Annotated in this window: 51 protein-coding genes (1 of these 51 running past the window's edge); 28 read left to right on the forward strand and 23 right to left on the reverse strand. The window is 36.9% G+C overall.

The window, feature by feature from the left end; translation table 11 throughout:
* The first annotated feature begins 211 nt into the window (after positions 1 to 211).
* The gene (locus Q0Q99_RS05570) at positions 212 to 2,653 is read left to right on the forward strand and encodes a TonB-dependent siderophore receptor (RefSeq protein ID WP_293892670.1); all 2,442 of its coding nucleotides are present in this window, start codon (positions 212 to 214) and stop codon (positions 2,651 to 2,653) included.
* Positions 2,654 to 2,793: 140 nt separating this feature from the next.
* Positions 2,794 to 3,327 (forward strand): hypothetical protein, encoded by a 534-nt coding sequence (locus Q0Q99_RS05575; protein WP_293892673.1) that lies wholly within the window; start codon positions 2,794 to 2,796, stop codon positions 3,325 to 3,327.
* A gap of 50 nt (positions 3,328 to 3,377) precedes the next feature.
* Here the strand turns inward: Q0Q99_RS05575 and Q0Q99_RS05580 are convergent, their stop codons facing one another.
* Positions 3,378 to 3,728, reverse strand: a complete 351-nt coding sequence (locus Q0Q99_RS05580) for a 4Fe-4S dicluster domain-containing protein (RefSeq protein ID WP_293892676.1) — start codon at positions 3,726 to 3,728, stop codon at positions 3,378 to 3,380.
* 60 nt (positions 3,729 to 3,788) lie between these two features.
* Here Q0Q99_RS05580 and Q0Q99_RS05585 point away from each other — a divergent pair, with 60 nt between their 5' ends.
* The 5 genes from Q0Q99_RS05585 (at position 3,789) to Q0Q99_RS05605 (ending at position 8,015) form a co-directional block, all read left to right on the forward strand.
* Entirely contained in the window at positions 3,789 to 4,847 is a 1,059-nt protein-coding gene (locus Q0Q99_RS05585) for an acyl-CoA reductase (RefSeq protein ID WP_293892679.1), read from the forward strand.
* A gap of 129 nt (positions 4,848 to 4,976) precedes the next feature.
* Positions 4,977 to 6,068: a 3-phosphoserine/phosphohydroxythreonine transaminase gene (gene serC, locus Q0Q99_RS05590; RefSeq protein WP_293892682.1), complete on the forward strand. Its 1,092-nt coding sequence runs from the start codon at positions 4,977 to 4,979 to the stop codon at positions 6,066 to 6,068.
* A gap of 97 nt (positions 6,069 to 6,165) precedes the next feature.
* Positions 6,166 to 7,128 carry a D-2-hydroxyacid dehydrogenase gene (locus tag Q0Q99_RS05595; protein ID WP_293892685.1) on the forward strand — a complete coding sequence of 321 codons (963 nt, stop codon included), beginning with the start codon at positions 6,166 to 6,168 and terminating at the stop codon, positions 7,126 to 7,128.
* Positions 7,129 to 7,238: 110 nt separating this feature from the next.
* Entirely contained in the window at positions 7,239 to 7,667 is a 429-nt protein-coding gene (locus Q0Q99_RS05600) for a DUF6146 family protein (protein WP_293892688.1), read from the forward strand.
* A 30-nt stretch (positions 7,668 to 7,697) separates the two neighbouring features.
* Positions 7,698 to 8,015 carry a DUF6787 family protein gene (locus Q0Q99_RS05605; RefSeq protein WP_293892691.1) on the forward strand — a complete coding sequence of 106 codons (318 nt, stop codon included), beginning with the start codon at positions 7,698 to 7,700 and terminating at the stop codon, positions 8,013 to 8,015.
* Between the two features lie 36 nt (positions 8,016 to 8,051).
* On the opposite strand, the gene folE is transcribed toward Q0Q99_RS05605, so the two are convergent.
* Complete coding sequence (gene folE / locus Q0Q99_RS05610; RefSeq protein ID WP_293892694.1) at positions 8,052 to 8,723, reverse strand: GTP cyclohydrolase I FolE; 672 nt, start codon at positions 8,721 to 8,723, stop codon at positions 8,052 to 8,054.
* 173 nt (positions 8,724 to 8,896) lie between these two features.
* Positions 8,897 to 9,190, reverse strand: coding sequence for a hypothetical protein (locus Q0Q99_RS05615; protein WP_293892697.1), 294 nt, complete (start codon positions 9,188 to 9,190; stop codon positions 8,897 to 8,899).
* 111 nt (positions 9,191 to 9,301) lie between these two features.
* Here Q0Q99_RS05615 and Q0Q99_RS05620 point away from each other — a divergent pair, with 111 nt between their 5' ends.
* The 6 genes from Q0Q99_RS05620 (at position 9,302) to Q0Q99_RS05645 (ending at position 17,544) form a co-directional block, all read left to right on the forward strand.
* On the forward strand, positions 9,302 to 9,961 hold the full coding sequence (locus Q0Q99_RS05620) for an ABC transporter ATP-binding protein (protein ID WP_293892700.1): 660 nt from the start codon (positions 9,302 to 9,304) through the stop codon (positions 9,959 to 9,961).
* Between the two features lie 4 nt (positions 9,962 to 9,965).
* Entirely contained in the window at positions 9,966 to 11,660 is a 1,695-nt protein-coding gene (locus Q0Q99_RS05625) for a hypothetical protein (RefSeq protein ID WP_293892703.1), read from the forward strand.
* Positions 11,653 to 12,417, forward strand: coding sequence for a TIGR02757 family protein (locus Q0Q99_RS05630; protein ID WP_293892706.1), 765 nt, complete (start codon positions 11,653 to 11,655; stop codon positions 12,415 to 12,417). Before Q0Q99_RS05625 ends, Q0Q99_RS05630 begins: the two co-directional genes overlap by 8 nt.
* 131 nt (positions 12,418 to 12,548) lie before the next feature.
* Positions 12,549 to 14,063, forward strand: a complete 1,515-nt coding sequence (locus Q0Q99_RS05635; protein ID WP_293892709.1) for a carboxypeptidase-like regulatory domain-containing protein — start codon at positions 12,549 to 12,551, stop codon at positions 14,061 to 14,063.
* Between the two features lie 136 nt (positions 14,064 to 14,199).
* Positions 14,200 to 15,375 carry a heparan-alpha-glucosaminide N-acetyltransferase domain-containing protein gene (locus Q0Q99_RS05640; protein ID WP_293892712.1) on the forward strand — a complete coding sequence of 392 codons (1,176 nt, stop codon included), beginning with the start codon at positions 14,200 to 14,202 and terminating at the stop codon, positions 15,373 to 15,375.
* A gap of 114 nt (positions 15,376 to 15,489) precedes the next feature.
* Positions 15,490 to 17,544 carry a M3 family metallopeptidase gene (locus Q0Q99_RS05645; protein ID WP_293892715.1) on the forward strand — a complete coding sequence of 685 codons (2,055 nt, stop codon included), beginning with the start codon at positions 15,490 to 15,492 and terminating at the stop codon, positions 17,542 to 17,544.
* A 22-nt stretch (positions 17,545 to 17,566) separates the two neighbouring features.
* On the opposite strand, the gene Q0Q99_RS05650 is transcribed toward Q0Q99_RS05645, so the two are convergent.
* A complete protein-coding gene (locus Q0Q99_RS05650; RefSeq protein ID WP_293892717.1) occupies positions 17,567 to 18,025 on the reverse strand; it encodes a response regulator in 459 nt (152 codons plus the stop codon).
* 375 nt (positions 18,026 to 18,400) lie between these two features.
* Here Q0Q99_RS05650 and Q0Q99_RS05655 point away from each other — a divergent pair, with 375 nt between their 5' ends.
* The 5 genes from Q0Q99_RS05655 (at position 18,401) to Q0Q99_RS05675 (ending at position 23,991) form a co-directional block, all read left to right on the forward strand.
* Positions 18,401 to 19,744: a DEAD/DEAH box helicase gene (locus Q0Q99_RS05655; RefSeq protein ID WP_293892719.1), complete on the forward strand. Its 1,344-nt coding sequence runs from the start codon at positions 18,401 to 18,403 to the stop codon at positions 19,742 to 19,744.
* A 95-nt stretch (positions 19,745 to 19,839) separates the two neighbouring features.
* Positions 19,840 to 21,768: a BatA domain-containing protein gene (locus Q0Q99_RS05660; RefSeq protein WP_293892721.1), complete on the forward strand. Its 1,929-nt coding sequence runs from the start codon at positions 19,840 to 19,842 to the stop codon at positions 21,766 to 21,768.
* Positions 21,765 to 23,018, forward strand: a complete 1,254-nt coding sequence (locus Q0Q99_RS05665) for a dihydroorotase family protein (protein ID WP_293892724.1) — start codon at positions 21,765 to 21,767, stop codon at positions 23,016 to 23,018. Before Q0Q99_RS05660 ends, Q0Q99_RS05665 begins: the two co-directional genes overlap by 4 nt.
* A 5-nt stretch (positions 23,019 to 23,023) precedes the next feature.
* Entirely contained in the window at positions 23,024 to 23,347 is a 324-nt protein-coding gene (locus tag Q0Q99_RS05670; RefSeq protein WP_293892727.1) for a hypothetical protein, read from the forward strand.
* Complete coding sequence (locus Q0Q99_RS05675) at positions 23,347 to 23,991, forward strand: alpha/beta fold hydrolase (RefSeq protein ID WP_293892730.1); 645 nt, start codon at positions 23,347 to 23,349, stop codon at positions 23,989 to 23,991. The genes Q0Q99_RS05670 and Q0Q99_RS05675 overlap by 1 nt, the downstream gene beginning before the upstream one ends.
* 34 nt (positions 23,992 to 24,025) lie before the next feature.
* On the opposite strand, the gene Q0Q99_RS05680 is transcribed toward Q0Q99_RS05675, so the two are convergent.
* Genes Q0Q99_RS05680 through Q0Q99_RS05690 form a run of 3 tightly spaced genes read right to left on the reverse strand, consistent with a single transcriptional unit; the run spans position 24,026 to position 25,830 of the window.
* The gene (locus tag Q0Q99_RS05680; RefSeq protein ID WP_293892733.1) at positions 24,026 to 24,514 is read right to left on the reverse strand and encodes a hypothetical protein; all 489 of its coding nucleotides are present in this window, start codon (positions 24,512 to 24,514) and stop codon (positions 24,026 to 24,028) included.
* A 19-nt stretch (positions 24,515 to 24,533) separates the two neighbouring features.
* A complete protein-coding gene (locus Q0Q99_RS05685) occupies positions 24,534 to 25,058 on the reverse strand; it encodes a hypothetical protein (protein ID WP_293892736.1) in 525 nt (174 codons plus the stop codon).
* A 4-nt stretch (positions 25,059 to 25,062) separates the two neighbouring features.
* The gene (locus Q0Q99_RS05690) at positions 25,063 to 25,830 is read right to left on the reverse strand and encodes an MBL fold metallo-hydrolase (protein ID WP_293892739.1); all 768 of its coding nucleotides are present in this window, start codon (positions 25,828 to 25,830) and stop codon (positions 25,063 to 25,065) included.
* Between the two features lie 137 nt (positions 25,831 to 25,967).
* Here Q0Q99_RS05690 and Q0Q99_RS05695 point away from each other — a divergent pair, with 137 nt between their 5' ends.
* Both Q0Q99_RS05695 and Q0Q99_RS05700 read left to right on the forward strand, forming a co-directional pair.
* Positions 25,968 to 27,434, forward strand: a complete 1,467-nt coding sequence (locus Q0Q99_RS05695) for a TonB-dependent receptor (protein ID WP_293892742.1) — start codon at positions 25,968 to 25,970, stop codon at positions 27,432 to 27,434.
* Positions 27,435 to 27,584: 150 nt separating this feature from the next.
* Positions 27,585 to 28,043, forward strand: coding sequence for a PA2169 family four-helix-bundle protein (locus tag Q0Q99_RS05700; RefSeq protein ID WP_293892745.1), 459 nt, complete (start codon positions 27,585 to 27,587; stop codon positions 28,041 to 28,043).
* Positions 28,044 to 28,119: 76 nt separating this feature from the next.
* Here the strand turns inward: Q0Q99_RS05700 and bcp are convergent, their stop codons facing one another.
* Positions 28,120 to 28,572 carry a thioredoxin-dependent thiol peroxidase gene (bcp, locus tag Q0Q99_RS05705; protein ID WP_293892748.1) on the reverse strand — a complete coding sequence of 151 codons (453 nt, stop codon included), beginning with the start codon at positions 28,570 to 28,572 and terminating at the stop codon, positions 28,120 to 28,122.
* 47 nt (positions 28,573 to 28,619) lie between these two features.
* Between bcp and nth the strand changes: the two genes are divergently transcribed.
* A complete protein-coding gene (gene nth, locus Q0Q99_RS05710) occupies positions 28,620 to 29,279 on the forward strand; it encodes an endonuclease III (RefSeq protein WP_293892751.1) in 660 nt (219 codons plus the stop codon).
* 17 nt (positions 29,280 to 29,296) lie between these two features.
* Here the strand turns inward: nth and Q0Q99_RS05715 are convergent, their stop codons facing one another.
* Positions 29,297 to 29,440, reverse strand: a complete 144-nt coding sequence (locus Q0Q99_RS05715; protein ID WP_293892753.1) for a hypothetical protein — start codon at positions 29,438 to 29,440, stop codon at positions 29,297 to 29,299.
* A 59-nt stretch (positions 29,441 to 29,499) separates the two neighbouring features.
* Positions 29,500 to 30,087, reverse strand: coding sequence for a sigma-70 family RNA polymerase sigma factor (locus tag Q0Q99_RS05720; RefSeq protein ID WP_293892755.1), 588 nt, complete (start codon positions 30,085 to 30,087; stop codon positions 29,500 to 29,502).
* A 245-nt stretch (positions 30,088 to 30,332) separates the two neighbouring features.
* On the opposite strand from Q0Q99_RS05720, the gene uvrA reads away from it, so the two are divergent.
* On the forward strand, positions 30,333 to 33,131 hold the full coding sequence (uvrA, locus tag Q0Q99_RS05725; RefSeq protein ID WP_293892758.1) for an excinuclease ABC subunit UvrA: 2,799 nt from the start codon (positions 30,333 to 30,335) through the stop codon (positions 33,129 to 33,131).
* On the opposite strand, the gene Q0Q99_RS05730 is transcribed toward uvrA, so the two are convergent.
* Complete coding sequence (locus tag Q0Q99_RS05730) at positions 33,118 to 34,305, reverse strand: M20/M25/M40 family metallo-hydrolase (RefSeq protein WP_293892761.1); 1,188 nt, start codon at positions 34,303 to 34,305, stop codon at positions 33,118 to 33,120. The two genes, uvrA and Q0Q99_RS05730, sit on opposite strands and share 14 nt — an antisense overlap.
* A 280-nt stretch (positions 34,306 to 34,585) precedes the next feature.
* Here Q0Q99_RS05730 and Q0Q99_RS05735 point away from each other — a divergent pair, with 280 nt between their 5' ends.
* Positions 34,586 to 35,233 carry a hypothetical protein gene (locus Q0Q99_RS05735; RefSeq protein WP_293892764.1) on the forward strand — a complete coding sequence of 216 codons (648 nt, stop codon included), beginning with the start codon at positions 34,586 to 34,588 and terminating at the stop codon, positions 35,231 to 35,233.
* Between the two features lie 91 nt (positions 35,234 to 35,324).
* Here the strand turns inward: Q0Q99_RS05735 and Q0Q99_RS05740 are convergent, their stop codons facing one another.
* From Q0Q99_RS05740 to Q0Q99_RS05750, 3 genes are all read right to left on the reverse strand, one after another.
* Positions 35,325 to 36,983, reverse strand: coding sequence for an MFS transporter (locus Q0Q99_RS05740; RefSeq protein WP_293892767.1), 1,659 nt, complete (start codon positions 36,981 to 36,983; stop codon positions 35,325 to 35,327).
* 22 nt (positions 36,984 to 37,005) lie between these two features.
* Positions 37,006 to 39,099 (reverse strand): glycoside hydrolase family 97 protein, encoded by a 2,094-nt coding sequence (locus tag Q0Q99_RS05745; RefSeq protein ID WP_293892769.1) that lies wholly within the window; start codon positions 39,097 to 39,099, stop codon positions 37,006 to 37,008.
* Between the two features lie 92 nt (positions 39,100 to 39,191).
* Positions 39,192 to 40,409: an NAD(P)-dependent oxidoreductase gene (locus tag Q0Q99_RS05750; RefSeq protein WP_293892772.1), complete on the reverse strand. Its 1,218-nt coding sequence runs from the start codon at positions 40,407 to 40,409 to the stop codon at positions 39,192 to 39,194.
* 215 nt (positions 40,410 to 40,624) lie between these two features.
* Between Q0Q99_RS05750 and Q0Q99_RS05755 the strand changes: the two genes are divergently transcribed.
* Positions 40,625 to 41,824 carry a serine hydrolase gene (locus Q0Q99_RS05755; protein WP_293892775.1) on the forward strand — a complete coding sequence of 400 codons (1,200 nt, stop codon included), beginning with the start codon at positions 40,625 to 40,627 and terminating at the stop codon, positions 41,822 to 41,824.
* The gene (locus Q0Q99_RS05760) at positions 41,784 to 42,209 is read left to right on the forward strand and encodes a DUF2809 domain-containing protein (protein WP_293892778.1); all 426 of its coding nucleotides are present in this window, start codon (positions 41,784 to 41,786) and stop codon (positions 42,207 to 42,209) included. Before Q0Q99_RS05755 ends, Q0Q99_RS05760 begins: the two co-directional genes overlap by 41 nt.
* A gap of 209 nt (positions 42,210 to 42,418) precedes the next feature.
* Here Q0Q99_RS05760 and Q0Q99_RS05765 read toward each other — a convergent pair whose 3' ends face one another.
* From Q0Q99_RS05765 to Q0Q99_RS05795, 7 genes are all read right to left on the reverse strand, one after another.
* Positions 42,419 to 45,451 carry a glycoside hydrolase family 3 N-terminal domain-containing protein gene (locus tag Q0Q99_RS05765; protein WP_293892781.1) on the reverse strand — a complete coding sequence of 1,011 codons (3,033 nt, stop codon included), beginning with the start codon at positions 45,449 to 45,451 and terminating at the stop codon, positions 42,419 to 42,421.
* A gap of 12 nt (positions 45,452 to 45,463) precedes the next feature.
* On the reverse strand, positions 45,464 to 45,946 hold the full coding sequence (locus Q0Q99_RS05770) for an ABC transporter ATPase (RefSeq protein WP_293892784.1): 483 nt from the start codon (positions 45,944 to 45,946) through the stop codon (positions 45,464 to 45,466).
* A 51-nt stretch (positions 45,947 to 45,997) separates the two neighbouring features.
* Positions 45,998 to 46,789: a (Fe-S)-binding protein gene (locus Q0Q99_RS05775; RefSeq protein WP_293892787.1), complete on the reverse strand. Its 792-nt coding sequence runs from the start codon at positions 46,787 to 46,789 to the stop codon at positions 45,998 to 46,000.
* A gap of 77 nt (positions 46,790 to 46,866) precedes the next feature.
* Positions 46,867 to 47,313 (reverse strand): phosphoheptose isomerase, encoded by a 447-nt coding sequence (locus Q0Q99_RS05780; protein ID WP_293892790.1) that lies wholly within the window; start codon positions 47,311 to 47,313, stop codon positions 46,867 to 46,869.
* Between the two features lie 79 nt (positions 47,314 to 47,392).
* Positions 47,393 to 48,700, reverse strand: a complete 1,308-nt coding sequence (locus tag Q0Q99_RS05785) for a (Fe-S)-binding protein (protein ID WP_293892793.1) — start codon at positions 48,698 to 48,700, stop codon at positions 47,393 to 47,395.
* A gap of 11 nt (positions 48,701 to 48,711) precedes the next feature.
* Positions 48,712 to 49,671, reverse strand: a complete 960-nt coding sequence (locus Q0Q99_RS05790; RefSeq protein ID WP_293892796.1) for an MlaD family protein — start codon at positions 49,669 to 49,671, stop codon at positions 48,712 to 48,714.
* Positions 49,672 to 49,721: 50 nt separating this feature from the next.
* Entirely contained in the window at positions 49,722 to 50,903 is a 1,182-nt protein-coding gene (locus tag Q0Q99_RS05795; protein ID WP_293892799.1) for an N-acetylmuramoyl-L-alanine amidase, read from the reverse strand.
* Between the two features lie 213 nt (positions 50,904 to 51,116).
* Between Q0Q99_RS05795 and Q0Q99_RS05800 the strand changes: the two genes are divergently transcribed.
* From Q0Q99_RS05800 to Q0Q99_RS05810, 3 genes are all read left to right on the forward strand, one after another.
* Positions 51,117 to 53,702 (forward strand): putative LPS assembly protein LptD, encoded by a 2,586-nt coding sequence (locus Q0Q99_RS05800; protein WP_293892802.1) that lies wholly within the window; start codon positions 51,117 to 51,119, stop codon positions 53,700 to 53,702.
* Between the two features lie 88 nt (positions 53,703 to 53,790).
* A complete protein-coding gene (locus Q0Q99_RS05805; RefSeq protein WP_293892805.1) occupies positions 53,791 to 54,171 on the forward strand; it encodes a RidA family protein in 381 nt (126 codons plus the stop codon).
* 113 nt (positions 54,172 to 54,284) lie between these two features.
* Complete coding sequence (locus tag Q0Q99_RS05810; RefSeq protein WP_293892808.1) at positions 54,285 to 55,865, forward strand: Na+/H+ antiporter; 1,581 nt, start codon at positions 54,285 to 54,287, stop codon at positions 55,863 to 55,865.
* Positions 55,866 to 56,017: 152 nt separating this feature from the next.
* On the opposite strand, the gene Q0Q99_RS05815 is transcribed toward Q0Q99_RS05810, so the two are convergent.
* Positions 56,018 to 56,632 (reverse strand): class I SAM-dependent methyltransferase, encoded by a 615-nt coding sequence (locus Q0Q99_RS05815; RefSeq protein WP_293892811.1) that lies wholly within the window; start codon positions 56,630 to 56,632, stop codon positions 56,018 to 56,020.
* Positions 56,633 to 57,466: 834 nt separating this feature from the next.
* Positions 57,467 to 57,671 carry the 3' portion of a hypothetical protein gene (locus Q0Q99_RS05820; protein ID WP_293892814.1) on the reverse strand. It continues 77 nt past the right edge of the window, so 205 of the gene's 282 nt are visible here — the last part of the coding sequence; the start codon falls outside the window, past its right edge; the stop codon is at positions 57,467 to 57,469.

Consider the following 57,671-nt stretch of genomic DNA (forward strand, 5'->3'; position numbering starts at 1 on the left):
GTTTGTTTTGCGACTTCAAGATACTGAATTTCAGTATCTTGACCAATATTTAATCAATTTATTTTTACTTTAAATAATTACACCCAACGGGTAAGGTTTATATTGTTTTTAAAATCGTTAATAGAATTATTTATGTAGGGCTGAAATTATGTTAAATAATATATATATTGCAAGTACCAATTTTCAATAAATACTAACCAAACCAACATTTATGAAAAAAATTACTTTACTATTATTAATCGCTCCGATTTCGGTAGTTTTTGCCCAAAAAGAACCCAACGAAACAAAATCAGATACGACAAAAGTTCAGGAACTGCAGGAAGTTCAAATTGTAGGTTCCAGAAATGCTAAACGAACGGTCTTAAATTCCGCCGTACCTATTGACATCATTAATGTAAAAGATGTTACGACCCAGAGTGGGAAAATCGAAATCAATGAACTGCTTCAATATTTAGCACCATCCTTTAACGCCAATAAACAATCGGGGTCTGATGGCGCTGACCATGTTGATCCGGCTACACTTAGAGGTATGGGTCCCGACCAGACTTTGGTTTTAATCAATGGAAAAAGAAGACATCAATCGTCGTTAATCAATTTATTTGGAACACGTGGCCGCGGGAATACAGGAACCGATTTAAATGCGATTCCGGCGAGTGCTATCAAGAGAATCGAAATCCTGCGTGATGGTGCTGCGGCACAATATGGTTCGGATGCGATTGCCGGAGTAATAAATATTGTCTTAAATGACAATGTCAATGAATTCAATGGTTCGATAACTACGGGAATTTATAAGAATGATGCTGACGGCGATTTTCTTCCGGGAACGCCAAATACACCGGGTTATGAATTAGACCAAAACGGAAATGGAAATTCTTATGGTAAAGACCATAAATATGATGGATTTTCATTAAAAGCCGGCGCTAATTATGGCGTTAAACTTGGAAAAAGCGGATTTTTTAATTTAACGGGAGAATATTTATCCAAAGATAAAACCTTGCGTCCGGGTTTTGATTTCAGAAAAGGATTTGGCGAAGCCGAAATAAAAAGCTATAACGTAATGGCTAATCTGCAAGTACCGCTTACAAATAATATTGACTTTTATGCCTTTGGCGGAAGAAATGACAGAAATACGGATGCTTATGCCTTTACCAGGAATGATGGTGAGAGAGTTGTAGAGTCAATTTATCCTGGTGGTTATACGCCAAGGATTACTTCAAAAATCTTTGACAATTCAATCGCAGGAGGCTTTAAGGCTAATTTCATTGGGTGGAAAATTGATTTGAGCAATGCGTATGGTCAGAATGTTTTTGATTACACAATCAAAGGAACTTTAAATGCCAGTTTGGAAGATACTTCACCAACACAGTTTCATGCGGGTGGATTTAGATTAATTCAAAATACGACTAATCTTGATTTCTCAAAAAACTTTAAATCGGTTTTAAATGGATTAAACTTTGCTTTTGGTGGAGAGTACAGAGTAGAAAAATATGAAATTACTGCTGGTGAAATAGGTTCTTATGCAACTTATGATACTAATGGAGATCCTATTGTAGACCCTACAACACAATCTGCTCCTATTGACCCCGTTTCAGGAAATCCGAGACCTGGTGGTTCTCAAGGCTTTCCTGGATTCAGTCCGGATAATCAAGTTAACGAACGTAGACACAATATTGCTGGCTATGTTGATGCGGAACTGGATGTTTCTGACGAATTCTTGTTAGGAACTGCGCTTCGTTATGAGCATTACAGCGATTTTGGAAATACATTAAATCTTAAAATGGCGTATAAATGGAAAATGTGCGACCATGTAAGTCTGAGAGGTTCATTCAGCACCGGATTCAGAGCGCCATCGTTAGCTCAAATATATTTTAATACCAGTTTTACTAACTTTAATTCTACCGGCGCAACGGAAGTTTTATTAGCTGCAAACGGAAGCGCGGTTACTCAAGGTTTTGGCATTGATAAATTAAGAGAGGAAAAATCAAGAAATGGTTCTGTAGGGCTGACAGGTAAGTTCGGGAAATTTACTGCAACTGTCGATGGTTATTTAATTAATGTAAGCGACAGGATTGTACTAACCGGCTATTTTGACGCAACGGCCTTAAACCTAAACGTAGATTCCGCTCAATTTTTTGTGAATGGCGTAAGTACGGTAACTAAAGGCGTGGATATTGTTATGTCGTGGAAGAATTCTTTTGGAAGCTCTAAATTTGGAGCCACAGTGGTTGGAAATATTAATGATATGCAAGTTAGTCATGTGAATAACGGAGCATTGGATCAGGAAACCTTCTTTGGAGCGCGTGAGATTGCTTTCTTAAAAGCATCTGCGCCAAACAACAAGTTCGGTCTTAATCTGAACTATGAAAGAAAATGGTTTGATGCCGGTTTGTCTTTTACCCGATTCAGCAAAGTAATCCTTGTGGATTATGCAGGTGCGGATAACGTTTACAACCCGAAGATAGTAACCGATTTGACGCTTGGTTTCCAGTTAATCAAACAATTAAAATTAAGTTTGGGTAGTAACAATCTATTTAACATTTACCCGACGAAACAAGACGAATCCGGAAACACTGAAGCCGGTGGTTATTGGGATTCTGTACAAATGGGTTTTAGCGGCGCATACTACTATACCAGGCTTAGTCTCAAGTTTTAATAAATACAATAATCCAAAAAACCTGAGTAAACACTCAGGTTTTTTTATGCGAAAAATATAAATTTAACCTATAATTATGTAACACCTTTCTTGCAATGTAGCATTAGATTTGTAGATACTAATCATTAAATTTTATTATTATGAAAACTGCAATTTTAGGAGTGTTTGCTTTTCTGTTTTCGCTGAGCATTCAATCACAAAATCAAAACAAAAAAACTGAAACAGTTACCACAACAACCACTGTGAAAGACCATAAAGGGGAACACAAAGTTGTTAAAAAAGAAGAAATAAAACAGGTTCAGAATATAGAATTGAATGATGTTCAGCCTGGTACAAAAAACACCGAAATTCTATCGACACCGGTAAATATAACTGAAACTACTAAAGTTAGTATTGACGGTCAAGAAACAATAGTGGATGTTGACCATTCGGCTTTTTATTCAAGCAACGGTGAAAAATTTCAGGTCGCAGCCGACAAATCAGGTTATAAGGTAACCAATTATAACAATAAAGGTTTGTCGTTGTTAAGAAGAACCTCTAACAATAATTATATTTATAAAAATGACGGTAAGTTTTCAGTTGGTTATTTTGACTCAAACGGAAATTTAGTGTTAGAGACTTATGATGAAAAGACAGATACGATAACAAAAGAAGTATACAATCTACAAAAATAAATTAATCTACCTTAACGAAAAATCCTGAATTCACATTCAGGATTTTTTTATTACTCATTATGTAAAAAAGCTTGCCGATTGACTAGCGTTTCTTCACTCTCAATATGATTTTCGTCAGGCACACAACAATCTACAGGGCAAACGGCTGCACATTGTGGCTCTTCATGAAAACCCTTGCATTCGGTACATTTACCCGGAACTATATAATAAATATCATCAGAAATGGGCGTTTGTGCCGCGTCTGAATCTACTTCAGTGCCGTCTGGCAAAATTACTTTCCCATTAAGTTTGGTTCCATCCTTATATCTCCAATCGTCTGCACCTTCATAAATTGCAGTATTGGGACATTCAGGTTCGCAGGCACCACAGTTTATACATTCATCCGTTATAATGATAGCCATAGCTTATTTTTAATTATTTTTGCCCAAATTTACAATCAAAACCATTCTTAAGCAAATTAAATGAATTCTATTAACACAAAATTTCCTTTTGTAGCATTAGGAAAATTTTTAAACCAGTTCAATTTGAATGAACAAATTATGGATGCCAATGTGCTTCATAATGATTTGTATTTCGAAAAATTTAAAAACTTACTTGCGCTTTCCCAATCCCATAATGGATGGTTTACGCCGGAACAGGTTTACTTTGCTGTTCATTCCTGGGCAGAAGCTTTGACAGAAGATAATTTAAATAAATGGTTATCAAACTACGACTTATCCAATGTGAAGTCAAAAACAGTGGGTTTAATTCTTGCAGGAAACATTCCATTGGTTGGCTTTCACGATTTTCTTTCTGTGCTCATTACGGGTCATAAAGTATTGGTAAAAGCTTCTTCGAATGACCAACATCTGATACAGTTTGTGGCCAATTATATGATAAGTGTTGAGCCTAAACTTTCTTACTACATCTCATTTACCGATGGCAAATTAGAAAATTTTGATGCTATAATTGCCACAGGAAGTAACAATACCGCACGTTATTTTGAATTTTATTTTAAGGACAAACCATGTATCATTCGCAAAAATCGAAATTCAGTGGCGGTTTTAAACGGAAAAGAAACACAGAAGGATTTAGTGAATCTTGGGGAAGATATTTTCAGGTATTTCGGTTTGGGCTGTCGTAATGTTTCCAAACTTTTTGTGCCAAAAGACTATAGTTTTGAAAAGTTCTTTAAAGCCATTTATGAATACAAAGATGTTATTTTCTACGAAAAATATTCAAACAACTACGATTACAACAAAGCAGTTTTCCTGATGAGTAATTTTAAATTGCTGGATAATGAGTTCCTAACGCTAAAAGAAGACGTTAGCCACGCCTCGCCTATTTCTTCTGTGTTTTATGAATATTACGAAGACATTGCTGATTTGCAGACACGTTTGGCAAACGAAGCAGAGCAAATGCAGTGTATTGTTTCCAATAATTTAATCAGAAATTCAATTCCTTTTGGGCAAACCCAGCAGCCAAAACTTTGGGATTATGCTGATAATGTGGATACTGTCCAATTTTTAGCATCTTTGTGATATTCCAAACAATTGTTATAAACTATAACGTTTTCGTTAATAACATCGTTTAATTATTGCGGAATTCTAATCGCTTTTTAAAAAGCCGTTTACGAAATTTGCAACTCAATTTATTAGAAATCTGTCACCATGAAAAAACATAATTACAGCGCTGGTCCATGCATTTTGCCACAAGAAGTATTTGAAAAATCAGCACAAGCCGTATTAAATTTTAATAATTCTGATTTATCTATTCTTGAGATTTCGCACAGAAGCAAAGATTTTGTTGCTGTTATGGATGAAGTGAGAGCGTTGGCTTTAGAACTTTTGGGATTGGAAGGAAAAGGATATCAGGCTTTGTTTTTACAAGGTGGTGCCAGTTTAGAGTTTTTGATGGTACCGCAAAACCTGATGAAAGTTGACGGTAAAGCTGCTTATCTAGACACAGGAACTTGGGCAAACAATGCTATTAAGGAAGCCAAACTTTTTGGCGAAACAGTTATAGTTGCTTCTTCAAAAGAGCAAAATTACAATCATATTCCAACCGATTACATTATTCCTGCCGACACAAGTTATTTTCACTGCACGAGTAACAATACCATTTTTGGAACCCAAATGAAATCATTTCCGAATACCGACATTTCTGTGATTTGTGATATGAGTTCTGATATATTTTCAAGAAGTTTAGACTTTACGCAATTCGATTTGATTTATGCTGGTGCGCAGAAAAATATGGGTGCAGCCGGAACGACATTGGTTGTTGTAAAAGAAGAAATCTTAGGTAAATCAGGAAGAACTATTCCGAGTATTTTGGATTATGAAAAACATATCAAGGCAGAAAGCATGTATAATACGCCTGCGGTTTTCGCTGTTTACACTTGTCTTTTAACTTTACAATGGTTGAAAAACATGGGCGGAATTGCTGCTGTTGAAAAAATCAACGACGCTAAAGCAAACCTGCTTTATAATGAAATAGACAGAAATTCTTTATTCATTGGAACTGCCGATAAAAAAGACCGAAGCAATATGAACGCAACGTTCTTATTGGTTGACGAAAAGAACCAGGAAACCTTTGACAAGATGTGGAAAGAAGCCGGAATTTCAGGTATTGCAGGCCATCGTTCTGTTGGTGGTTACCGTGCCTCAATGTATAATGCGTTGCCATTAGAAAGTGTTCAGGTTTTGGTTGATGTTATGAAAAAACTGGAGGAAGTTGTAAAACAAAACGAAGTTACAGTTTAAATAGATCGCCCTAGCCCGGATTGAAGCAAGCTACCGTGTAGCGCGGAAAGCCGGAATAGCTCCTAAAAATTCAAAATTTATAATTTAAAATAACAGCATGAAAGTATTAGCCAATGACGGAATTTCCAACAGCGGAATTAAAGCGTTAGAGAAAGGTGGTTTTGAAGTGATTACAACTAAAGTTGCCCAGGAACAGGTAGCCAATTATATCAATGAGCACAAGATTTCGGTAATTATTGTGAGAAGTGCTACCAAAGTTCGCCAGGAAATTATTGATAATTGTCCGAGTCTGAAAATCATTGGTCGTGGTGGCGTTGGTATGGATAATATCGACGTTGAGTATGCTCGCAGCAAAGGTTTGCATGTTATTAATACGCCGGCTTCTTCTTCTGAAAGTGTGGCCGAATTAGTATTTGCACATTTGTTTACGGGTGTTCGTTTTCTTCAGGATGCCAATAGAAATATGCCTTTGGAAGGCGATACCAACTTTGATGGCCTGAAAAAAGCATATGCCAACGGAATCGAATTACGTGGCAAAACTTTAGGAATTGTTGGTTTTGGACGCATTGGCCAAGCAGTAGCAAAAATGGCGTTAGGCCTTGGAATGAAAGTTATAGCCGCTGATAAATATGTTGACAATGCCGAAGTAAAAGTAGATTTCTACAACGGGCAATTCATCAACGTTGAGTTTATAACTGAACCTATGGAAGACATTTTCAAACATGCTGATTTTATTACACTTCACGTTCCGGCACAAGATGGTTATGTGATTGGTGTAGCAGAGTTTGCACAGATGAAAGATGGTGTAGGTATTGTTAACTGTGCTCGTGGTGGCGTTATTGATGAAGTAGCCTTAATTGAAGCGTTGGATTCAGGAAAAGTATTATTTGCAGGGTTGGATGTTTTTGAAAACGAACCAACACCAGAAATTCAGATATTAATGCATCCGAAAATATCCCTGACACCACATATCGGTGCAGCGACTTTGGAAGCACAGGACAGAATTGGAACAGAACTTGCTGAACAAGTTATCAGCCTTCTGAAAGCTGAAAAAGTATAATAAAACATTACAAAATGTTCTGAAAACCACCTGTTTAACGTGATTTTTTATTTGTTAAAATTGCAACAACCGTTCTTTGTTTTTCGTAATTTTATGCAAACTAAACAGCGATGAAAATTATTGTGCCGTTACTTTTAATTGTTCTATTGGCTTCCTGTCACTTTGATAAGAATATTGCATCAAAAGCGAAAACTCCTGATTCCAAAATCTCTAAAGATGTTGTCAGAATAGCAAATGATTCACTGGAATACGAGGTCATTATTATGGATTCCGGGTTTAGCAGCTGGATTGCGGGGCGTGCAAAACCTAGAGGCTTCTACTCAGAAAGCTACCTGGAAAGTAAAAATCAACAATATGTAAGCGAATGGAATAATAGGGTTTTACAGCCCGAACGCTATCGTAACTTGTATGAAATGCAAATTAATTACGATAGGAACATTCATTATGGTTATGAGGTAAATTATCTGATTTACAATTACATGGTTTATTTTCAAATTACCAACAATCAACAACTGGCCGGATTTGTTCCAAATCAATAAATTGAGTAGTTTTGTGGAGCTATAACTATCATGGGTAACTTCAAAGAACGCTGGAACATCAAATCAAATTGGCAATTGTTTGTCATTATTGTTGTATTTGCGATTACGGGTTCAAGTGCTGCCTTTCTCTCTAAACCTATCCTTGCCCTCTTTGGAATTAGTAAAAATACAGCATCCGCATGGGAATATTACCCTTTATACATCATACTTATCTTTCCTATTTATCAATTATTGCTGGTTAGCTTTGGATTCTTATTCGGACAGTTCACTTTCTTTTGGGCGTTCGAAAAGAAAATCCTTAGAAGCTGTGGTTTTGGTTTTCTTTTAAAAAAAGAAAATCCCGAATAAATTCGGGATTTCTAAAAACATAACAACTAATAACTTTTATTTTTCTTGTTTAATTAAATTAAAGAAATCATTGCGATTTTCTTTATCATTAAAAATCCCACCATATTGTATTGTAGAAGTAAAGCTACTTTCGTCTTTAATCCCCCGACTTGATACACATAGGTGTTTGGCTTCCATTACCACAATCACATCATCCGTTTTTAATACGGATTTTAATTCGTTGAAAATATGCATAATCAAGCGCTCTTGTACCTGTGGTCTGCGAGAATAGTAATCAACAATTCTATTCAATTTAGACAAACCAATTACTTTTCCACTCGAAACATAGCCAATGTGAGCTTTACCAATAATCGGTAAAAAATGATGTTCACAAGTAGAATTAAAACTAATATTGGCTTCAACCAGCATTTTATCATAATGATACAAGTTATCAAAAACAGATATTTTAGGCTTATTCGCGGGGTTCAATCCAGAGAATATTTCTTCTATAAACATCTTCGCCACCCTATGAGGCGTTCCTCTTAAACTGTCATCGGTCATATCTAAACCAATCTCTTCCATTATTGAATGAAAATGCTTTTCGATTGATACCATTTTGTCTTTGTCCGATTTGCTGAAAGCGTCTAATCTTAATGGTGTTTCCCCGGAAGTCATTTGATGGTTGTCGCCCATCAATTCGTATATTTCTTTTTCAATTGAAGTGTTCATAAGAATATTTTTTGTTTAACAAATTTATATAATTATTAAACAAAAATATATAATTAACACAACTTTATATATTATTCAAGCATAAATAAAAACTATACTATTCTTAATGAAAGAATAGGCTTCGGGCTGGGGCTTAATATTCATTTGCCAAATGGTGTGAAAGAAGCTAATCATCATTCTTCACCATTAATCACATACACGTAAAACCAGGTTAGCGTAAAAGTTGGAATAAAGTCAACCACTGGAAGAAGCTCTTCAGCAAAATCAATGATACCTGCCATTTTGCCTGTTTTGCCTTTGTACATTGAGGCTAATATCAGTCCGGAAATGGGTGCCCAAATCCATCCTAAGGGCGGAAATAATGTTGGGCACATTCCTATTAAGTCGAAAACAATACCAAGGTACAGTTTGGTTTTCTTTGCTGATTTGGAAGTTTTAGTGACTCCTATGGTTTTTGCTTTATACATTTTATTTTAATTTATAAAACGTTTATACAAATCTAATGCCGTAGTTCAAAAGATGGACAAAGAGTTAGTTAATAAAAGAATATCTTTGTTCCTTTGTTAAAAATACATTCCATGATTATTGCCAAAAATATCCATAAATACTACGATACTTTACATGTTTTAAAAGGTGTCGATTTGCATATCAGACAAGGCGAAATTGTGTCTATAGTTGGTGCTTCCGGTGCCGGAAAAACTACTTTGTTACAAATTCTTGGAACTTTGGATAATCCAAAAAAAGAAAATGATACATCACTTGAAATAAATGGAGAAAACATATTGATAATGAAAGACAAAGCATTATCTAAGTTTAGAAATACGCATCTTGGTTTTATATTTCAATTTCATCAATTATTGCCCGAGTTTACCGCTTTAGAGAACGTCTGCATTCCTGCTTTTATTGCCGGTAAAGAAAAGGCACCAACTGAAGTCGAGGCAAAAAAATTATTGGATTATCTAGGCTTATCGGAAAGAATACATCATAAACCCAATGAACTTTCCGGCGGTGAACAACAACGTGTGGCTGTAGCCCGTGCGTTGATTAACAAACCCGATGTTATTTTTGCCGACGAGCCTTCGGGAAATCTGGATACCGCTTCAGCAGAGAACCTTCATCAGTTATTTTTTAAATTACGAGATGAATTTGGGCAAACCTTTGTCATAGTTACCCACAACGAGGTTTTTGCCAATATGGCGGACCGGAAGCTGGTCATGAAAGATGGACTAATCGTTTGACGATATGATACTAATTCTATTTAGTTGGCTTTATATATTTTTTACGGCATCTAGCTTTGGTATTGCCTTTTCCAAATCGTTAGGTATCAAGCAATGCGATGTTGTCGTAACTTCTATTTTAGGATTGTTTTCAATAACACTTTTGGCTACTGTTTGGGCTTTCTTTGGCCCTATTTCTATATCGTTTCATGCTTTGTTACTAGGGCTGTCAATTCTTTTTTGGTACCGCAACCAGGCTGACTTTATTTCAGTTTGGCTAACTGCAGTGTCCAAAATCAAATCATTCTCATTTTCTATCAGAATTTTGTTTGCTGTCAGCAGTTTGTTACTACTTGCCCAAAGCGCTACCTTGCCCTTTATAATTGATAACGAGAGCTATTATATCCAAACCGTTAAATGGCTCAACGAGTATGGTTTTGTCAAAGGATTAGCCAACCTGCATTTGTTTTTCGGACAGGCGAGCGGTTGGCACATTACCCAGAGCGTTTATAGCTTTTCGTTTGTGTATGACCGGCTTAATGATTTAAATGGGTTTTGCATGCTGCTGTTGAATTTCTTTGCGTTTCAAAAACTGCATTCCTATTTTACAAAAGGCAACCGAATCGATTTACTCTTTGGTCTGCTGCCATTAACATATGCGTTCCTGTTTCAATTTATCAGTGCGCCTTCACCTGATTTCCCGGTATATGTTTTTGCGTTTATAATGTTTTCAATGTATCTCCAAAATGAGGTTACCAAAGACACTTTCATTATCATTACCATTTTGACAATATTTGCCGTTTATATAAAAGTTACAGCGGTTGTTTTACTGCTTTTTCCTTTGGTTTTGCTGCTAAAACACTTTGCTGTTTTAAAAAAACAACTGCTTTCACTAATCTGCATTGGCAGTTTGGTTTTACTCTTATTTGTTTTGAAAAATACCATGCTCACAGGCTATCCTTTGTTTCCGTTGCTTTGCTTCCGAATGAACGACTTAGATTATACGGTTCCATCTTTGATTATGGATTACTTCTTTAGCAAAAACATGATGAATTCTTTCTATATTCCGAACAACGCGTATGATAGCACATCCCTGTTGGATATAGTTAAACATTACTTTTTATACAATGGAATGACGGGTTATATTGGTATTGCGTCACTGTTCATACTATTGGTTACGCCAATTGTTATCTTGAAAAAGCAGTTACCAAAAGCACTTTTGACCATTTATGCCGCTTTTTTGTTATTGGCAGTTTTGTTGTGCTTTAGTTCGCCCCAATACCGCTTTTATGTTTACTTCACACTGTTCTTTTTGTTGTTGTTCTTGTCTTTGTGGATTAACAACCCAAAATGGATACTCCGTTTCTATGTACTAAGTATGTTCGCGGTTGGAGTTATAGTCTTTATACCATTATCTTTTGGAACCCTGACTGCAAATGCAACACTGACTCAAAACAGCACCTTTCATTTAAAGAACATTGTTATTCCGGAACCAAACTCAAAATGGAAGCAGGAATACAAAGGCGCAAGCGTTGGAAACATGTCCTATCATTCCCCTGTTGATACTTCTTTTTTTTGGGTAACCAGCAATGGACAATTGCCTTGTGTAAGCGATGTACAGGTAAAATATTTTGAAACTGGCTTTTTTTATATTCCGCAACAGCGAAGCACCGATTTAAATGATGGGTTTTATAGCCAGAAAGTTAGCGGACATGAATAAGACTGAACTCATGGAATTCCTCGACGAGAAAGTACTTCAATACAATACCACAACTTTTATTGATAGCGACCCGATTCAGATTCCACATCAGTTCTCACTAAAGGAAGACATTGAGATAGCCGCTTTTTTAACAGCAACAATTTCATGGGGCAACCGAAAGATGATTATTAGCAACAGCAAACGAATGATGGCTATGATGGGCGATTCACCCTATGATTTTGTGATGAGCCACACCGATGCCCAATTGCAAAAGGCAGAAGGTTTTGTACATCGCACATTTAACAGCGAAGACTTTAAGACCTTTATCAAAGCACTGCAGCATATTTATGCTACTCATAACGGGCTGGAAATGGCTTTCGCCAAAAACCAGCAACCCTTATCGATGCAGCCCGCCATAGCCGAATTCAAAAAACTGTTCTTTGCAGTTTCCCATCAGCGCCGAACCATGAAACATGTTTCCGATCCTATGCAGGGCTCTGCTGCAAAACGTATTAATATGTTCCTTCGATGGATGGTTCGGCAGGATCAGAACGGAGTTGACTTTGGTATCTGGAAAAGCATTTCTCCCGCAGCACTTTCCTGTCCGTTAGATGTTCACTCAGGGAATGTGGCAAGAAAACTTGGTTTGCTTACGCGAAAGCAAAACGATGGCAAAGCATTGGCTGAACTAGATGCAGCTTTACGCATACTCGATGCTAATGACCCTGTGAAATATGACTTTGCGCTGTTTGGCTTAGGGGTGTTTGAAGGATTTTGAGAAAAGAAAATAGCCTTTCGACAGCACTCAGTGTGACAATAAAGAAAATAAAATAAATTATTTGTCTTTAAAAAGTAAAGTATTTTACTTACATTCGTAAAATTGCTCTTTACTAATCTAACTTTATCATTATGCAAAAAAAACTTTTTACAATCCTCTCCATCATGCTTAGCATTCAGGCAGGCATAGCACAAAACATTACGGGGAAAATTGTTGATGCTAAAACCAACGAAAGCATTCCTTATGCAAATATAACTATCAACCATTCGGAAAATGTGGTTTCTAATGCCGAAGGTTATTTTACCATTTCCGAAAGTAACAGCAGCGATTCTTCTACCATTGACTTTTCCTACCTAGGGTATCAAAATCGTAAAATGACTGTAAAAGAACTCAAAGATAATCAACTGATTGTTTCCCTTGAAGCCGGTATTGTCGAGCTCGAGAATGTCAATGTCTCCAATATAAAACCCGACGCAGTAAGCATAATGGCAGAAGTAAAAAAGCATTTAAACCAACATTATAAAAGCGAACTCCAACCCACAAAAAATAAAGTTTTTTTCAGGGAAACCCAATCATTAAAGCCTTCGATATTGAATTTTGATATCGAAAAGTCAACAGGTTTTACCAAGGAAGCTTTAAAATCTGTAAACAGCCAGATGAGAAGCTTTACCGCTAAGATAATCTCCCATCCGCCGGTGATATTCAGCGACATGCTTAGTAATTATTACACCGTCACAAAGAAAAAAGAAGACAAACTAGTATTTTCATCCAAACTCGATGTTATCAAAGCTACCCGACTTAAGGATGAAAGTAATTCGTCGTCTCTTGACGATTTAGAGGAAAAATCAAAAAACCTGTTCCTGCAGCATTTAGACACTACTAAATATTATCGGGTTAAAAGCGGTTGGTTTGGTTCGCACGATACTATTTCGTTGCGTAAAGATTTCCATAAGAAAAAGAGACCAAGCCAGGTGACCAATTCCAAATCGGACCTTAACTCATTTATTTCTCAAAACAATTTTCTCTACAGCGACAAGCTTAATTTTGTCAACAAGCCCGAAATGTATGACTATACATATGAAGGAGTCGTCTATTCAAAAGACCATGAATTTGTATATGTACTCTCATTCAGGCCACGCAAAAGCAAAGCAATATATACCGGAAAACTCTATATTTCTGAAAGCGATTATGCCGTATTACGTGCTGATTACACCTTAGCGGAAGGTGAAAAAGTAAGTGGGTTTAATATGAAATTCCTCCTCGGAATAAAATCATCTGAAAACTTTAGTAAAGGAACCATCATCTATAAACCAAACCCTTCAGGTAACGGATATTACCTTCAATATGCCACGTTGGAAACAGGGATGTATATTTATATTAACCGACCTATAAAATTTATTGAACTAGCTGATACGGAAAGAGACGTTTTGGCTATTAACCTTAAAATTGAAACCAATATGAACAGCAAAAAAGAATACCTGAACATACTAAAATCTGAAACTACTGATGCAGGCATAGAGGCGGTAAAAGAAGAAGAATTTAAATACTTGCAGCTCAGACGCTACGATCCGAAAATATGGAAAGATTACGGTGCCATTGAACCTTTGGAAGAGATGAAACAATTTCAGGCCAGTGATCAATTATAAAAGTGGACTTATTATTTTTTACTAAACAAAAAGTGAAATATAAATCCGGAGAGCACTTTAAAGTATTTTATATATATTTACTAAAACAATCCCCATGTCGTTGCAACTAACCTAGTTAACCACTAACCAAAACCAAATGACGACAACACTAACCAAGTACCGCATTGAATCTATTGATTTGTTAAAAGGATTGGTCATGGTAATCATGGCTTTAGACCATACCCGGGATTATTTTCACTATTCGGCTATGATGTTTGACCCAACGGATCCTACCCACTCCACTTTACCCATCTTTTTTACCCGGTTCATAACCCATTTTTGTGCGCCTACTTTTAGTTTCCTCGCGGGAATGTCAGCCTTTATGGTTGGGAAGCGAAAATCAAAAAGTGAATTATCCGGTTTCTTACTCAAACGTGGGATATGGCTGGTTATCATTGAAATGACTATTGTTAACTTTTCGTGGTTTTTTGATGTCCAATTTCGGAATCCGGCACTGTTGGTTATTTGGGCATTAGGAATCAGCATGATTGCACTTTCGGCTTTGATTCATTTACCACGAAAAGCTATCTTTTGGTTTAGCATTATATTGATTGCAGGTCATAATCTATTGGACAGTATCCATTTTCAGGGCAACCTGCTTTGGAATATATTCCACGAACCGGGCGGAGCGCCAATAGACAAAGAACATTTCTTTTTTGTGGCTTATCCGCTTATTCCGTGGATTGCAGTTATGTCCTTGGGTTACTATTTTGGCGGTTTTTATAACGCTGACTTTGGTCAGGAGAAAAGAAGAAAGCTCTTCAATACCATCGGATTTTCTGCTCTAGGGCTTTTTGTACTCCTTCGTTTCGCGAACATTTATGGCGATGCTGTTCCTTTTACAGATTATGGTAATGTTTCTAAGGATTTGATTTCTTTTTTTAATCCGTCAAAATACCCGCCATCATTTGATTATCTCTTGATGACTTTAGGGGTTGCCCTGATATTTCTTGCCAATTCTGAAAACTGGAAAGGCAGGCTGGTTAACTTCTTTTCTGTCTTTGGCAGAGTTCCTTTTTTCTATTATATCATACATATTTATGTCATTCACCTGGCGGCGATGCTGTATGCCCAAGTTACAGGCTATGGCGCGGAGAAATTAATACTCGAAGGATGGATAACTGAATTGCCAAGAATGAGGGAGTATGGACTTGCCCTGATATGGGTATATACCATCTGGATTGGCATCATCCTGTTGTTATATCCTCTTTGTAAATGGTTTGACGGTTATAAGCAGGCTCATAAGGATAAGTGGTGGTTGAGTTATTTATAATTACACATCCGACCAAGTGGTTTGTCGATGTTAATGATTTCCATTATCTAAAAAACCATTATCTTTAGCGGCATTAAAATTGCTATGCCACTTTCACAAAATAAATACAATACAATGTCTTTAAAAAATGCCCTGCTTTACGTAACGCTTCCCATTTGTTTATTTTCAGTCAACAGTTTTTCCCAGTCCGCTATGAAAGCACCTGCCAACCCATTCCTTGTAGGCAGTAATGTTGTTGTTGACTATTCCAACGTAACTTCAAAAGATGTCGTAGGTTATGCCAATCATACCCTTAAAGAGGTAGCTTCGATGGTTGCCACAATAAAAAAACAAAAATCGTCGACTTTCAAGAATGTTTTTGGCACCATGGATGAGATTAAGAACAAAATTGGTACAACAAGCAATAACTGCTTTATGATGTATTGGGTTTCTACCGATGCCACTATCCGTGAGAAAGGCTTAGCCAGTTATCAATTACTGGATTCACTGTCGACAGCACTTTATTCCGATAAAGGAATCTATGACAGGATGATCAAGTTTAAAAAGTCGGCAGACTATAAAAAGTTAACAGGAAATAAAAAGCTTTTGGTAGCCAACATGATAGAAGGGTTTGAGCGTTCCGGTGTTAATCTGGATAAAGATAGATTAGCGCGGGTAAAAACGCTGTTTAAGGAAATAAGCGAACTCTCATCGGCCTATTCAAGCAACATGAATTCATCCAATGAGATTTTGACGTTGGACGAAAAAGGCGCTGCGGGACTTCCTGAGAATTTTAAAAACAACTACAAAACTGCGGAAGGAAAGTATGACATTCCGATAATAAATGCTACCAGCGAAACCGTGATGAGCAACGCCTCGCTTGAAGCTACCAGAAAGGCGTACTATAATAAGTTTTATAGCCGGGCCGCAGATAAAAATATGGACATCCTGGATAATCTTGTAAAAAAGCGTGATGAGCTCGCGAAGCTTATGGGATATCCAACCTATGCCGCTTTTGCCCTTGTTCCGAAAATGGCAGGCACACCGAAGAATGTTTGGGATTTTCTAAACGATTTGATAAGTCGTTCCAAACAAAAAGCCAAAAGCGATGTGGCACTTTTAGACATTGAAAAGAAAGTAGAAACGACCAATCAGGAAACCAAACTGCAACCATGGGACATTGCTTTCTATAAAAATCAAATAATTAAAAAACAGTATCAGATTAATAACGAAGAGCTACGGGATTATTTTCCTATGCAACAATGCCTCAAAGGGATGATGGACATTTATCAGCAGCTATTGGGATTCGAATTCAGAAAAGTTAACAATCCTACTGTTTGGCATGAAGAAGTAGAAATGTATGAAGTATATGAAAGTGGAAAATTAAAAGGACGCTTTTATCTGGACTTATTTCCGCGGCCAAATAAAGAAACCTGGTTTTATGGAGTTAACATTGTTTCGGGGAAAGGAAAAGAACTACCTGTAGCAATGCTGCTGGGCAACTTCACTAAACCAACTAAAACGCAGCCTTCGCTGTTAAGTCAAAAGGAATTAAAAACACTTTTCCATGAGTTTGGACATATTATGAACATGATGTCCTACCATGGAGAATTTTCGTCCCAACAGGAATCAAAAGCCGACTTCACAGAAGCCATGTCACAGATATTTGAGAACTGGGTTTTGGATTATGGCATCGTAAGTTCGTTTGCAAAAAACTATAAGACAGGTGAAACGCTGCCACAGGCAACTTTTGATAAAATGCTGCAATCCAAAAAAGTAGGGTCAGGTTTGGCTGCTATACAAATGCTGCAACGTTGTTTGTACGATATGAATTTGTATGACAAATACAATGCTGCTGCTCCTATGCCAACAGATGACATTTGGAAACTAACTAATAAACAATTGGATGTCATGGATTTCTATGGACCGGAAACGCACTATCAGGCAAACTGGATTCATGTGAATACACATCCGGTATACATGTATGGCTATTTATGGTCAGAAGTTTATGCGCTCGATATGTTTACCCAATTTGAAAAGAATGGACTTAAAGACACTAAAACCGGAGTAAGATATCGTGAATTAATCCTAGCCAACGGTACCCAAAGGGATATTGTAAAAGCGGTTGAGGAATTTTTGGGAAGAAAGTCCGATAATAAAGCTTACATCAAAAGCCTAGGACTGGAATAGCATAACTTACAGCTGAATAGAATTACGAGCCTGAATAATTTACAACGAAGTTCCTTTTGTTCTTAATGCGTTTTTTCCAATTGCCCTGAAGTGCATCAGAAATAACTTCTTTTAATTTGGGAAAACGTGATGGCTTTACATAGTAGCAGCTGGCACCATTCTTATAGGCTTCATCAACGTATTGCGGATGTGAATACGTACTCAGCACTACAATCTTCAGGTTCTGAATCTTATTCGAAGCTTTTAATTTTTTAAGGCACTCGAGTCCGCTGAATTTGGGCATATCCATATCAAGAAAAATGATATCAGGCTTTGGTATTTCGGGATTATCCAATGTTTCCATTAATGTAAAACAGCTGGAGATTTCCGTAAGGCGGGCGCTTTCGTCAACTTGTGAAAGTGCTTCAGAAAATAGTTCCCTGTCTTCCGCATCATCGTCTACTAAAAAAATGTTTCGGGGGTTGGTTTGAGTCTGTGTCATGACTTTGAATTTTATATTGCAGAAGTAAAACGAAAGTTTAAAAATCTGCAAAGCCGTGACTTTGTAAATCCGTAAAGGGGCGAATTAAGTCCCATAAAGGGTTAAACAACTCGAAGATAATCATTAAAATTCACCAATAGTGTTCATTATTTGTATATTTATTCTTAAATATTTTAAGATTTATCATTTATCCAGCTTAAGTAGTAGCTAACATCTTTATTTATATTTTGTAAGAAAAAAAACAAAATGGTTTTTCTCACGTTTACCTTTTATCTTTCATGAAACCAATGATTTAAAATACTAAATCTGAAATACCTATCTTTGTGCCACCTAAGACCAAGATTGGTCTAACGGATGAAATAAATTACAATCCCAATGAACACTTTCGAGCAGTTTAATCTTCCAAAATCATTACAAAAAGCCATTGACGAATTAGGACTAACCACTCCTACTCCTATTCAGGCGAAATCCTTTTCGGTGATTATGTCGGGGCGCGATGTGATGGGAATTGCACAGACAGGAACAGGGAAAACCTTTGCTTATCTGCTGCCAATACTAAAACAATGGAAGTTTGTTGCTACTGATACACCACGAATAGTCATTCTGGTTCCCACACGAGAGCTTGTTGTACAGATAGCCGCAGAAGTTGAGAAACTCACAAAATACATGTCGGTTAGGACGTTAGGCGTTTATGGAGGCGTGAACATTAATACACAAAAGAAATCCGTTTATCAGGGAATTGATGTTTTGGTAGGAACTCCTGGTCGTGTAATGGATTTGGCTCTGGATAATGTAATCCGTTTTGACAGCCTTCAAAAACTGGTGATCGACGAGTTTGACGAAATGCTAAACTTAGGTTTCCGTACACAGGTTACTTCCATCCTATCGATGCTAAAGAATAAACGTCAGAACATATTGTTCTCGGCAACCATGACCGATGAAGTAGATGATATGCTTGAGGATTATTTTGAATTGCCCGAAGAGGTTACTTTGGAAAAATCGGGAACGCCATTAGAGAAAATAGAACAGCTGGGATATTTTGTGCCTAACTTTTTGACAAAGATAAACCTGATTGTAGAATTGCTGAAAGACGACGTTTTAGAAAGAGTATTACTTTTTGTAAACAATAAAAAAACGGCGGATCTACTGGCAGTCAAGCTGGAAGAAATTTATCCGGAGCAATTTGGAATTATCCATTCCAACAAATCACAGAATTACCGTCTGCAAACTATGGCGTCTTTTCAGAATGGAGAAATCAGGGGAATTGTCACTACGGATGTAATGGCAAGAGGTTTGGATATTTCAGATGTGACACACGTTATAAACGTTGAGTTTCCCGAAGTGCCCGAACAATATATTCACAGGATTGGTCGTACAGGCCGTGCCGATAAATCGGGGATTGCCATTAGTTTGATTGGTCCGCATGAACAGGAAATACAGATAGAAGCAGAAATGCTGATGGAAAAGGAAATCAAGATTTTAGCTGTGCCTGTAGATGTAGAAGTCGCTACCCGCCTATTGGAATTTGAAAAAGACAGAAAGAAAATGAAAGTCATTTTAAAAACCAACAAACTGGAAGGTGGCGCCTCATTTCATGAAAAGGCAAAGAAGAATACAAAAGTGAACCTCGGCGGTCCGTCTAAAACAAAGAAAAAAACAGGGACATCAGTTAATAGAAATATTTTGAAAACCAGAGCGGCGAAAAAGAAGAAGAAATAGACACAGTTGACAGTATTATTTATTGGCTTTAATTTTTTTATAAACTGTGACTGAAAACTCAAAACTATAATTATCTTTGACAAACAAAAATAAAAATGCAGTTTAAACACCCGGAAGTCCTTTATTTTCTCTTCTTATTGGTTATCCCAATTCTGGTTCATTTATTTCAACTGCGTCGTTTCAAAAAAGAATATTTCACCAACGTACAATTTTTAAAAGAACTTTCAATACAAACCCGTAAAAGCTCCACCATTAAGAAGTGGCTGTTGCTGCTTACCCGTTTAATGTTGCTTGCATTTTTGATATTGGCTTTCGCACAGCCTTTTTTTGCAGCTAAAGACAGTAAAAAGAACACTAACGAAATGTATATTATACTCGACAATTCGTATAGCATGCAGGCCAAAGGAAAAAAAGGCGAATTGCTGAAACGCGCCGTTCAGGACTTGCTTGAACATACTCCGGAAGCACAAAACTTCTCATTGATTACTAATTCTGATAACTATTGGAATACCGATATCAAAGCCATTCAGAAGGATTTGCAAAACCTTAATTATAGCGCTTCGCCTTTTCGACTGGACAACCTGATTGCAAAAGTAAATGCCCGTAAATCGGCTTTCAATAAAGATATTATCGTAATTACCGATGCAGTAGGTTTGGAAGCAAATCAAACAAAGAGTTTCAGAAAAGAAGATAATGTGTACTTCGTTATTCCTGAAGCGGAGCAAAAGAACAACATTGCCATTGATAGTGTTTACATCCAACAAACATTGGACAGCTTTTACGAAATCGGTATCAAACTATCAGCAAATGGCGAGGACTTCAAGGATGTTCCAATTGCGTTGTACAATAAAAATAAGTTGACAGCCAAAACATTGATCAACTTTGAAACGAATACAAAAACCATCAACTTTACAATTCCGAAGGAAGATTTTCATGGCTATGTTTCAGTTACCGATAAAGGGTTGGCGTATGACAATACATATTATTTTAGTATTTCAAAGCCCGGCAAAAATAATGTTATCAGTATTGGGGACGCGGAAAAGAGTAATTATTTAGCACGGATTTATACCAATGACGAATTCAGTTACAACAATTTTCCGATTGCCAACCTGGATTATAATTTACTGGATAAACAGGATGCCATTGTGCTGAATGAGTTAAAGGAAATTCCGCAGGCGCTGCAGACTACGCTAAAATCGTTTGTCATGAAAGGTGGAAACCTGGTTATAATTCCGGCACAGGAAAGCAATTCAACCACACTTAACTCTTTTGTGGCCAACTTCGGGGCGCTGCAATTTAAACCCGCCGCACAAACTGAAAAGAAGGTAACCAAAATCAATTTCAATCATCCGCTCTTCAGCACCGTTTTTGAAAAGAAGATTGATAACTTCCAATATCCATCAACCAAGATTTCCTTTGGGTTGAGCAGTACAACTCCATCGATTTTGACTTATGATGATCAAAGTCCGTTCCTGACTTCATTACCAAATGACTTATCATCGGTTTATGTTTTTGCGGCCCCAATTAACAAAAGCAATAGTAATTTTCAAAACTCGCCGTTGATTGTACCAACATTCTACAACATGGCGCAGAACGCCCAAAAGACAGGCATAAATGCCATCATAATTGGCGAAGGCCAGGCATTTGTAACGGATGCGGTATTATCAAAAGATGAAATTCTTATGGTAAAAAATAGTGCTGAAAACTTTATTCCGGTGCAGCAATTGCTGAACACAAAAGTTAAGATGAGTTTCAATGACAATCCCGCAATGGCTGGAAACTTTGGTATCTATAACGGTACAAATTTAGTACAGAACATCAGTTTTAATTATAACCGTACGGAAAGTAACTTATCATTAGCCAATCCCGATGCTACGAATAACTTTACCAAAATTGATGATATTGAAACCGTTTTTAATACCATTCAGACTGATAGAACCGACACGCAAATCTGGAAATGGTTTGTGATTTTAGCGTTACTCTTTTTAGCATTAGAACTACTCATTCAAAAATTTGTAAAATGAACCTAATCCTTCGAAAAGCCACGATTATTGACCCGAAAAGCCCGTTTCATAATCAGACAGTTGATGTAAAAATCACTAATGGCGTTTTCGAAAAAATTGGAGTGTCATTACCAAAATCGGAAACACATAAAGAGTTTGAACAGCCTGGTTTACATATTTCCCAAGGTTGGTTTGATACCAGCGTTTCCTTTGGGGAACCAGGTTTTGAGGAACGGGAAACCATTACAAACGGATTGGAAGTGGCTGCAAAAAGTGGGTTTACAGGTATAGCCTTGCAACCCAACTCCTATCCAATTATCGACAATCAATCACAGATACATTTTGTAAAACAAAAAGCAAAAGGTTCTGCAACTGATCTGTTTCCGATTGGTGCTTTGACCAAAGGAAGCGAAGGAAAAGATTTAGCCGAACTCTTTGATATGAAAAACGCAGGAGCGGTTGCCTTTGGTGATTATAACAAGAGCTTGTCGAATGCTAATCTGATGAAAATTGGCTTGCAATATGCACAGGATTTTGATGGATTGGTAATCGCCTATTGTCAGGATGAAAGTATTAAAGGAAATGGTGTTGCCAATGAAGGAATCGTTTCTACGCGATTAGGATTAAAGGGAATTCCCAACTTGGCCGAAGAACTGATAGTTGCCAGAAACCTTTTCCTGCTGGAATATACAGGCGGAAAATTACATATACCAACCATTTCAACAACCAAATCGGTAGCGCTAATCAGAGAAGCCAAAAAAAAAGGATTAAACGTTACGTGTAGCGTTGCTGTGCATCATTTAATTTTAACAGATGAAAAACTGGAAGGTTTTGATTCGAGGTATAAAGTAGCACCACCACTGCGAACTGAAGAAGATAGAAAAGCGTTGCTAAAAGGTATTTCAGATAATACGATTGACTGCATCACAAGTGACCACAATCCAATAGATATTGAAAACAAAAAGATGGAATTTGATTTAGCTAAGAACGGAACCATTGGATTGGAAAGCGCATTTGGCGCGTTGATGACAGTACTCCCATTGAATAAAATAATAGAAAAGTTGACTTCTGGTAAAACTATTTTAAACATTGAAAGTCAAGAAATTAAAGAAAAAAATAAAGCTTCCATTTCCTTGTTCACTACAACGGATAATTGGACTTTTGGCGCAGCCCATATTTTATCCAAATCAAAAAACACGGCTTTCCATGGGCAACCAATGAAAGGGAAAGCAATCGGAATTTACAATCGGGGGGAATTAATTTTATCATAATATTTATGGAGAATATTGAAAAATCGAAAAACACAGCAATTGTTGCTTACTTGACCATTATCGGCAGTGTGGTAGCAATATTTATGAACCAGGAAGAAAATAAAAGCGAGTTTGCTTCGTTTCATATTCGTCAGGCATTAGGATTGTTTATTTCCTTCTTTTTGCTGGGTTATTTTGTAGGTTATGCCAATAGTTGGACAGCGACTTCAGCCTTTTATATTTTTTATTTTATCCTTTGGATTTATGGATTCTCGGGAGCATTGCAAGGTCATAAAAGAGAGTTGCCGGTTGTGGGGTCATTTTTTCAAAACACTTTTAAAACCCTGTAATGAGTTTATCGCTTCACCATTTAGTCAGAGAACCCAAAATAAAGCTGAACAAAAACCCTTTGCTTCTCTTGCTTCACGGTTATGGAAGCAATGAAGAAGACTTATTCTCCTTCGCAACGGAACTTCCGGATGAATACTATGTAATTTCTGCCCGTGCGCCTTATGACATGATGTATGGTAGCTATGCCTGGTATGCGATTAATTTTGATGCCGATGAAAATAAGTTTTCTGACATTGGTCAGGCACAACAATCGAGAGACATTATTGCTGATTTTATTGATGAATTGGTTGCTACTTACCCTATTGATGCTAATAATATAACGTTGATTGGTTTTAGTCAGGGTTCTATTTTAGGTTACGCTGTAGCATTGTCGTATCCAGAAAAAGTGCAGCGGTTGGTTGCCATGAGTGGTTATTTGAATACAGAGATTGCTATAAATGATTTTAAAGGCAATGGCTTTACTAATTTGAAAATCTTTGCTTCACATGGAACCGTTGACCAGGTTATTCCTGTAGAATGGGCACGAAAATCAATACCTGTTGTAGAAAGTCTGGGGATTCCTGTAGTATATAAAGAATATCCTGTTGGTCATGGTGTTACACCGCAAAACTTTTTTGATTTAAAAACCTGGTTACAGTCATAAATAAATAAGGTCTTGAAATTCAAAACCTTTTTTGTTATTGTTCGGTATCCGTCTCTATTTCCTTTTTCCCTATTTCACCATCTCCTGAAAACCTATTTACCTCTCCTTTTTTGAGGACGTAGCCTTTCCAGGGAACAAGTTGCCAATCTTTTAAAACCCATGACTTACCTTCTGCAGCTCTGGTCAAAACTATAGAAGCTGTATCTTTTGGAAGAAAAACTTCAGCCTTACTGGCATCTTCGTTAAATAACACATACGCACTCAGGGTTTCGTCCTGATTATCGGGTTTATCTGTCGGGTTTAATTGAATTCCAGAAAAGCCTTTTACACATTCCTTATTGACTTTTGACCAAACAAATCCGGCAGAAGCCAGGCAACCATTTTCGTCCTTGTCATTAACCAAAGTAGAGTCTTTAGTAGTTGCAGCAACTTTAGGATTATCATCTGCATCATCATTTTGATCGATTAGTCTACATGAACTAACGATTAGCAATAGCATTAAAAGCGTGATGATTTTTTTCATATTTAATTGGTGTTAACTTCTAATTTAGAGCAGCAGGGTATAAATAGGAATTCATTATTTCAAATGAAATACTACCATTCTCTTCAACAAAATATTTCAACAATACTTCGCCCCAAAGCGCTCCGTTACTATAATTTGCAATTATCCAGCGGTGATTTAAAAGTTTTACTTTGTTGATGATAAACTTCTGCTCTCCCATCTTTGCCTGGTCTGTATATTTATTTCCTTCCGGTCTGTCATTATAACTCAACAGCGCTTGCTTTACTTTTTCGGCAAAAGCCGAAACATCATTTATTTTGTTGCTTTCATATAAATAATTTTGTGCCCTGTCATTGTTTTCTAAAGAGAAAGTATTAGCATCATAGAGTTTATCCGATAAGTTAACGATGCTATCCGACAATGCTTTGGAAGTTATCGATAGATTCTCACTAGTTGCTGGTGTTGATTTTTGTTCACTATTTTCTTTTGAAGTAAAATATTTGTAGGTGAAAATATTCATCAGCACCGCAATAATAAAAAGATATAAAAAGAGTGATTTTTTCATAAAACTAAAGCGTAATTTTTAAATTATCATAAGCAAGGAACACATTTTCCGGCAGTCGTTGTTGCACTTCCTCGTGAAAACCCAAGAGATGACTTATGTGTGTCAAATAAGCTCTTTCCGGCTGAACCAAATGTATAAAATCTAAGGCATCCTGCAAACTAAAATGTGTTTGATGTGGTTCTTCGCGCAAAGCGTTCACTACCAATACTTTTACACGTTGGAGTTTTTTAATTTCAACTGTATCGATAGTTTTTACATCGGTTAAATACACAAAATCCTGAATTCGATAACCAAAAACCTGGAGGCTTCCATGATTGACCTCTATAGGTGTAACTTCTGTTTCTGCTATCTTAAATTTTTGATTATTATTTACAGCAAAAGTCTGAACTCCGGGTGCCCCTGGATATTTATTTTCGGTTTCAAAAATATAATCAAACCTCCTATCAAGATTTTCTAAAACCCGAGGATGTGCATAAATTGGAATATCGCTCTTTTGTTTAAAAAAGAATGGACGAATATCATCCAATCCAGCGGTATGATCAGCATGTTCATGTGTAAAAAGTAGTGCGTCGAGTTTTTTGCAGCCTGAAATCAGCATTTGCTGCCTGAAATCGGGGCCACAATCAATGACTACTGAACTATCTTCCCATGTAATCCAAACGGAAACGCGTAATCGTTTATCTTTCGAGTCGGCACTTTTACAAACAGGATGATTGCTTCCTATAACAGGAATGCCTTGTGAAGTCCCGGTACCAAGAAAATAAACTTGCATTATAGCACGATTTTTGATGTTCCTTTTTAAGTACTTATAAAAGTAATTTTTTTAATATAAATAATTACAAAAAATAGGAGTTAATTCTCTTTTATAAAAATAGTATTTTAGTAACTTTGCAAAGTATTAAACATTTTATGGAGAAATCTGAATCATATATAAAATTAAAAGGAGATAAAGTCATCGAGCAAGTCCCTTCATTGAAGGATAAGGCGATGAGAATAAACTTCAACGAAAACATCTACGGAACTTTTGCAGAGATTGGCGCTGGTCAGGAAACCGTAAGACATTTTTTCAGGGCCGGAGGTTCGTCAGGAACCATTGCAAAAGCAATGTCTGCTTACGATAAAGATTTTAGTGACGCTATTTACGGTATTGAAGATGATGGTAGATACGTGACGGAAAGCCGTTTAAAAAACATGTTAAGTCACGAAGTTGAATTGATTGAAAAACGATTGAGTAGAGATAAACACCCAAACAAAATGTTTTTCAGTTATGCCAATACCGTTTCGACTATTGATTTTGCAAAACAATTCAAAGGCCATGGCTGGGTTGGAATAAAATATCAAGTTGAAGCTGAAGAAGATTATAACGAAATAACATTACACATACGTTTCAAAGAAAATGATGCCCGATTGCAACAAGAAACCCTGGGAGTACTTGGCGTTAATTTGATTTTTGGTGCTTTTTATAAATATAATGACCCTAAAAAATTGTTGCGTTATTTATATGACCATTTAGACAAAGATCAACTTGAGATTGATACTATTAACTTTTCAGGCCCGCGTTTTGCCAATGTTGATAATCGATTGATGAGTTTGCAATTAGTTAAAAATGGTATGACCGATGCTGTGATGTTTGGTCCGGACGGTCAAAATATACTTCCCGCTTCCATCCTATACAAAAAAAACATTCTAGCATTGCGAGGAAGTTTTCGTCCGGTTACTCAGGTAAATATGGATATGTATGAGAAATCATTGAAAATGTTCTTGGAAGAAAGTAAAGTTGAAAAAGAAAATGCTTTAGTAGTTTTTGAAATTACCTTATCAAATTTACGTTCTGAAGGCGAAATTGATGAAAGAGATTTTATGGACCGGGCCGAATTATTATGTTCGCTTGGTCAAACAGTAATGATCTCTAATTTTCAGGAATATTATAAAGTAGTCGAATATTTTGCAAGTTATACTAAAGCCAGAATGGGATTGGCAATGGGAGTGAATAATTTGATTGACATTTTTGATGAAAAATATTACCGTCATTTAAGTGGTGGTATTCTAGAGGCATTCGGAAAATTATTCTATCGTGATCTAAAAGTTTTTCTGTATCCAATGGAAGATGAAACCGGAGAAATTGTTAATTCGCAAAACCTAAAAGTACATCCGAGGATGAAAGAATTATACAAATTTTTTGCCTATAATGGAAAGGTAGTTGACATCACTGATTTCGATAAAGAACATCTCAAAATTTTTTCTCGTGAAGTTTTGAAAATGATTAGCACTGGAACTCCGGGTTGGGAAAAACTACTTCCGGAAGGAATTGGAGAAATTATAAAAAGACACCAACTTTTTGGTTATGACCCAAATCGCGTACTGCAGAAAACCTAAAAAGTGATTTATAAATAAAAGTCCGGATTGTGAGAACAGTCCGGATTTTTTATTATCAGCAAATCATGTAACCAACCGGGAAGATTCTGTAACACATTTATCTCCTAAGAAGCCCAAATTTGTATTTTACTAATTAAATAAATTAATGTTATGGAAACTGCAAAAACAACAGATGTACTAAATGAACTGATAACCATAAACAACGATAGAATTGAAGGTTATCAAACTGCTTCAGATGAAACAGAAGAGCAAGATTTAAAAGCACTATTTTCTCAATTTATTTCAACCAGCCTAAAATGCAAAAGCGAATTGGTAAGTGAAGTAAGCCAACTTGGAGGAGAAATAGCCGAAGGCACTAAAACATCAGGGAAATTCTTCCGGGCATGGATGGATGTCAAAGCTGCCTTAACTGGAAAAAACCGCAAAGCAATTCTTGATTCGTGCGAATATGGTGAGGATGTTGCTGTAGACACTTATGAAAAAGCATTAAAGGATGACTTGGAAGAATTGACATCACAACAACAAAGCATGCTTAGAGCTCAATATTCAGCCATAAAAGCCGACCACGACAAAGTAAAATCCATGAGAGATGCTTTATTGAATTCATAATACAACTAAAATTGCTATGAAAAGGAAAAATTCCGATAGGCTACCTGTCGGAATTTTTTAAATAAACACCAACGTTTTATTTTAGAATTTGGGGCGCATGTGCCTTTGTTTTTACTGCTGTAATTACTTCATCTATTATTCCCTGTTCATTGATGACGAAAGTAGTTCTGTTTATTCCGTCATATTCTCTTCCCATAAATTTTTTTGGTCCCCAAACGCCAAAAGCTTCAATGACCGACTTATCCTCATCTGCCAATAATGGAAACTGAAGTTTAAATTTGCTTTTAAATTTGGTCTGCGCTTTAGCACTGTCAGCGCTTACGCCAAGCATTTCATAGTTATTAGCTTTAAAACGCTCAAAATTATCCCTCAAGTCACAAGCTTCAGCCGTACAACCTGGTGTGTTGGCTTTAGGGTAAAAGAAAACCACTAATTTTTTTCCTGTAAAATCTTCAAGTTGATGGAATTTATTGTCTTGATCAAATCCCGAAAAATCAGGTGCTTTATCTCCTTTTTGAAGTGTTGTCATTTTTTGAAGTATAAGTTTTATAAATTTACATTCAAATTTAGACTAAAATGAACAAAAAGGAACGTGCAACATTTGTTATAAATACGTTAAAAGAAAAATATCCAGAGATTCCAGTTCCGCTTAATCATAAAGATCCATATACTTTACTCGTTGCTGTTTTACTTTCCGCTCAATGTACCGATGTTCGTGTAAATCAAATTACACCTATCTTATTCGCCCGAGCGGATAATCCATATGACATGGTGAAACTTTCAATAGAAGAAATCCAAGAAATCATTCGTCCCTGTGGACTCTCACCAATGAAATCTAAAGGTATTCACGGATTGTCGGAAATAATAATAGCAAAGCATAATGGAATTGTGCCACAATCATTTGAAGCGCTCGAAGAGTTACCTGCTGTCGGACATAAAACAGCAAGTGTGGTCATGTCGCAAGCTTTTGGAGTTCCTGCATTTCCTGTTGACACGCATATTCACCGATTAATGTATCGCTGGAATTTATCTAATGGCAAAAATGTAGTACAGACCGAAAAAGATGCTAAGGCTATTTTTCCAAAAAAATTATGGAATGAACTGCACCTCCAAATTATTTGGTACGGCAGAGAATATTCACCAGCAAGAGGCTGGGATATAGAAAAAGATTCAATTACTAAATTGATTGGTAAAAAATCGGTATTGGATGAGTATTATAAAAAAACATCCCGATAATTATACCGGGATGTTTCTTAATTAGCAATGAGATCAAAGTTCATATTACCAATCTTTACAATATTTAATGCACAAGAATATTGAAGGATTAAACGAATAGTTTCTTTTTTAGGTAACATTTTTTTTGGTGCTAATTTTCTTTTAGAGTAAAGTTTTGCCATATAAAATGAAGTTGGTTTTAAATGTTTATATAATAACGCAAAAAAGTTTTCTTTATTGTTTAAGAAGGCAAATAAATTTTATTTTTTTCTATAACCTTTCTTAAATTAGTAATGGCATAACGCATTCTTCCAAGAGTTGTATTAACACTTACACCAGTAAAATCAGCTATTTCCTTGAAACTCATGTTTGAATAATAACGCATCATTATTACTTCTTTTTGATCATGAGGCAATTTTTGAATAATCATTTTCAGATCAATATCGACCTGGTTTTTTATTAATTTATTTTCAATATCAAGAGAGTTGTCTTTTATATTGGAAAAAATAGAGAATTCTTCGGTATCTCTTTTTAGAGGCATTTTTTTATCATTACGGAATTTATCAATTATCAGATTACTGGCAATGCGTAAGACCCATGATAGAAATTTTCCTTCCTCATTATAGAACTTTTTAGTTTTTAGCGTATGAATGACTTTAAAGAAAGTTTCCTGAAAAATATCTTCCGTTAAATCTCTATCAGAAACTTTTGAAAAGATATATCCGTAAATTCTGGATTGGTGTCTGTCAATTAATAAAGCAAGAGAATTTTCATCGCCAGCGATGTAGTTATTAACCAATATTGCATCAGAAAGTGTTGATTTCGCCATAATATTACCTTTTAGTAAGGGTTAAAAAAAGATTTTTTAATCTAAAAAGTAATAGTTTTCTATAGGCAAAAGTTCTTTGTGTGAGTTAATTATAAATCAAATTTAACACAATTTTCATAGAAAACAAGTTTTTTACAAAAATTTAGACAAACTTAAGATAATCATCGATGAAAACCATTCCTTTTATTTTACGTTTTAATTGCTTAGCCTAATTGATTACCTTTGCAACCTGAAATTGAACAAGCATGAAATCTACTGAAATTTCCACCTTAGAACCTAAAAAAAACATCCTGATTAAAGGTGCGCAAATCCATAATTTAAAGAATTTGGATGTGGTCATTCCTAGAAATGAATTAGTTGTAATTACGGGACTTTCAGGTTCGGGGAAATCAAGCTTAGCTTTTGACACGCTTTATGCTGAAGGGCAACGGCGTTATGTAGAAAGTCTATCTAGTTATGCACGCCAATTTTTGGGCAGATTAGACAAACCAAAAGTAGAATACATCAAAGGGATTGCGCCAGCCATTGCTATTGAGCAAAAAGTGAATACTACCAATGCACGTTCGACCGTTGGAACTTCAACTGAAATTTATGATTATTTGAAACTCCTTTTCGCTCGAATTGGTAAAACTTTTTCACCAGTTTCCGGCAAAGAAGTAAAAAAAGATACGGTTACAGATGTGATTGCTAAAGTTAAAACGTTTGCTTTAGACAGTAAATGGTTGCTCCTCTCACCTATTCATTTGGAACAGGGAAGACAATTGGAAGACAAGCTAAAGGTTTTATTACAACAGGGTTTTGCGCGGATATTAGTCAACAATGAAATGGTGCGCTTGGATGAAATCGACCAGCATTCTTTCGATAACAAAGACATTTTATTGATAATAGATAGAATTGTAGTCAAAGAGGAAGAAGAATTCTACAATCGATTGGCAGATGCAACACAAACTGCTTTTTTTGAAGGCAAAGGTGTTTGCTATTTGCAGGAATTAGACACTAATAAGCGCTTGACTTTTAGTTCTAATTTTGAATTGGATGGCATTACCTTTTTGGAACCAAACATTCATCTTTTTAGTTTTAATAATCCTTATGGAGCCTGTCCAACATGCGATGGATACGGAAACATTATTGGCATTGACGAAGAATTGGTTATTCCAAATACTGCTCTTTCTATTTTTGAAAATGCTGTATTTCCCTGGCGTGGTGAAAGCATGGGCTGGTATCGTGATCAATTGGTAAACAATGCATATAAATTTGATTTTCCCATACACAAACCTTATTTCGAATTAACCGACGAACAAAAGGATTTGGTTTGGAAAGGAAACAGTTATTTCACTGGATTGGACGATTTCTTTGCGGAATTAGAAGCCAAAAATTATAAAATCCAGAATCGCGTGATGCTTTCACGTTATCGTGGTAAAACCAAATGTACCACCTGCAAAGGCAAGCGTTTACGTAAAGAAGCGAATTATATTTCTGTAGGTGGAAAAACCATTTCCGAATTGGTTGACATGTCTATTAAGCGTCTCATTCCGTTTTTTAGTGAACTAAAACTTTCAGAATACGACCAAAAAGTAGCCAAACGATTGCTTTTAGAAATCAATAACCGCCTGGCTTTCTTAAGCGATGTGGGCTTGGATTACCTAACTTTAAATAGAAACTCGGCAACACTTTCCGGTGGTGAATCGCAGCGAATTAATTTGGCAACGTCACTTGGTAGCAGTTTGGTCGGCTCGATGTATATTCTTGACGAACCAAGTATTGGCTTGCATCCAAAAGATACTGAGCGTTTGATAAAAGTTTTAAAAGACCTTCGGAATTTGGGTAATACCGTTATTGTTGTGGAGCATGACGAAGATATTATGAAAGCTGCGGACAGAATTATTGATATCGGTCCGGAAGCCGGAACTTTCGGTGGCGAATTGGTTGCCGAAGGTTCGTTTGCCGAAATCCTGAAAGCCGACTCTTTAACGGCTAAATATCTTAACGGCGAATTAGAAATTTCGATTCCGAAAAAAAGAAGAAAATCTAACAATTTCATTGAAATAAAAGGTGCTCGCGAAAACAATCTGCAAAACGTAGATGTTGTATTTCCTTTGGAAAGTCTAACCGTAATTACAGGCGTTTCCGGTAGTGGAAAGAGTACGTTGGTAAAGAAAATTCTATTTCCAGCCATGCAGAAAAAGCTAGAAGGCATTGGTGACAAAGCAGGGCAGTTCACAGAACTATCAGGAAGTTTTTCGCACATTGGACACATTGAATACGTTGACCAAAATCCTATTGGAAGAAGTTCACGTTCAAATCCTGTAACCTACATTAAAGCCTATGATGACATTCGGGATTTGTATGCCAAAGAAAAGTTATCCAAAGTTAGAGGTTATCAGGCCAAGCATTTTTCTTTCAATGTTGATGGTGGACGATGCGAAACCTGTAAAGGTGAAGGTTCAATAAATGTAGAAATGGTTTTCATGGCAGATGTTTCTTTGCCCTGCGAAACCTGTAATGGTAAACGTTTCAAAAAAGAAGTGTTGGAAGTAGCCTTTGAAGGCAAAAATATTGACGACATTTTAACGATGACAATTGATGATGCCATTGCCTTTTTTGGCGAAAACAAACAAACCAAAATCATTCAGAAATTACAACCTTTGCAAGATGTGGGTTTAGGATATGTACAATTAGGGCAATCGTCTTCGACACTTTCCGGCGGTGAAGCACAACGGATAAAATTAGCGTCGTTTTTAGTAAAAGGGGTTACCAAAGAAAAGGCATTGTTTGTATTTGATGAACCAACCACGGGTTTGCATTTTCATGATATTAAAAAACTATTAGCTTCATTTGACGCATTAATTGAAAAAGGACACTCAATTATTGTCATTGAACACAACTTGGATTTGATAAAATGTGCTGATTGGATAATTGATTTAGGGCCGGAAGGTGGGGAAAATGGCGGACAACTTCTAGCAGTAGGAACACCCGAAGAAATTGTAAAAAACAAAAAATCCGTTACCGGGTATTATTTAAAAGATAAAATTATTCTACGATAATTTTTTTGATGATTTTTTTAGTTGACGTTTGCAAAACGGCTAAATATATTCCTTTTGATAAACCATCTAAAGAGACAGACTCTATTAAATGGGCATTTTGAATTTCTTTTTTGAATACTATTTTTCCCTGAACATCAACCATTGAAAACGAATAATTAGCTTCAGCTATTGTGCCCATATTTATATTCAAAGTGTCTTTTGCAGGACTTGGATAAAAGCTTACCTGACTATCATTTTGAAATTGGTCGTTTCCCAAAGCCGAAGTCGCTGCCACAGCGAAATGCATAGTAGCTCCAATTGTAGCTTTGGCAACATTATAATTATAAACGGGATCCATATAAATTAACAAATCGGTATTGGTATGTTTATGCGATGTTTCATGGGTTTCAAAAAGCCCGGTAATGATTTCATTATTACTTTGAAACGACATATAATCCGAAGCATATGCATATGAAAGATATGTGTTTAGAGGAGAATATAATTCGACACAGGTCATCAATTCGTTAGTCATAGTACTTGATTGTTCATTATTGGTTGAAGGAGAATTGTTAGTATCCCTTTCGCAGGTAATAGTATTATTAATCAAACCTGCAACACCACCAACTTCATCTAAATTTAAAACCAAACGAATATCCATTTTTGGTGTAGTTCCATTTACAATTGAATTCACAAAATGTTTACTACCATATAATCCGTCTTCTTCCCCACTGAAATTGATAAACTTTATAGAGTATTCTGTTGGAATATTTTGCAATAATCGTGCGGTTTCCAAAATACATGCTACACCACTTCCATTGTCATTGGTTCCTGTGCCACCAATAGAATCATAATGGCCACACACAATTACAAATGTATTGGGATAAAGGGTACCAACTTTGGTAACAATAAGATTTTTGCAAATCGACGGTGAACCAGTGTAGGTATACGAATCCTCCTGAATCTGATTTGCTGTATAACCAAATTCAAGGTATTTGCTTTTCAGCCAATTTAAAGTATTTTGCAAAGGAGTTGTTCCTCTTCTTTTTAATCCTAAAGATTCAAATGTTGTTAAACTATTAGAAATATTTGCCTGAGAACATTGCGCTACTATTGAACCATAATAAGGAACATATGACTGACCAAAACCATTGGTGGTGAACAAAAGCAAGAGAAATATAAGTAGTAGATTTTTCATTGAAGACTGATAAAATATGTTTGCTTGGGGTAATAAATTTATAACAAATGTATTAAAAATAAAATAAACTTCAATTACTACTGAAATTAATTTGAGGATATTGGCTCAAAATTCAAATTTTAATACGTTGATTATCTATTCGTTACAATAAATTAATTTAATCTTAAGAATTCAACTTAGTACTTTGGCACAACAATTGACAAACCTTAATCAACAAAGAAATTTTGTTCGAAGATGCTGAAAATCGAAAGAGTAAGCAAAAACTCAAATTAAAATGATTATGAAAAAAATTACCCTTTTAGTAGCTAGCATTTTACTGGTTGGTGTAGTGAATGCATCAGAAATAATCAAAAAATCTGATGAAGAAAAAAGAATGAGATTTAGCTTTGATGAGCCAATCTCATTTACTGAGCGAGGAATTGAGTTTTTCGTTTTTCCAAATGGAGAATTTGATTTTAACACGCGTCCCGAAGATAGTCAAGGCGACTATTTTTATAAAGGCGCGGGCAAAAGAAGAACTAAAGTTCAGGTAGAAAGACCAATGAATTATGGTACACGAATTGAACATGATAGTTTTGGTAGAGTAAGGCGAATTGGTAATACGTTTATCAATTATGATAACAGAGACAGAATAAGCCGCATTGGAAGTGTTTATATGAAATACAATAGAACCGCCCTTACCCAAATTGGAGGAATGAGAATTGTATACAACCGATGGGGTGAAATTATTGATACCATTGGAAGTATTAAAGGATACAGTAATTCCGGATATGCTTACAACAATCACAATCATTACGAGGATGATTATGGTTGTGATTATAATTATAACAATTACTATACAGTCTCAAACAATAATGACAGCGATTCTTACTATTACAAAACTGATGGTACGAAAGCAAAAGTTGAAGACGATAAAGAAAAAAAATAAGTTAAGTTGGTTTTGGTTGGTTAGGTTTTGATGAGAAAATCCCGCAAAGTTGAAAAACAATGCGGAATTTTTGATTTACATATTTAGAAAGTTAATGACTTCCTTCAGCATCCATTTCTATAGCATCAACATCAATGTTTTGTTTTTTTAAAATACCTTTTACCAAAAAAGCAAACAAAGTCAGATAAGCAAAACAGACAACCGTAATAATATAGGATTGATGAATTCCAATAATATCAGATAGTTTTCCCTGTATTGGAGGAATAATTCCACCTCCTAAAATCATCATAATTAAGAAAGCCGAGCCTTGAGAAGTATACTTCCCTAATCCAATAATAGACAAACTAAAAATAGCAGGCCACATAATACTACAAGCCAAACCTCCCGCAAGGAAAGCATAGATAGCTATTATTCCTGATGAAAATAGACCAACGAACATGGCTATCATCCCAAAAGTTCCAAAAATCATCAGTGTTCTTGCTGGTTTGTCTTTACTGAAAAAGAAAGCCCCAATTTGAATAAACACACAGAAAACATAATAATACAAAGGTTTCATATCTTTTCCCGAAAGAATATTAACGCCAAGAATAACACCAAAAGCAATCAACGGAATAATTATCATTGCTATAGTTTTATTAATTCCTTTAAGGTTAAAAACACTAATTGCTCCTGCCCAACGGCCAATCATTAAACTTCCCCAATACATCGAAACATACGGAGCAATGTCTGAAGACCGCAAACTCCCAAATTCCTTTAAATTCAATAAACTCCCAAGATTGCTTCCGATAGCTACCTCTACTCCAACATAAGTAAAAATCGCAAGCATTCCCAAAACCAATTGAGGATATTGCATCGCACCCCAACCTTCAGCCTTTTTTTGGGCCGACGTATACGAAAACAATATTCCTCCAACAACAACTGCCAATGCGCCAAATAACCAATACATTCTGTAATGTTCCAAATCTTGCATCGCTATTGCATCATAAGCGGCAGTATCTATTTGATACGTTTTAAATATTGGAATAAAACATCCCGCCAATAAAATGGTCATAATTACTAATGCCCTTAATGCTTTATTGGCTTTTTCGATGGGTTCTACTGACTTTCCATCAGGTACTTTTTTAGAGAAGAAAAACATTGCTGCTGCTGCAATAAATAGTAATCCAACACCAACATAAAGAATCACTACTTTACTTAATTCCAGGCTTTTTATCTGATCTTCTGATACTGATGCAGCAGTTCCGAATAAGGCTAAAGCCACTACAATCGGACCAATCGTTGTTCCAAATGAATTAATCCCACCGCCAAGATTTACCCTGTCGGCACCCGTTTTTGGATTTCCTAACGAAATTGCAAAAGGGTTTGCCGCGGTTTGCTGTAATGAAAATCCGAGTGCAACGATAAATAATCCTACCAACATTCCCGCATACATATTGGCTTCAACAGCGACAATCATTGCTCCTGCTCCAAGAGCCGAAAATAATAATCCGTAAACAATGCTTTTCTTGTAACCCCATTTTCCAACTATGTCTTTTCCGCTGCTGTTTCCAAAGGCAAAAAGCAACAAAGCTCCAACATAATAAGCAGTGTAAAAAGCAAAGTCAACCAACTGTGATTGAAATTGATCAAGCGAGAAATAACTTTTGCAAAAAGGAATAAAAATACTATTCCCGGCTGCTATAAAACCCCAAAAGAAAAAGACCGTAATTAGGGTATATAATGCAGGATAATTGGTTTTAGTCGTACTCATAGTTATAGTTTTGGTTGATTAGTTAATTAGGTTGAAAAGAAATTGCTGTGCCGCCACCTTTAGCCAAATGTAATTTAATTTTTGATTTAGAAGTGACTTGTACTGTTTTTATAACATATGACTTTGGGTTTTTCTCCCAATCAGCATCAGCCCCATCCTCATAAATTGTGGCAGTATATTTTTTATTTGGCGAAAGAAAATCTAATTTTATTTCTGTATTTCTGGCATTCTCGTCAGTGATGCCTCCAAGGAACCATTTCTCTGAATGCTTATCTTTTCGGGCAACCGTCAAATAATCCCCGGGTTCTGCTTCTAAATATCTACTGTCTTGCCAATCTACCGCAACATCTTTTATAAACTGGAAGGCATCAATATACTTTTCATAATTCTCAGGCAAATCAGCTGCCATTTGCAGCGGCGAGTACATTGTAACATATAACGCTAATTGTTTCGCCAAAGTGGTATGCACCTGTTCTTTCTTGGTTTTATCATAAGCGCTCATTTTGATTTCGAAAATCCCCGGTGTATAATCCATTGGACCGCCCAATAATCTTGTAAAAGGTAAAATGGTTTCGTGCATTGGCGGGTTTCCATTACTCCAGGCATTGAATTCATTCCCTCTTGCCGCTTCAGCCGCAATATAGTTTGGATACGTTCTGCTGTAACCTGTCGGACGCGAACTTTCATGTGAGTTTACCATTAATTTGTAAACTGCAAACCGTCGTGCCACAAAGTTGAAATGATTAACCATCGTTTGGCCGTCATGAAATTCACCACGTGGAATAATTCTACCAACATAACCCGACTTCGCAGCTGGATAACCGTACTGTTTCATCAAGTCTAATGCTCGGTCCAAATGTCTTTCATAATTAGCCACAGAACCCGAAGTTTCGTGATGCATAATCATTTTAATTCCTTTTGATTTGGCATAATCAGTAACCGCTTTTAAATCAAAGTCAGGATACGGCGTAGTGAAATCAAAAACATCTTCCTTCCAATTGCCAAACCAATCCTCCCAGCCTACATTCCAGCCTTCGACTAAAACACCGTCAAAACCATTTTTTGCAGCAAAATCAATATAACGCTTGGTATTTTCGGTTGTTGCTCCGTGTTTTCCGGAAGGCTTCAACTGACCGTCAGCTGCATTTTGTGCATTTTGCGAACCGGCATAATCCCAAGTGGATTTTCCAACATGCATTTCCCACCAAATACCAACATATTTCATTGGCTTTATCCACGCAGTATCCTCAATTTTACAAGGTTCATTTAAGTTTAAAATCATTTTCGAACTCACGATATCTCTAGCGTCATCACTCATCATAATGGTTCTCCAAGGCGAAACACAAGGTGTTTGTAAATATGCCTTATCGCCTATGGCATTCGGAACTAAATGGGATTTCAATTTAAATTCATTTGGCACCAAATCCAGATGCATTACGGGATAATTGACAACAGCTGCTTCAAAAATATTAAGATAGACATTATCAGCAGTTTTCATCATAAGGGGAGATTGTACCACATATTTACCTGCAATACTTTTCAAACCAATTCCGTTATTTAAGTCGATTTTTTCAGTGTTTATTTCGGATAGTTTAGTTTCGTTATACGCATATTCCTGACTGTCAAAATCACCCGGAATCCAAAATGCCTTATGATCTCCAGTCAAATTAAACTCAGAAACTTCGTCAGTAACGATGAAATAATTTAAGTTGGATTGTTTTGGAAAATCATAACGAAAGGCAACACCTTCATCAAAAACCCTGAAAATGATATTTATTTTTCTGTCGGCTAACTCCTGGTATAGTGCAATAGTTAATTCGTTATAGTTGTTATTAATATGGGATTGTTCTCCTAAAACAGGCTCCCAGGTTTCATTAACATTTCTTTGCCTTACGCTGTCTATTCGAAGGTTACCATCTAAATCACGCGCAGCTTTCAGTTTTACGCCCATATAACTTTTAAGTACAACTGGTTTGTTTTGATAAGAGATTTGATAAGTTGGCTTTCCATCTGATAAAGCGAAATTCAATGTGATTTTTTTTGAAGGCGATTGAATACTTTGCGAGTGCACCTGCAATCCTAAAAACAGTAATCCGATGAAGGCAAATCTTTTCATGAGAGATAATTTTGATAAATATAATAACTTTTAAAAACAAAAAATCCCGAACGAATCGGGATTATTATATAGTTATCAACTTAAGATTCTTATCAACTGTGAATGCCATTCCCTTCAACATAGTCTTGAAGATAGGCAAAACGTGGTGTCAGCTTTCCGTTTTCGGTGATTTTGGCTCTAGCGAGAATTCCATCTTTATCGTTATTGAAAAAAGCCGGTATAACATGTTCCATAAACATTTCACCGAAACCTTCACTGGCATCTTTTGGCAACTCACAAGGCAAATTATCTACAGCCATGACCATTATGGAACCAGGATGCGTGTAAGGAACTTCTTTGTTGTCGATTGGCAAATAACCATAAAATGGCTCCGCAATCGTTGATGATCTTGTGGTGCAGGAAATTGGCCCGTCCACATCGCAGGAAATATCGGCTACTACTTTTATCTTGCAATCTGCAGCCTGAAGCATTTCAAGCGTAAGAATATCGGGCGAACCGTTTCCGTGGAAATGACCTGCCATGAAAACATCAGCAACTTTAGTAAAACGTTCGAAATCTGAGGTATAATCTTGCGGATTTTTATAGAAATCATTATTGCTTTCTGGCGCTTTTCCGTCTAATCGTTTATTATAATCCAAAACATCAATTTGAGTGTAAACAGCCTGTGAGTAAACTTTATTTAAGAAATCCTCAGGAGAAACCTGTTTTAATTTCATGCCGTCAAGAATCTCTTTTGCGCCCATTCCTACTTTACCATGACCGGTTAGAACGATTTTAATGTTGGGCAAAGTTTGTCTTTTCAATCGCGCAATCAAATCTTCCTTCGTTTGTAAAGTCTCGGCTTTAGGAAGATTGAATAAATCATATTTTATTCCGAATGCCCTGAAACCATTATAGGCACCAACGATTCCGGCATAACGGCCAAAGCCAATCAAGCGCCTGTTAGTTGCATCAACGATAGTTTCATGATCATATAACTCAATATTTTTATCGAGAATGGCCTGCAGCAATTTTCGGTTATGAATTTGCTTTTTAATGGTATGCGAAAAGAAAAAATACTTCTTATTCGGAATCAAATAATCAACCGGAATCTCCTTTACACCAAAGAATACATCACAATCGGAAATATCGTCAGCTACCTCAATGCCTACCTTTTTATAGGCATCATCAGTAAAAACCCTAATATCAGAACTTTCCACTTTTATAAAGGCTTCGGGATGCTCGGTTTGCAAACGGACTAATTCTTCCGGAGTAAAAACTACTCTTCTATCGGGTGGATTTTTTCTTTCTTTAATAATGCCAAACTTCATGTGCGCTTTTTTGTGATGCCAAAAGTAACGGTAACGAAAACGTTTTCAAAACTTTTTTTTTAAAAATAACGTTGAAGCGGTTTTATACTTTCCATTGATTACTACATCTTTATAAATTTGTCATAAAAAATTGTGAAAAACCTGTTGATAGCTTTCTTAAAAAGTAACTTTATACCCTTTATGAATAATTATATTTGTTTTTCAATATTATTATAATGACATCCAAAATCACTCTCTATACTACTCAGTTATTAGCCATTATCCTGTTTACGATTTCTTGTTCTAAGCAGGAAAAGAATGAAGAGGCGATTATTAAGGTTAACAATAATGGGATTCCCATTATGCTTCCTTTGCGGGAAGAATTGCCTAAGCTTACTTCCGCGTATATCAATGATAAAAAATATGGTGTCAGTCGGTATTTTGAAAAAAAATGGCCCGAAAAAAATGACAACGTAGCCTTTTTGGTAGCAAAGAATGGTCAGATAATTTATGAAAATTATTTGGGCTATGCCAATAAAAGAACCGGCGAAATGATCTCTAAAGACATGCCTTTACATATTGCTTCCGTCAGCAAAGTCCTTACTTCTACGGCTGTTCTGATGCTCATTGATGCTAAAAAAATCACACTTGACCAAAAGGTAAATACCATCATCGAGAACTTTCCTTATCCCGAGGTGACAATTCAAACGCTGCTTAATCACAGGAGCGGAATGAGAAATTATGCCTACTTTACTTTTGAAAAAGGCAATTGGGATAAACAAGAAACCCTTAGCAATGAAGACATTGTAAAGGTTATGGTAGATAAACAGATTTCTTTGGAAAGACCAACCGATACAGGTTTTGGTTATTGCAACACAAATTATGCAATGCTTGCTTTAGTTATTGAAAAAGTTACGGGTTTGAAATATCCTGAGGCAATGAAAGAGATGATTTTTGCACCGCTTGGAATGACAAATACTTTTGTGTTTGACATTGTAAAAGACCGTTCCATTATTGCGCCATCTTATAAAGGAAATAATATAGAAATTGGAATTGATTACCTTGATGGAATTTATGGCGACAAAAACATTTATTCAACTCCGAGAGATTTATTAAAATTCGACAAGGCGCGTTATGCTCCTTTTTTCCTGAATTCTGATTTGATAAAAAAAATATATACCGGTTATAGCCATGAAAGTAAAGGAATACGTAATTATGGTTTAGGCATCAGAATGACTGAGTTTGAAAAAAGCGAACCTTTTTATTATCACAACGGCTGGTGGCACGGAAATACTTCTTCTTTCATCAACTTAAGAAAAGAGAAAGTTACTATTATTGTGCTGTCTAATAAGTTTACCCGAAAGACTTATCAAACTAAAAAGCTCGCCGCTCTTTTTGGCGATTATCCATTTAAGCTGGATGATGGTGAGGAATGATAGGATACAATTCAATGTAAAATATTTTGCATTAACGCTATCACTTTTCATTATCGAAGCAATAATTGCACTGTGTGTTCATGACAGTTTTGTGCGTCCGTACTTTGGCGATGTTTTAGTTGTTATGCTGATTTATTGCTTTGTAAAGTCCTTTCTGCAAGCAAAAGTTCTGCCAACAGCACTATTGGTATTGCTCTTCGCCTTCACAATAGAATTCCTTCAATACCTGAATATTGTAGAAAAGCTATGTTTACAGGATTCCAAAATTGCCAGAACCGCAATTGGAACTTCATTTTCCTGGTCGGATATTTTGTGTTACCTAATTGGGATAGTTGTAGTAATTTCAGTTGAATATTTTCTTCGAAAAGAAAGAACTAATGGATAAGGAATAGTTGTCCGCATTATCCGTCAAATTCATCCTGATGAGTTTATTAACTGAGCCTGATGAGTTTCGCAACTGATGCTGATGAGTTGATAAACTCATCAGGTACATTTTTAGGCCTTGTATTTACTTGGCTTCCTAAAGGAAAAAATGAATTTTGTTTAGTGACAGCTCCGCTTTCGGGTTTTTGGCATTTTAAGTTCAGGCCAACCTTATTTTTCTATAATCGCATCCTGAATGACTTTCTGAATGTCTTCGCGGATGTTTTCTTTTGAAAGTTTATTAGGCAAATTAGAGTCAGGATAGGTTCTGTTGGATAAGAAAACATAAACAATATCAGTTTCTGGGTCAGCCCAGGCCATAGTTCCCGTAAAACCCGTATGCCCAAAACTCGACATTGAAACACAACCGCATGTTGGACCCGCTCCACTGATTTGTGGCTTGTCAAATCCTAAACCACGACGATTTCCTTCGGTACAAAACCAACAGGTATTAAAATCGGCAAACGTCGCTTCAGAGAAATATTGAATGCCTCCGTAATTTCCTTTTTGTAAATACATCTGCATCATCTTGGCAATATCCATAGCATTCGAAAAGATTCCCGCGTGCCCGCCAACGCCATCTTCCATCGCGGCTTCCATGTCGTGTACATAACCCTGAATCACATCGTGACGGAAATAAGTGTCGATTTCGGTTGGCGCAATGACACTTTTGTCAAATCTTGTTAAAGGATTATAAAGTGTATTGTTCATCCCAAGGGATTTATAGAAATTGTTGGTAGCCAGTTCGTCCAAATGCCTGCCCATTACCCTTTCCAGATATTGCTTCAGAATAATAAAGGTAAAATCGCTGTACCTGTATTCTTTTTTATCAATCAGCGGACTCTGGATGATTTGTTTCATGATGGTGTCATGATAATCATCGCGCAAATACAAACTATCGGAAACGCGTTTGGTAAACCCTTCGCTGTACATTTTTCGATAGTATTTATCAAGTGGCAATTTAGTAGTTGAATCTATAGTCGCTTTATAAAAAGGAATCCATGCCTGCATTCTGCCGTAATGAGACAGTAATTCCTTGAACGTAATTTTTTGTTTGTTAGAGCCTTTAAATAGTGGTAACATTTCCCCAAGCGTAGTTTCGAGTGCTACTTTCTTTTGATCATAAACCTGCATTACATTAGGCAAAGTAGCCACCATTTTGGTCACTGATGCCACATCGTATAAATCGCTATTCTTAACTTTTACATCACCTTCATAGGTTTGTTTTCCAAAAGATTTTTGATAAATGACTTTTCCTTTCCTGGCTACAAGAATCTGCATACCTGGCGCCATTTTTCCATCAATGGCTTTTTGGGCATAGGTTTCAATCTGCTTAAGTTTTTCGGAACTCATACCGACGCTTTCCGGAGTTGCAAAGCCCAATCGATTAAGTTTTTGCGTTGTGATTCCATCACCAGCCTTTAATGTGTTGTTGATAGAAACCGGAAGCAGTCCTTTTGCGCCAATGGCTCCAAATATCAATTCGGCTGAAACTTGCTGAGCAATATCACCATTTTGATACGAAACGATTACGCCTGGTATTTCAGCAAAATTAAAAATTCTTGATAGTGAGTAAGGCTTGGCAAAACAATCAATAATCACTTTCTTTTTTGAGGCAATTGAGTCAATGATCTGCAATTCTGGTACTGTCAACTCAGGTGATTTCCACCACGTCTTATCCGATTTGTGATAACCAATAATTACGGTTTCATAATCGATTAATTTGGTCATTAAGGTATCAATATTCGTTTCTGAAACTTCAGTAACTTCAGTATACTTCTTTAAAGTAGTGACGAACGAACTGTTGGTGTCATCACCCAATTTTACATACGCTATCTTTTGATTCAGATTTTTAATCGGTAGAATGTTACCATCATTTTTTACAACCGTAACTGCATTTTCATACAATTCATACTGCAGGGATTCATTTGATTTCGGATTTAAATCGCTATACAGATTGATGCCTTCAATTGGTTTGTATTTATTCAGTCCTGCTTTGAACTTATACCGCAATATCTTCTTCACTGATTGTGCCAGTCTTGCATCAGAAATAAGGCTGTCCTGGTAAGCCATGCATATTTTTTCTGCAGCAAGCGGCACGTTTTCTGCAAAAAGCAGAATGTCATTTCCAGCCATAAAGGCTTCCAAATCAATATCGCCGGGTTTTCTGAAATTACTGGCACCTTTCATATTTAAGGCATCTGTAAAAATCAATCCGTCAAAGCCTAACTCGTTTTTCAGCAAATTAGTTACTACATTAGGTGAAATAGAGGTTGGATATCCTTCTCTTGGTTCCAGACTCGGAATATTCAGATGCGCCACCATCACAGAAACTAAGCCTTCATCAAACATACGTTTATACGGATACAACTCCACTTTTTCCAGATGATCCAAAGAAGCATTTACAACAGGTAACGTACTGTGGGAATCGGTTTCAGTATCTCCGTGTCCGGGAAAATGTTTTCCTGTAGAAAAAACGCCCTGACCTTGTGCACCTTTCATTAGTGCTATGGCGTGTTCGGTTACATTTACTTTGTTTTCACCAAAAGAGCGGTATCCTATGATTGGGTTTTTAGGATTGGTATTGATATCTAACACAGGGGCAAAATTGAAATGGATTCCCATTCTTTTGCTTTCCTTTGCGAGGCTAACGCCTACTTTTTCCACCAATTTCAAATCCTTAATAGCGCCCAAAGTCATATTGAAAGGATAACAGAAAGTTGAATCTATCCGCATACTCAGACCCCATTCGGCATCAATCCCAATAAACATAGGTACTTTCGCCATCGATTGGTAATTGTTGGTCAGCCGCGCTTGACGCATTGGCCCGCCCTGAAAAAAGATTAGACCACCAACTTTATAATCACGTACCAATTTTTCAACCGCGTTTGTGTGTATGGTGTCTTTATTAGAATAGGCCGCAACCATAAACAGCTGCCCTACTTTTTCATCAAAAGTCATTTGGTTGTAAATACTATCTACCCAATGTGTTTCGAGTGCGGTTTCGGGGAAAAAGTTTTTTCGGTCTGCTTTGGGAATTGGAATATAGGTTTCGTTATCAGGTTGTTCTGCAACTTGATTAGCGATAACTTCAGTTTTAGGAGTACTCACAGGTACTGGATTACTGACTTTTGATGACGAACAATTCGTAATCAAGAACAGCAATCCTGTGCATAAACCTATACTGAATAAAAACCTTTTCATAGAATTTAGGGCTTAAAAGAAACGACTGTGCCAGCTTTCGCCGGCAGGAACTTCCCAGTTTTCGTTAAATTCTTCGATACTATTCACCAGATTGTTAAAAACAATGGTGTTGGCCGTTACGGCTTTTTCTTTGGCCATTCGTTTAAAATCAATCAACGATTTATGCGCAATATGTTCACCGTTTTTAAACGTTACGTTCATTTTATCCAACAAATCAACCTGATATTTTTGTTCCAGATTTTGAATAAAACTCACAGAGGAATCTATAGAGCATCCTGTTGCGGGTTGCACTTCCTGATTGACAGCAAGAATGATAAATCGATTGTATTTCAACAGATATGAAGCTTCCAAGCCGGTTCCGTGCGCTGACCAGTTTTCGACAAAGGTTTTTAAATCATTTTCAATCTCAGTCATTTCATCATCTGAAAATTTTCTGTTGGAAGGGTAAATCCAGATTTTAGAGTCTTCGGGTAAATTTTCAAAAGGAATTAGCATTTTATTTAGGTTTTAACCCTTTCGACGATGCTCGGGGTGACAATTTGAGTATTATAAATCTTGGGCGTTTGCAATCAATTCGGCGATGTCCATTACTTTAACATTTGCTTCCTGTTCTTTGGCTTTTACACCGTCAGTCATCATAGTGTTGCAAAATGGGCAGCCAGCTGCAATAATTTCCGCTTTGGTTTCCATAGCATCTTCGGTTCTTTCCACATTGATGTCTTTGTTTCCTGGTTCCGGTTCCTTAAACATTTGTGCACCACCGGCACCGCAACATAAACCATTGGCACGAGAACGTTTCATTTCAACTAGTTCGGCATCCAGTTTCTGAATTAAATCCCTTGGGGCTTCATAAACATTATTAGCCCGTCCAAGGTAACATGGGTCGTGAAATGTAATCCGTTTGCCTTTGAACTGTCCGCCTTCAATCGTTAGTCTTCCGGAATCTAAAAGCGATTTTAAGAATTCTGTATGATGGATAACTTCGTATTTCCCTCCTAATTCAGGATATTCGTTTTTCAGTGTATTAAAACAATGTGGACAGGCAGTTACGATTTTTTTGGCTTCGTAAGCATTCAGGACTTCAATGTTCATCATAGCCTGCATCTGAAACAAAAATTCATTACCGGCACGTTTTGCCGGATCTCCGGTACAGCTTTCTTCCGTACCCAAAACAGCAAACGAAACATTCGCCCGATTTAAAATACGTACAAATGCCTTGGTGATTTTCTTTGCCCTGTCATCAAAACTACCGGCACAACCAACCCAAAACAAAACTTCGGGTTGCTTGCCTTGAGCCATCATTTCTGCCATGGTTGGCACATTTAATACTTCTGACATTTTTTTAATGTTTATGCGGTTATTTGGTTATATGTTGATTCGTTACAAATAACCAAATCAACATATAACCGAATCATTTACTCATGATGCTCGTCATCGAACACCTGAATGGTTACTTCCTTATCAACCAAATCGGTAAATTTTCCTCTGTAACGCGTAGCTTTTACTAGGTGATTGTCAATCCAGTGGTAATTTCCGCCACGTGGTTTCCCAAATAAGATTCCATGGTATTTAAAGCCGTGTTTTTTCAGCCAAATCTCGGTATATTCTCTGTGAGCTTCTGTTCTTGAAGTAAAGAAAAATATAATATGACCTTCGTCATACCATTTGTTCAGGGTTACCAACGCATCCGGATAAACCTCTGCGGTTAGCATTCTTTCAGGCTCTTCGTTTGGAATATCGTCACAAACAGTTCCGTCGATATCAATTAAATAGTTCTTTACGCCTTCGGGTAAAATTGGACTTAAATGTTGTCCGTTTTGGGTAACACTTTGCAAGGTTTTGTCAATGTCTTCCGCTTTCATTTTTTTACTTTTTTATTATTTCACATTCATTTGACAAATTCCCAAGTCTCACATTTTTGGTAATTTGTTATAAGATTATTTAGTTTTCGTTTTTCCAATTTAATCTGTCCTGTTGGTTATATTGCCAAGGTGCGCCGTTGTTTTCAATATTGGTCATCATCGCGTTTAACGACTGTGGCGCCGCACTTTGTTCCATTACCAAATAGCGTCTCATATCCATGATAATTGACAACGGACTTATATTTACCGGACATTCTTCCACACAGGCATTGCAGGATGTGCAAGCCCAAAGTTCTTCCGGCGTAATGTAGTCATTCAGTAATGCTTTATTATCAGGAACAAAAACTCCTTTATTACTATCTATATTTCTTCCAACCTCTTCCAGTCTGTCACGCGTATCCATCATGATTTTACGTGGCGACAGTTTTTTGCCGGTTATATTTGCCGGGCATGCCGATGTACAACGACCACATTCTGTACAGGTATACGCATTCAGCAATTGTACCCAATTCAAATCCTGCACGTCAGAAGCGCCAAATTTCTGCGGAACCGAACTAGCATCAACAGGCTGTGCAGCAAAAGGATCAGCATTGGGATCCATCATCAATTTTACTTCTTTGGTAACACTTTCGAGATTGTCGAATTGTCCTTTTGGATGCAAATCCGCGAAATACGTGTTAGGGAAAGCTAAAAGAATATGTAAATGTTTTGAATAATATAAATAATTCAGGAACACTAAAATTCCGGTGATATGCAGCCACCAGGCAATCATTTCAATAGCTTCGACCTGGGCAATATCTAATGCGGAAAACCAAGGATTGATATACTGTGAAATTACGTTTCCGGAATTCAGGTGCTGAAAATGCAAATCGGTTGCGTTCATAATCAGAAACAAGGACATCAAAACTATTTCGAAATACAAAATCGTATCCGCATCTCTTTTAGGCGCACCTTTCAAATCGGAACTGGCAAAACGTTTCAGTCGTATAATATTTCTTCGAATCCAGAAAACAATTACAGCTATTAAAACTAAAACCGCCAATATTTCAAACGAACCTATAAGAAATCCATAAAATCCTCCCAAAAAAGAGAATATCCTATGCGTTCCCAAAAGCCCGTCAATCATGATTTCTAAAACCTCCAGATTGATGATGATGAAACCGGCATATACTATAATATGAAGAAATCCGGCAACCGGCCTTTTTATCATTTTGGATTGTCCTAAAGCAATCATCGCCATATTTGCCCAGCGTGCTGATGGATTATCATTACGATTAACATCATGTCCCAGATTGATATTGCGTTTTAGCTTCTTTACGTTTTTAGCAAAAAAACCAATTCCCAAAATGAGGATGATAGCAAAAAGTATGTTGTCGATATACATCATTGGCTTACGTTTTACTTCTTTTTGATAGTATCGTTTACCGGGCCTTTATACGGTTTGTTTTTCTTTCCGAAAAGGGAAACATTTACATAACGCGTTGGATTCAAACGAAAATCTTGTAGTAACAGTTCTAATTCTTTGGATGATTTGGATAAGTTGGCATACATAGTTTCGTCTTTGGCAAGCTTTCCAAGAGTCCCTTTCCCAGCTTGGACATCTGCCATGATTTTATCAACGCTAGCTAATGTTTTTTCGAGTTTTTTGACAGTTTTACCAATATTTGCATTGGATAAAGAATCAGCCATTTTTGAGAAATTAGCCGAAGCCTTATCTACATTTGTCAATGCCGAGCTGAGTTTTCCTTTATTATCTGCTAAAATTTCGTTTACCGATTTAGAAGCAACTTTGAATTCAGCTAAAGTAGCATCAAGGTTGGCAATGCTGCTTTTCAGATTTGCTTTAGTATCTGAATCCAAAATAGTATTTACATTTTTCAAAAGTACATCGGCAGAAACCACCATTTTTTCTACTTTTTCCTGAAGCGGCGTTAACCGTTCCGCAACCAAAGATGTTAAACCGGGTTTGACCTCACCGTTCAACGTCATTCCTGAAACAGCAACCGTTTTATCTTTAAAATTAGGGGTGATCATAATTTGCTTACCGCCAATTAATCCCGGTTCATAGATAGAAGCCATACTTGATTTTGAAAAAACGAAATCTGATTTGATTTGTAAGGACACCTCAATTTTACCTGCCGTATCCAAAAATTTGATACCGCTGACTTTTCCAACGGTAAGTCCGTTAATAGTCACCGGTGCAGAATTAACTAAGCCTTCCACATTGTCATAATGGACGTAGAATGTTTTATAATCAGTAAGTAAATCTCTCCCTTTTAAAAAGCTATAACCCCAAATAAATAATAAAATTGATGCAATTACTAAAATTGCTGTCTTGATTTCTCTAGTGATTCTCAATGTAAAAATTTTTTGGCAAAGTTAAAATAAATAATTAAACCTCCTTATTATTATTGCTTTAATGCTTCCTGAACCGATACTTTCTTACCATTTTTGAAAGCAATTAAGAAGGCAGAGGAATATCCTTTGGCTTTGGCTTCGGATAATAATCGTTTGGCTTCCTCATAGTTGGTAGTTTCTCCGTACATATATTTGTATAGATTTCCTTCCGAAGCAATGGAAATATTACTCAAACCATTGAAATTAGCTGGAACTGGCTCCAATTTTTTTCCACTTGCCGATAGCTGGACTTTGAATGATGCAATTCCGGAGGTTATAACTTCTGGTTTGGTCTCCGGTTTTGGTTCTTGCTTTAGTTCCGGTTTTTTAACTTCAGGAGCTTTCACCGTTGGTTTTTTTACAATGGAATCAGGCACTTTTACAGGTTCCATTTTTTGCGATGGTTTAATCATTGTATCATTGTCACTAGCACCAAAATATTCTTTTTTGTAACTGATAATCGCATCGGCTATAGATTCTGCAATTTCCTGCTGACCGTCTTCTGAGTCTAATTTTGAACCTTCAGCCTGATTGGAAATAAAACCCATTTCTATCAAAACCCTTGGCATGTAGGCTTTATGCAAAACCATGTAGGGCGCCTGCTTTACACCACGGCTTTTTTTGCCTAACTGAATAAATTGTCCTTGCACCTTTCCTGCCAAAGCGATACTCTGATCTAAATATAACTCCTGTGCCATAATGATTCCGGCGAATGACTCGGGAGATTTTGGATCAAAACCTTCATATTTCTGCTTATAATCCTTCTCCAATGTTACAACAGAGTTCTCACGTTTTGCCGCTTCGAGATTGGAAGCATTTTTTGACATACCCATTACATAAGTTTCACAGCCATCTGCAGCATTGTTCGGATTGGCATTACAGTGTATCGACACAAAAATATCGGCATCAGCCCTGTTGGCAATATTAGCGCGTTCCACCAAATCAATAAACTGATCTCCTTTTCTGGTATAGATTACTTCGATACCGGAATTTTTTTCTAATAACTTACCCACTTTCAACACTACTGCCAAAGCGATGTTTTTTTCAATATGTCCGTGATATACAGCACCATAATCATGATCTCCATGACCGGCATCAAGGGTGACCTTGAATTTTGATTGCGCATAGCTTTGCGAAATGATAAAGAAGAAAGATAACGTTAGTAGAACTTTGCTGTATCTATAAGTATTCATAAGAATGTAAAAGTTAATTTTAATTAAAACCGAAAGGGTATAAAACTAATATTTCCGTATTTTTGACCGAAAATATTGTTTAAGTTTGCCTCGGCAAAAATCAGGCCATATTTCTACAAAAATAGCATTAAACCTTTGCAAAGAAACTTATTTTATATCGTTTTTTTAACAATTTTCCTAACACTGGGAAACCTAAAAACATATTCACAAGACTTGCCAAAAAAAACCAATTCTTTCCCGTCTAAGAATCAGGAAACTAAGCCCGTAAATGATACTTTACCTAAACCTGAACTCATCGAAGTTAAAGTAACCGATTCGCTTAAGAAAAAGCCATTGCTTGAGAGTAAGATTAAAAGAAAGGCAGTTGACTACGAAAAGTTTGACCAAAAGAAAAAGCTAATTACGCTTTACAACAAAGCCGAAGTTTATTACCAGGATATAGAACTTAAATCGGGGATTATCGTCATTGACTACAATAAAAACGAAGTCTATGCCGGAAGAATAAAAGACTCAACAGGTGCCTATACCCAAAGACCGGTTTTTAAACAAGGAAATAATGTTGTGGAGCCCGATTCAATCCGGTTTAATTATAAAACTAAAAAAGCTTTGGTCTGGAATTCAAGAACAGATCAGGGTGAGTTTAAAGTAAAGGCGGAAGTCACCAAAAAGGAAAACGACTCCGTCTACTTTATGAAAAACGCCCGTTTTACTACAGCCAAAGATATTGACGACCCCGAATATTACTTCAAGACCAATAAGGTAAAACTGGTTCCAGGGAAAAAAGTGGTGGTTGGTTTTACCAATATGGTTATCGCTGATGTACCAACGCCACTGGCTTTACCTTTTGCCTTCTTTCCAATGACTGAAAAAGCCCGTTCCGGATTAATTATTCCGAGTTATAACGATAGCAACACCAGAGGTTTTTCACTGCAAAACGGAGGGTATTATTTCGCGCTAAGCGATAATTACGACCTCGCGGTTTTGTGCGATTATTACACCAACGGAAGTTATGCCATGCGCTTCGAATCCTCGTGTGCTAAGAAATATAAGTTTTCTGGGAATGTAAATATCAGGATTGAGAACATTATCGAAAGTGAAAGAGGTTATCTTGACTATAGGAGAAGTAATAATTACAACATACAATGGTCACATACTAAAGATGCTAAGTCAAACCCCAACTCTCGCTTTTCGGCTGCGGTAAACCTCGGAACTAGTAAATATTTTATCAATTCCCTTAATCAAAGTAATGTAGGTTCTCGATTGAACAATACGTTAAGTTCATCTATTTCCTATTCCAAAACATTCAACTCAGTGCCTCAGGTAAATTTAACACTGGCAGCGACGCATTCACAAAACACAAATACAGAACAAATCAGTATGACCTTGCCAACGATGACATTAAGCGTTGACAGGATATATCCTTTTGCTCCGAAAGACGGTTTGAAAAAAGGCTTTTTTAAGAATATTAATCTGCAATATAACCTAAGAGGCGAAAACCGGATTGAGACAACCGATTCACTTTTCTTTAAACCACAAATGTTCAGGGATGCGAGGGTTGGCTTCCAGCACAGCATTCCATTGAGTACGAATTTCAAGGTTTTTAAATACCTTAGTGCTACTACTTCGATGAATTACAATGAAGTGTGGTATCTAAAAACCATCAAACGTCAATTTAATCCAACACGGAACGCTGTTGTTGATACCGATGTACAGGGATTTGATGCCTTCAGGACGTATTCATTCTCCGCCGGATTGGGAACAACTATTTATGGGACGTTTAATTTCGGTGAAACCAAAAAAATAAAGGCAATCAGACACGTGATGCGCCCGAATGTTTCTTATAGCTACACACCAAGTTTTTCGAAATACTATGACACCTACGACGCTGACGGAAGCGGAACCATGATAAAAGAGTACACGCGGTTCGACAAGGGGATTTTTGGCGCACCGGGAAAAAATATGTCCAATAATTTAGGTTTCAATTTGAGTAATACGTTTGAAGCCAAAGTAACCGACAAGGATTCAACCAAAACAGAACCGAGGAAAGTAATGTTGCTGAACAATTTGAATTTCTCGACAAGTTATGATATTACAGCCGATTCCTTAAAATGGTCACCTATGCGCGTTAGTGGCGGAACACAATTCTTCAAACAGAAAATGAATGTCAATTTTGGTATGACACTCGACCCCTATGCCATAAGCAATTCCGGAAAACGAATCAATACCTGGAACATTGACAACGGTGGAAGTTTGTTCAGAATGACCAGTGCCAATATGACTTTGAATTATGCTTTTTCAAGTAAGGATCTTGAGGATGGCGAAAAGAAAAATACACAGGGAGAAAGAAACGGTGGCCGTGAGGATGACTTATTCGGAAGCAATACCGATTTAAGCGACAGGCGGCAAAGCCAGTTTAAGGAGGATGCCACCGAATCGGAACCCCCCACGGAATTCTTTAAATACAAACTCCCCTGGGATATGAACCTCGCCTATTCGCTGACGTTTTCCAATAATAACCGCGAGAAGAAAATAACCGGAAACTCGGTGATGGTTTCCATGAATACCGATTTGACGCCCAAATGGAAAATTGGCGTTTCTACAGGCTATGATTTTGTACAGAAAGGCGTTACCTTTACGCAGCTTCGGTTTGAAAGGGATTTGCTGAGCTGGCGAATGGACTTCAACTGGGTACCTTTTGGAGATAACCCCTATTGGGGATTCTTCATCGGAATAAAAGCAGGAGTTTTGAGCGATATCAAATGGGATAAACGAAACCAGACGGACCGGACTTTGAAATAGTTGTCAGTTGTCGGTTTTCAATTCTCAATTTAATTAACCGATAACAGATAACCGAAAACTGACAACCGATAACTAATAACAAATAATCATGAAAAAAATAATATACACAGACAAAGCCCCCGCCCAAATAGGTCCCTACAATCAGGCGGTTTTGATTGGCAACACCCTTTATACTTCAGGGCAGATAGCACTGCATCCTGTAACGATGGAATTGGTTCTTGACGATATAGAAACCGAAACCAAACAGGTCATGGAAAACATGAAAGCCGTTCTCCAAGCTGCCGACATGGACTTTGACAACGTAGTAAAAACGACCATCTTTATTATGAATATGGGCGACTTTGCCCGTATCAATAACGTTTACGGAAGTTACTTTGACGAGCGGACTGCGCCGGCAAGGGAAACCGTTCAGGTGGCAGGTTTACCAAAAGGCGTGAATGTTGAGATTTCGATGACAGCTGTGAAATAAGTGACAGTTATTGGTTCTCAGTTGTCAGTTTTTAATTTTAACTAACAGACAACACATAACAGACAACACATAACAGACAACAGAAAACAGACAACAGAAAACCAACACCAACAATGCTAAACAGCTTCCCCTTCTACCTAATCCTCATCTTCGCCATTGTCTTTATTATGATGATTGCCGATAAGATTAAGGTGGCCTACCCTATCCTATTGATTGTTGCGGGATTACTGATTAGCTTTATTCCGGGGATTCCCAACATAAAAATAAATCCGGAGTTTATATTTTTAATCTTCCTCCCACCGCTGCTTTATGAAGCAGCCTGGGCAATCTCATGGAAAGAACTGTGGCACTGGCGTCGGATTATATTAAGCTTCGCCTTTGTGGTGGTATTCCTGACCGCCTTTACTGTTGCCCTGGTGGCGGACTATTTTATACCCGGTTTCGGACTCGCGCTGGGCTTTTTGTTAGGCGGTATTGTTTCCCCTCCCGATGCGGTGAGTGCGGGTGCCATCTTAAAGTTTGTAAAGGTCCCACGAACTATATCTTCCATACTCGAAGGGGAAAGCCTTTTAAATGATTCTTCCTCACTTATTATCTTTAGGTTTTCCTTAGTGGCGGTAAGCACCACCCAGTTTATCTTTTCGAAAGCAGTTTTTAGTTTCTCCTGGATGGTTCTTGGCGGTATTGCTATTGGGCTGCTGATTGGACTGATCTTTATGAAACTACACAAATACCTTCCTACCGATGCCAATATGGATATTGTCTTCACCCTCGTAATGCCTTACATTATTTATCTAACCGCAGAGGAAGCCCATTGTTCGGGAGTATTGTCTGTGGTGAGTGCGGGGCTTTATTTATCCAACAACCGGCATTCCTTCCTGTCGAGTGCCTCTCGGGTCAGGGGCTATAATGTGTGGCAGAGCCTTATTTTTGTGCTGAATGGACTGGTATTTACGTTAATTGGGCTTTCGCTCCCCGCCGTCACCGCCGGACTTGAAAAGGAAGGCGTGAGCTTTAACTCTGCGATTGGTTATGGTATGTTGGTTACACTGGTTTTAGTCGTAGTAAGGATGCTGGCAGCTTACGGAGGGGTAATCACTACTTTGATGATACGTAAGTTTATCCCGGTAGCTGATTCGGCTAAGCCCGAAATAAAAGGGCCGTTTATCATTGGCTGGACGGGAATGCGTGGCGTGGTATCTTTGGCAGCAGCCTTATCGATTCCCGAATACTTAAATAATGGAAATCCATTCCCGCAACGGAACCTTATTCTATTTATCACTTTTGTGGTAATACTGCTTACATTGATTTTGCAGGGATTAACGCTGCCCTACTTCATACGCAGGCTGGAGATGATGACCCCAGAACAGGAAGCCGAAGAGCAACAGCAATACAAACTTATAAAATACGAAATGGCTGCATTCGCACTCGAGCAGCTAAAAGACCAATATGGAAAGGCATTAGAAGAACAGCCACTACTGCAGAAAATAGCTGACAAATGGGAAGCCAGTAAAATGCTTACCGAGGACACCGAAATGACCGCCGATGGTAAAATCATCTACCTCAACATCCTGCGCAAACAACGGAAATGGTTACTGCAAAAGAACCGGAAGGATGGGAATCTGGACGAGGGAATCGTTCGCCGCCATTTGCATCAATTGGATATGGAGGAGGAAAAAGTACGGCATTTGTAAAAAGAACAAAGAACAAAGAACAAAGAACAAAGAACAAAGAACAAAGGCCCGAGGCAAAGCCTAATTATATGGAGTGCAGCGTAATAAAGAAATCTCCAAAAACAGAATTTGCTTTAAATTAGTTTTATTTTGTATCAAAAATTATTTCTTTGTTATCTCTTTCTGAATCCACAAAACTGAAAATTTTGTATGGTATCGAAAGGAGTTGTATGATTTTCTGTGAAAGATTTCACAGCTTGAAAACTTTGGTTAAAAGTTTGCTTCATCGTATTTTCTGAATATTGTTTAATTTCCAAACCGCTACATTTTAAAGGTCCGTTTTCCGAAAAAGTGCCTAATAGAAAATTCCCGTTTTGATTTATTGAATTCCCAATGATAGCAACATATTTATTGATACTTTCCTCTTCTGTTAAGAAATGAAAAACGGCTCTGTCGTGCCAAAAATCAAATGTTACCTTGGGTATGAATTCCGTAATATCAGAAACTATCCAATGTACTTTATCCGCTTTGCTTCCCAACCGTTTTTTTACTCTTTCCAAAGCACATTCTGAAATATCCAATACCCAAATATTCTCATATCCTTTTTCTAACAATGCATCAACCAAATTACTCTCGCCACCACCAACATCAATAATGTTGGCGGTTTTAGATAAGTTCAAATTGTCTAAATAATCCATAGAAGTTTTTGGATATTTCTGTGTCCAACTGACTTCATAGGGTTGTTTTGTAGCAAAAACATTTTCCCAATGTGATTTATTATTTTCCATAATTACTATAACATAATTTAATTATTCTTCTCTACTACCTTTAGTTAATTCTGATAATAAATAATACGCTCCTTTGATTACAACTTTAGCATTGGCAGAAATTTCATCAATTGTTTTTACCTCGCTGTAACCTAAATCTGTTGTTCCTAGGTTTACTTTTATTTGTTGTAGAACTTCTGTATTGATTATAGTAGCTATGTTTTGCCAGCCTTTACAAACTCGCCTTCTTGTACATGAATATTTTTTACAATTCCACCACTCAAAATACTTACTTGTGCCTGATATTTGGGAGGCAAAGAAAGTTTACCATTGATTTTTAAGGAAGAGGTTAGATTTTATTTTCAAAACCGCCTAATTCTAATCTGATAGCCTATTTGGGCATCTTTAAAATGAACGATAGATTGACTTTTTTGTTTCGGTAATGACTTCTTCTTTTTAGTTTCGCTGGAATTGTTCTTGCACGAATTAAGAGCAAACAGAGCTAGTTGACTCTCCAGCTGCACAAGGCATACATGAAAGTGATATTATAGCATGATAATATTAGGGTTAATAATTTCACAAGCGTAAAAGTAAGGTTTTTTAATTTCAAAAAAAAGACGAACAATAAGATGATCTGTTCGCCAATTATTTGTGTATGTTTATTTCTTCGCTACAAAATTCATTCCGCATTTGGAGCATTTTTCGGGATCATACTTAGGGGTTCATCAATCATAAACCCATTGTCACAGTGTGTTTTTAGTCGTCATTTTTTGCTTTTCATCATCATGAACCTTGCTAATGCACGAAATGAAATTCGACGGAGTGAATCTTTCGTGTGGTTTTGCAACCTTGTACTTAATAAACCCCAACAACCTCAACCTCTTGCTCCTTCAATTCATTCAACAAAAACATTTCCCCATTCACTTCCTGATAATACCGCACCTGTAGCACAGCAATACGTACTCCATCTACGGTTGGTAGCGGGTGAGGCGTCAGGGTAAAACTAGTACTACTAGAGTTAGCATCAATTGATATAATAGCACTGGTAAACTTAGAAGTT

Origin of the sequence: Flavobacterium sp. (genome assembly GCF_025352425.1) — a bacterium.
Classification (GTDB): domain Bacteria; phylum Bacteroidota; class Bacteroidia; order Flavobacteriales; family Flavobacteriaceae; genus Flavobacterium.

What these genes read in the sequence shown, in the direction of transcription:
- Q0Q99_RS05570 (WP_293892670.1), top strand. Translation starts at nt 212, where the DNA reads ATGAAAAAAATTACTTTACTATTATTAATCGCTCCGATTTCGGTAGTT.
- Q0Q99_RS05575 (WP_293892673.1), top strand. Translation starts at nt 2,794, where the DNA reads ATGAAAACTGCAATTTTAGGAGTGTTTGCTTTTCTGTTTTCGCTGAGC.
- Q0Q99_RS05580 (WP_293892676.1), bottom strand. Translation starts at nt 3,728, where the DNA reads ATGGCTATCATTATAACGGATGAATGTATAAACTGTGGTGCCTGCGAA.
- Q0Q99_RS05585 (WP_293892679.1), top strand. Translation starts at nt 3,789, where the DNA reads ATGAATTCTATTAACACAAAATTTCCTTTTGTAGCATTAGGAAAATTT.
- serC (WP_293892682.1), top strand. Translation starts at nt 4,977, where the DNA reads ATGAAAAAACATAATTACAGCGCTGGTCCATGCATTTTGCCACAAGAA.
- Q0Q99_RS05595 (WP_293892685.1), top strand. Translation starts at nt 6,166, where the DNA reads ATGAAAGTATTAGCCAATGACGGAATTTCCAACAGCGGAATTAAAGCG.
- Q0Q99_RS05600 (WP_293892688.1), top strand. Translation starts at nt 7,239, where the DNA reads ATGAAAATTATTGTGCCGTTACTTTTAATTGTTCTATTGGCTTCCTGT.
- Q0Q99_RS05605 (WP_293892691.1), top strand. Translation starts at nt 7,698, where the DNA reads ATGGGTAACTTCAAAGAACGCTGGAACATCAAATCAAATTGGCAATTG.
- folE (WP_293892694.1), bottom strand. Translation starts at nt 8,723, where the DNA reads ATGAACACTTCAATTGAAAAAGAAATATACGAATTGATGGGCGACAAC.
- Q0Q99_RS05615 (WP_293892697.1), bottom strand. Translation starts at nt 9,190, where the DNA reads ATGTATAAAGCAAAAACCATAGGAGTCACTAAAACTTCCAAATCAGCA.
- Q0Q99_RS05620 (WP_293892700.1), top strand. Translation starts at nt 9,302, where the DNA reads ATGATTATTGCCAAAAATATCCATAAATACTACGATACTTTACATGTT.
- Q0Q99_RS05625 (WP_293892703.1), top strand. Translation starts at nt 9,966, where the DNA reads ATGATACTAATTCTATTTAGTTGGCTTTATATATTTTTTACGGCATCT.
- Q0Q99_RS05630 (WP_293892706.1), top strand. Translation starts at nt 11,653, where the DNA reads ATGAATAAGACTGAACTCATGGAATTCCTCGACGAGAAAGTACTTCAA.
- Q0Q99_RS05635 (WP_293892709.1), top strand. Translation starts at nt 12,549, where the DNA reads ATGCAAAAAAAACTTTTTACAATCCTCTCCATCATGCTTAGCATTCAG.
- Q0Q99_RS05640 (WP_293892712.1), top strand. Translation starts at nt 14,200, where the DNA reads ATGACGACAACACTAACCAAGTACCGCATTGAATCTATTGATTTGTTA.
- Q0Q99_RS05645 (WP_293892715.1), top strand. Translation starts at nt 15,490, where the DNA reads ATGTCTTTAAAAAATGCCCTGCTTTACGTAACGCTTCCCATTTGTTTA.
- Q0Q99_RS05650 (WP_293892717.1), bottom strand. Translation starts at nt 18,025, where the DNA reads ATGACACAGACTCAAACCAACCCCCGAAACATTTTTTTAGTAGACGAT.
- Q0Q99_RS05655 (WP_293892719.1), top strand. Translation starts at nt 18,401, where the DNA reads ATGAACACTTTCGAGCAGTTTAATCTTCCAAAATCATTACAAAAAGCC.
- Q0Q99_RS05660 (WP_293892721.1), top strand. Translation starts at nt 19,840, where the DNA reads ATGCAGTTTAAACACCCGGAAGTCCTTTATTTTCTCTTCTTATTGGTT.
- Q0Q99_RS05665 (WP_293892724.1), top strand. Translation starts at nt 21,765, where the DNA reads ATGAACCTAATCCTTCGAAAAGCCACGATTATTGACCCGAAAAGCCCG.
- Q0Q99_RS05670 (WP_293892727.1), top strand. Translation starts at nt 23,024, where the DNA reads ATGGAGAATATTGAAAAATCGAAAAACACAGCAATTGTTGCTTACTTG.
- Q0Q99_RS05675 (WP_293892730.1), top strand. Translation starts at nt 23,347, where the DNA reads ATGAGTTTATCGCTTCACCATTTAGTCAGAGAACCCAAAATAAAGCTG.
- Q0Q99_RS05680 (WP_293892733.1), bottom strand. Translation starts at nt 24,514, where the DNA reads ATGAAAAAAATCATCACGCTTTTAATGCTATTGCTAATCGTTAGTTCA.
- Q0Q99_RS05685 (WP_293892736.1), bottom strand. Translation starts at nt 25,058, where the DNA reads ATGAAAAAATCACTCTTTTTATATCTTTTTATTATTGCGGTGCTGATG.
- Q0Q99_RS05690 (WP_293892739.1), bottom strand. Translation starts at nt 25,830, where the DNA reads ATGCAAGTTTATTTTCTTGGTACCGGGACTTCACAAGGCATTCCTGTT.
- Q0Q99_RS05695 (WP_293892742.1), top strand. Translation starts at nt 25,968, where the DNA reads ATGGAGAAATCTGAATCATATATAAAATTAAAAGGAGATAAAGTCATC.
- Q0Q99_RS05700 (WP_293892745.1), top strand. Translation starts at nt 27,585, where the DNA reads ATGGAAACTGCAAAAACAACAGATGTACTAAATGAACTGATAACCATA.
- bcp (WP_293892748.1), bottom strand. Translation starts at nt 28,572, where the DNA reads ATGACAACACTTCAAAAAGGAGATAAAGCACCTGATTTTTCGGGATTT.
- nth (WP_293892751.1), top strand. Translation starts at nt 28,620, where the DNA reads ATGAACAAAAAGGAACGTGCAACATTTGTTATAAATACGTTAAAAGAA.
- Q0Q99_RS05715 (WP_293892753.1), bottom strand. Translation starts at nt 29,440, where the DNA reads ATGGCAAAACTTTACTCTAAAAGAAAATTAGCACCAAAAAAAATGTTA.
- Q0Q99_RS05720 (WP_293892755.1), bottom strand. Translation starts at nt 30,087, where the DNA reads ATGGCGAAATCAACACTTTCTGATGCAATATTGGTTAATAACTACATC.
- uvrA (WP_293892758.1), top strand. Translation starts at nt 30,333, where the DNA reads ATGAAATCTACTGAAATTTCCACCTTAGAACCTAAAAAAAACATCCTG.
- Q0Q99_RS05730 (WP_293892761.1), bottom strand. Translation starts at nt 34,305, where the DNA reads ATGAAAAATCTACTACTTATATTTCTCTTGCTTTTGTTCACCACCAAT.
- Q0Q99_RS05735 (WP_293892764.1), top strand. Translation starts at nt 34,586, where the DNA reads ATGAAAAAAATTACCCTTTTAGTAGCTAGCATTTTACTGGTTGGTGTA.
- Q0Q99_RS05740 (WP_293892767.1), bottom strand. Translation starts at nt 36,983, where the DNA reads ATGAGTACGACTAAAACCAATTATCCTGCATTATATACCCTAATTACG.
- Q0Q99_RS05745 (WP_293892769.1), bottom strand. Translation starts at nt 39,099, where the DNA reads ATGAAAAGATTTGCCTTCATCGGATTACTGTTTTTAGGATTGCAGGTG.
- Q0Q99_RS05750 (WP_293892772.1), bottom strand. Translation starts at nt 40,409, where the DNA reads ATGAAGTTTGGCATTATTAAAGAAAGAAAAAATCCACCCGATAGAAGA.
- Q0Q99_RS05755 (WP_293892775.1), top strand. Translation starts at nt 40,625, where the DNA reads ATGACATCCAAAATCACTCTCTATACTACTCAGTTATTAGCCATTATC.
- Q0Q99_RS05765 (WP_293892781.1), bottom strand. Translation starts at nt 45,451, where the DNA reads ATGAAAAGGTTTTTATTCAGTATAGGTTTATGCACAGGATTGCTGTTC.
- Q0Q99_RS05770 (WP_293892784.1), bottom strand. Translation starts at nt 45,946, where the DNA reads ATGCTAATTCCTTTTGAAAATTTACCCGAAGACTCTAAAATCTGGATT.
- Q0Q99_RS05775 (WP_293892787.1), bottom strand. Translation starts at nt 46,789, where the DNA reads ATGTCAGAAGTATTAAATGTGCCAACCATGGCAGAAATGATGGCTCAA.
- Q0Q99_RS05780 (WP_293892790.1), bottom strand. Translation starts at nt 47,313, where the DNA reads ATGAAAGCGGAAGACATTGACAAAACCTTGCAAAGTGTTACCCAAAAC.
- Q0Q99_RS05785 (WP_293892793.1), bottom strand. Translation starts at nt 48,700, where the DNA reads ATGATGTATATCGACAACATACTTTTTGCTATCATCCTCATTTTGGGA.
- Q0Q99_RS05795 (WP_293892799.1), bottom strand. Translation starts at nt 50,903, where the DNA reads ATGAATACTTATAGATACAGCAAAGTTCTACTAACGTTATCTTTCTTC.
- Q0Q99_RS05805 (WP_293892805.1), top strand. Translation starts at nt 53,791, where the DNA reads ATGAAAAAAATAATATACACAGACAAAGCCCCCGCCCAAATAGGTCCC.
- Q0Q99_RS05810 (WP_293892808.1), top strand. Translation starts at nt 54,285, where the DNA reads ATGCTAAACAGCTTCCCCTTCTACCTAATCCTCATCTTCGCCATTGTC.
- Q0Q99_RS05815 (WP_293892811.1), bottom strand. Translation starts at nt 56,632, where the DNA reads ATGGAAAATAATAAATCACATTGGGAAAATGTTTTTGCTACAAAACAA.